52 protein-coding genes and 5 tRNA genes (2 of these 57 cut by a window edge) are annotated in these 57671 nt (G+C 37.4%); 34 read left to right on the top strand and 23 right to left on the bottom strand.

Features of this window, described 5'->3' with window-relative positions; all coding sequences use genetic code 11:
• The 4 genes from D1094_RS15875 to D1094_RS15860 form a co-directional block, all read right to left on the bottom strand.
• Window positions 1–1267: the 5' portion of an EAL domain-containing protein gene (locus D1094_RS15875; RefSeq protein ID WP_118961087.1), read on the bottom strand. Its footprint begins 1067 nt before the window's first position; only the first 1267 of its 2334 coding nucleotides appear in the window; it begins with the start codon at window positions 1265–1267; its stop codon lies beyond the left edge, outside the window.
• On the bottom strand, window positions 1257–1907 hold the full coding sequence (locus tag D1094_RS15870; RefSeq protein WP_118961086.1) for a methylamine utilization protein: 651 nt from the start codon (window positions 1905–1907) through the stop codon (window positions 1257–1259). Before D1094_RS15870 ends, D1094_RS15875 begins: the two co-directional genes overlap by 11 nt.
• Window positions 1908–2035: 128 nt before the next feature.
• Window positions 2036–2971, bottom strand: a complete 936-nt coding sequence (locus D1094_RS15865) for a histone deacetylase family protein (protein ID WP_118961085.1) — start codon at window positions 2969–2971, stop codon at window positions 2036–2038.
• A 23-nt stretch (window positions 2972–2994) separates the two neighbouring features.
• A complete protein-coding gene (locus tag D1094_RS15860) occupies window positions 2995–4860 on the bottom strand; it encodes a bifunctional acetyl-CoA hydrolase/transferase family protein/GNAT family N-acetyltransferase (RefSeq protein ID WP_118961084.1) in 1866 nt (621 codons plus the stop codon).
• Window positions 4861–4992: 132 nt separating this feature from the next.
• Here D1094_RS15860 and D1094_RS15855 point away from each other — a divergent pair, with 132 nt between their 5' ends.
• The 6 genes from D1094_RS15855 (at window position 4993) to D1094_RS15830 (ending at window position 8767) form a co-directional block, all read left to right on the top strand.
• Entirely contained in the window at window positions 4993–5646 is a 654-nt protein-coding gene (locus D1094_RS15855) for a sulfotransferase (RefSeq protein ID WP_404851491.1), read from the top strand.
• 96 nt (window positions 5647–5742) lie between these two features.
• A complete protein-coding gene (locus D1094_RS15850; protein ID WP_118961083.1) occupies window positions 5743–6315 on the top strand; it encodes a tRNA-(ms[2]io[6]A)-hydroxylase in 573 nt (190 codons plus the stop codon).
• 39 nt (window positions 6316–6354) lie between these two features.
• Window positions 6355–6948 (top strand): sugar O-acetyltransferase, encoded by a 594-nt coding sequence (locus D1094_RS15845; RefSeq protein WP_118961082.1) that lies wholly within the window; start codon window positions 6355–6357, stop codon window positions 6946–6948.
• A 240-nt stretch (window positions 6949–7188) separates the two neighbouring features.
• Entirely contained in the window at window positions 7189–7830 is a 642-nt protein-coding gene (locus D1094_RS15840) for a DUF1707 domain-containing protein (protein WP_118961081.1), read from the top strand.
• Window positions 7831–7938: 108 nt separating this feature from the next.
• A complete protein-coding gene (locus tag D1094_RS15835; RefSeq protein WP_118961080.1) occupies window positions 7939–8349 on the top strand; it encodes an acyl-CoA thioesterase in 411 nt (136 codons plus the stop codon).
• Window positions 8350–8422: 73 nt separating this feature from the next.
• Window positions 8423–8767, top strand: coding sequence for a YajD family HNH nuclease (locus tag D1094_RS15830; RefSeq protein ID WP_118961079.1), 345 nt, complete (start codon window positions 8423–8425; stop codon window positions 8765–8767).
• Between the two features lie 41 nt (window positions 8768–8808).
• On the opposite strand, the gene D1094_RS15825 is transcribed toward D1094_RS15830, so the two are convergent.
• The 5 genes from D1094_RS15825 to D1094_RS15805 form a co-directional block, all read right to left on the bottom strand.
• Window positions 8809–9003, bottom strand: coding sequence for a hypothetical protein (locus D1094_RS15825; RefSeq protein WP_259337985.1), 195 nt, complete (start codon window positions 9001–9003; stop codon window positions 8809–8811).
• Between the two features lie 31 nt (window positions 9004–9034).
• Window positions 9035–9271 (bottom strand): hypothetical protein, encoded by a 237-nt coding sequence (locus D1094_RS15820; RefSeq protein ID WP_118961077.1) that lies wholly within the window; start codon window positions 9269–9271, stop codon window positions 9035–9037.
• 11 nt (window positions 9272–9282) lie between these two features.
• Window positions 9283–10551, bottom strand: coding sequence for an MFS transporter (locus tag D1094_RS15815; RefSeq protein ID WP_118961076.1), 1269 nt, complete (start codon window positions 10549–10551; stop codon window positions 9283–9285).
• 2 nt (window positions 10552–10553) lie between these two features.
• Window positions 10554–11345: a ribonuclease H family protein gene (locus D1094_RS15810; RefSeq protein WP_118961075.1), complete on the bottom strand. Its 792-nt coding sequence runs from the start codon at window positions 11343–11345 to the stop codon at window positions 10554–10556.
• Between the two features lie 128 nt (window positions 11346–11473).
• Window positions 11474–12994, bottom strand: coding sequence for an aldehyde dehydrogenase family protein (locus tag D1094_RS15805; RefSeq protein ID WP_118961074.1), 1521 nt, complete (start codon window positions 12992–12994; stop codon window positions 11474–11476).
• A 160-nt stretch (window positions 12995–13154) separates the two neighbouring features.
• Here D1094_RS15805 and D1094_RS15800 point away from each other — a divergent pair, with 160 nt between their 5' ends.
• The 3 genes from D1094_RS15800 to D1094_RS15790 all read left to right on the top strand — a co-directional run bounded on the left by D1094_RS15800 (window position 13155) and on the right by D1094_RS15790 (window position 15569).
• Window positions 13155–14081, top strand: coding sequence for an AraC family transcriptional regulator (locus D1094_RS15800; RefSeq protein ID WP_259337984.1), 927 nt, complete (start codon window positions 13155–13157; stop codon window positions 14079–14081).
• Window positions 14082–14161: 80 nt separating this feature from the next.
• Complete coding sequence (ylqF, locus tag D1094_RS15795) at window positions 14162–15094, top strand: ribosome biogenesis GTPase YlqF (RefSeq protein ID WP_118961073.1); 933 nt, start codon at window positions 14162–14164, stop codon at window positions 15092–15094.
• A gap of 4 nt (window positions 15095–15098) precedes the next feature.
• Window positions 15099–15569, top strand: a complete 471-nt coding sequence (locus D1094_RS15790; RefSeq protein WP_118961072.1) for an HIT domain-containing protein — start codon at window positions 15099–15101, stop codon at window positions 15567–15569.
• 109 nt (window positions 15570–15678) lie between these two features.
• Here the strand turns inward: D1094_RS15790 and megL are convergent, their stop codons facing one another.
• Window positions 15679–16944: a methionine gamma-lyase gene (gene megL, locus D1094_RS15785; protein ID WP_118961071.1), complete on the bottom strand. Its 1266-nt coding sequence runs from the start codon at window positions 16942–16944 to the stop codon at window positions 15679–15681.
• Window positions 16945–17369: 425 nt separating this feature from the next.
• On the opposite strand from megL, the gene D1094_RS15780 reads away from it, so the two are divergent.
• The gene (locus D1094_RS15780) at window positions 17370–18968 is read left to right on the top strand and encodes a sigma 54-interacting transcriptional regulator (RefSeq protein ID WP_118961070.1); all 1599 of its coding nucleotides are present in this window, start codon (window positions 17370–17372) and stop codon (window positions 18966–18968) included.
• Window positions 18969–19087: 119 nt separating this feature from the next.
• A complete protein-coding gene (locus tag D1094_RS15775) occupies window positions 19088–20926 on the top strand; it encodes a protein kinase domain-containing protein (RefSeq protein WP_118961069.1) in 1839 nt (612 codons plus the stop codon).
• Between the two features lie 147 nt (window positions 20927–21073).
• Here the strand turns inward: D1094_RS15775 and lipA are convergent, their stop codons facing one another.
• The 13 genes from lipA to leuS all read right to left on the bottom strand — a co-directional run bounded on the left by lipA (window position 21074) and on the right by leuS (window position 34911).
• The gene (gene lipA, locus D1094_RS15770) at window positions 21074–22054 is read right to left on the bottom strand and encodes a lipoyl synthase (RefSeq protein ID WP_118961068.1); all 981 of its coding nucleotides are present in this window, start codon (window positions 22052–22054) and stop codon (window positions 21074–21076) included.
• Window positions 22055–22060: 6 nt separating this feature from the next.
• On the bottom strand, window positions 22061–22717 hold the full coding sequence (lipB, locus tag D1094_RS15765; protein ID WP_118961101.1) for a lipoyl(octanoyl) transferase LipB: 657 nt from the start codon (window positions 22715–22717) through the stop codon (window positions 22061–22063).
• Window positions 22718–22806: 89 nt separating this feature from the next.
• A complete protein-coding gene (ybeD, locus tag D1094_RS15760; protein WP_118961067.1) occupies window positions 22807–23070 on the bottom strand; it encodes a DUF493 family protein YbeD in 264 nt (87 codons plus the stop codon).
• A 237-nt stretch (window positions 23071–23307) separates the two neighbouring features.
• Window positions 23308–24474 (bottom strand): serine hydrolase, encoded by a 1167-nt coding sequence (locus tag D1094_RS15755; protein WP_118961066.1) that lies wholly within the window; start codon window positions 24472–24474, stop codon window positions 23308–23310.
• 454 nt (window positions 24475–24928) lie between these two features.
• Window positions 24929–25747 (bottom strand): septal ring lytic transglycosylase RlpA family protein, encoded by an 819-nt coding sequence (locus D1094_RS15750; RefSeq protein WP_118961065.1) that lies wholly within the window; start codon window positions 25745–25747, stop codon window positions 24929–24931.
• A gap of 57 nt (window positions 25748–25804) precedes the next feature.
• Window positions 25805–26920 (bottom strand): rod shape-determining protein RodA, encoded by a 1116-nt coding sequence (rodA, locus tag D1094_RS15745; RefSeq protein WP_118961064.1) that lies wholly within the window; start codon window positions 26918–26920, stop codon window positions 25805–25807.
• Window positions 26920–29001 carry a penicillin-binding protein 2 gene (gene mrdA, locus D1094_RS15740; RefSeq protein WP_118961063.1) on the bottom strand — a complete coding sequence of 694 codons (2082 nt, stop codon included), beginning with the start codon at window positions 28999–29001 and terminating at the stop codon, window positions 26920–26922. The genes rodA and mrdA overlap by 1 nt, the downstream gene beginning before the upstream one ends.
• Before the next feature lie 43 nt (window positions 29002–29044).
• Window positions 29045–29515, bottom strand: a complete 471-nt coding sequence (gene rlmH / locus D1094_RS15735; RefSeq protein WP_118961062.1) for a 23S rRNA (pseudouridine(1915)-N(3))-methyltransferase RlmH — start codon at window positions 29513–29515, stop codon at window positions 29045–29047.
• A 127-nt stretch (window positions 29516–29642) separates the two neighbouring features.
• Entirely contained in the window at window positions 29643–29969 is a 327-nt protein-coding gene (rsfS, locus tag D1094_RS15730) for a ribosome silencing factor (protein WP_118961061.1), read from the bottom strand.
• 90 nt (window positions 29970–30059) lie between these two features.
• Entirely contained in the window at window positions 30060–30722 is a 663-nt protein-coding gene (gene nadD, locus D1094_RS15725; protein ID WP_118961060.1) for a nicotinate-nucleotide adenylyltransferase, read from the bottom strand.
• A complete protein-coding gene (gene holA, locus D1094_RS15720; RefSeq protein ID WP_118961059.1) occupies window positions 30715–31779 on the bottom strand; it encodes a DNA polymerase III subunit delta in 1065 nt (354 codons plus the stop codon). The genes nadD and holA overlap by 8 nt, the downstream gene beginning before the upstream one ends.
• A 9-nt stretch (window positions 31780–31788) precedes the next feature.
• Window positions 31789–32313 (bottom strand): LPS assembly lipoprotein LptE, encoded by a 525-nt coding sequence (lptE, locus tag D1094_RS15715; RefSeq protein ID WP_118961058.1) that lies wholly within the window; start codon window positions 32311–32313, stop codon window positions 31789–31791.
• A gap of 12 nt (window positions 32314–32325) precedes the next feature.
• Window positions 32326–34911, bottom strand: a complete 2586-nt coding sequence (gene leuS / locus D1094_RS15710) for a leucine--tRNA ligase (RefSeq protein ID WP_118961057.1) — start codon at window positions 34909–34911, stop codon at window positions 32326–32328.
• Window positions 34912–35143: 232 nt separating this feature from the next.
• On the opposite strand from leuS, the gene D1094_RS15705 reads away from it, so the two are divergent.
• From D1094_RS15705 to csy1, 23 genes are all read left to right on the top strand, one after another.
• On the top strand, window positions 35144–35629 hold the full coding sequence (locus D1094_RS15705) for a zinc ribbon-containing protein (RefSeq protein ID WP_118961056.1): 486 nt from the start codon (window positions 35144–35146) through the stop codon (window positions 35627–35629).
• A gap of 186 nt (window positions 35630–35815) precedes the next feature.
• Window positions 35816–38218 (top strand): Lon protease family protein, encoded by a 2403-nt coding sequence (locus D1094_RS15700; RefSeq protein ID WP_118961055.1) that lies wholly within the window; start codon window positions 35816–35818, stop codon window positions 38216–38218.
• A 75-nt stretch (window positions 38219–38293) separates the two neighbouring features.
• Complete coding sequence (locus tag D1094_RS15695) at window positions 38294–38671, top strand: hypothetical protein (protein ID WP_118961054.1); 378 nt, start codon at window positions 38294–38296, stop codon at window positions 38669–38671.
• A 123-nt stretch (window positions 38672–38794) separates the two neighbouring features.
• Window positions 38795–39400: a hypothetical protein gene (locus D1094_RS15690; protein ID WP_118961053.1), complete on the top strand. Its 606-nt coding sequence runs from the start codon at window positions 38795–38797 to the stop codon at window positions 39398–39400.
• A gap of 602 nt (window positions 39401–40002) precedes the next feature.
• Window positions 40003–41826 carry a DEAD/DEAH box helicase gene (locus D1094_RS15685; RefSeq protein ID WP_118961052.1) on the top strand — a complete coding sequence of 608 codons (1824 nt, stop codon included), beginning with the start codon at window positions 40003–40005 and terminating at the stop codon, window positions 41824–41826.
• 189 nt (window positions 41827–42015) lie between these two features.
• Complete coding sequence (gene ybgC, locus D1094_RS15680; protein WP_118961051.1) at window positions 42016–42426, top strand: tol-pal system-associated acyl-CoA thioesterase; 411 nt, start codon at window positions 42016–42018, stop codon at window positions 42424–42426.
• Window positions 42416–43099, top strand: coding sequence for a protein TolQ (gene tolQ / locus D1094_RS15675; RefSeq protein ID WP_118961050.1), 684 nt, complete (start codon window positions 42416–42418; stop codon window positions 43097–43099). Before ybgC ends, tolQ begins: the two co-directional genes overlap by 11 nt.
• Before the next feature lie 11 nt (window positions 43100–43110).
• Complete coding sequence (gene tolR / locus D1094_RS15670) at window positions 43111–43536, top strand: protein TolR (protein WP_118961049.1); 426 nt, start codon at window positions 43111–43113, stop codon at window positions 43534–43536.
• Window position 43537: 1 nt separating this feature from the next.
• Window positions 43538–44500 carry a cell envelope integrity protein TolA gene (tolA, locus tag D1094_RS15665; RefSeq protein ID WP_259337983.1) on the top strand — a complete coding sequence of 321 codons (963 nt, stop codon included), beginning with the start codon at window positions 43538–43540 and terminating at the stop codon, window positions 44498–44500.
• A gap of 52 nt (window positions 44501–44552) precedes the next feature.
• Entirely contained in the window at window positions 44553–45908 is a 1356-nt protein-coding gene (gene tolB / locus D1094_RS15660) for a Tol-Pal system beta propeller repeat protein TolB (RefSeq protein ID WP_118961048.1), read from the top strand.
• Window positions 45909–45976: 68 nt separating this feature from the next.
• A complete protein-coding gene (gene pal / locus D1094_RS15655) occupies window positions 45977–46513 on the top strand; it encodes a peptidoglycan-associated lipoprotein Pal (RefSeq protein ID WP_118961047.1) in 537 nt (178 codons plus the stop codon).
• Window positions 46514–46543: 30 nt separating this feature from the next.
• On the top strand, window positions 46544–47329 hold the full coding sequence (gene ybgF / locus D1094_RS15650) for a tol-pal system protein YbgF (protein ID WP_118961046.1): 786 nt from the start codon (window positions 46544–46546) through the stop codon (window positions 47327–47329).
• A 175-nt stretch (window positions 47330–47504) separates the two neighbouring features.
• Window positions 47505–47580, top strand: a tRNA-Lys gene (locus D1094_RS15645).
• A 45-nt stretch (window positions 47581–47625) separates the two neighbouring features.
• A tRNA-Lys gene (locus tag D1094_RS15640) sits at window positions 47626–47701 on the top strand.
• Between the two features lie 46 nt (window positions 47702–47747).
• A tRNA-Lys gene (locus D1094_RS15635) sits at window positions 47748–47823 on the top strand.
• Between the two features lie 192 nt (window positions 47824–48015).
• Window positions 48016–48091: transfer RNA gene (locus tag D1094_RS15630), tRNA-Lys, on the top strand.
• A gap of 720 nt (window positions 48092–48811) precedes the next feature.
• Window positions 48812–49852 carry a quinolinate synthase NadA gene (gene nadA, locus D1094_RS15625; protein ID WP_118961045.1) on the top strand — a complete coding sequence of 347 codons (1041 nt, stop codon included), beginning with the start codon at window positions 48812–48814 and terminating at the stop codon, window positions 49850–49852.
• Between the two features lie 591 nt (window positions 49853–50443).
• Window positions 50444–50531 (top strand) — tRNA-Ser (locus D1094_RS15620).
• A gap of 691 nt (window positions 50532–51222) precedes the next feature.
• Window positions 51223–51447 (top strand): hypothetical protein, encoded by a 225-nt coding sequence (locus tag D1094_RS15615; RefSeq protein WP_118961044.1) that lies wholly within the window; start codon window positions 51223–51225, stop codon window positions 51445–51447.
• A 563-nt stretch (window positions 51448–52010) separates the two neighbouring features.
• Window positions 52011–53000, top strand: coding sequence for a type I-F CRISPR-associated endonuclease Cas1f (gene cas1f, locus D1094_RS15610; RefSeq protein WP_118961043.1), 990 nt, complete (start codon window positions 52011–52013; stop codon window positions 52998–53000).
• Window positions 52993–53244, top strand: coding sequence for a hypothetical protein (locus tag D1094_RS15605; protein ID WP_118961042.1), 252 nt, complete (start codon window positions 52993–52995; stop codon window positions 53242–53244). The genes cas1f and D1094_RS15605 overlap by 8 nt, the downstream gene beginning before the upstream one ends.
• Window positions 53241–56720: a type I-F CRISPR-associated helicase Cas3f gene (gene cas3f / locus D1094_RS15600; RefSeq protein WP_118961041.1), complete on the top strand. Its 3480-nt coding sequence runs from the start codon at window positions 53241–53243 to the stop codon at window positions 56718–56720. Before D1094_RS15605 ends, cas3f begins: the two co-directional genes overlap by 4 nt.
• Window positions 56721–57671, top strand: the 5' portion of a protein-coding gene (gene csy1 / locus D1094_RS15595; protein ID WP_118961040.1) for a type I-F CRISPR-associated protein Csy1. The gene runs 333 nt beyond the window's last position; 951 of the gene's 1284 nt are visible here — the first part of the coding sequence; its start codon is at window positions 56721–56723; its stop codon lies off the right edge, out of view.

Genomic DNA, 57671 nt, shown 5'->3' with positions numbered 1-57671 from the left:
CGATGCCTTTGACATTAACACTGATACCATCAATTGGTTTTAAATACTGGCTTATTCGCTGAGCCAGAACTTTAAGAATATTGTCACCGTTAATAAGGCCAATGGTATCATTAAGTGCTTTAAAACCTTTTATATTAAAAGCAATGAGCGAGAGCTTTTGCTTTTCATTCATTGACTTAGTGACTTGCTGTAAAATTTTCTGTCGGTTATATAAGCCCGTGAGCATATCTCTTTCGGCCTGAAATTTAATTTCCTTTTCACGACTTTTTATAGCGGCGCCCATGACTGAGAAACTTTGGTATAACTCACTAAATTCTACGGGTAAATCGGTCGTTAATTTAGGTACATTAAGATCACCACGACCGACACGCTCGGTTAGCTTCATTAAGCTATGTAGTGGTTTTGCCATGCCTCGTGAGAGTAATTTAGATAAGGCGATTGCAATGAATATCACAAAAAGCGCTATCACTAAAATGGAATAAACTAATTGGTAAAAGTCCCGGTGATATTTAGCTAATGGAGCGGATAATATGACATTGATTTCGTTAGAATCAGCCAGCGGCCTGACTTGATGATAAAAATCATCTCTTGACCAGAGTAAATTACTTGGTGGCGACGTTGCTTGCGATAATAATTGTGTACCAGGGATTTGCTCAACCATAGTTGAGGTCATAAGAACTGTTCCCTTAATTAGTGAAATATCTAATAAAATCAGTTCTTTTAATTGTAATAGCGAGGCCTTATTCACTTCAAAACCAATGACTGAATAACCTATGGTTCTAGGCGCTTTAACGGGGACAACAATGACTTGATAAACAAAATTATCAATACTTAAAAACTGCGCGTGAACATCGATTAACGGCAAGGATTTAATGCTGTCTTCAATCAAGGCATTTTCAAGGGGTTTGCTGGCACTAGTTGAAACTAACTGACCATCGACATCAATTAGCATCATTAAATCGGCATTGATACGCTCACCGTGGTTTAATAAGACACTGTTGATAGTGTTGCTATCTCGACTAGCAACCGCTTGTTTAAAACCAAAATCAGCTGCTAACACTCTGGCTGCTGTCGTTAGCATTTTCTCTTGAGAGACCAAGTTCTGATTTAAAACATTTTCAGCAAACAAGAGTTGGTTTTTTACTTGGCTTTCTGCATATTCAGTTATACGAAGCCAATAACTTGCCGTTAATGAGATAACGGTTAACAAGATTAAGCTGGTTGAAAGCCAGGTGATTTGCGCTTTAAAACTGTATCTATTGAGCATGATGAAAAACGTCTTCGAAGCTATCACGTTGTTTTGGTTGTTGTGTTGGTAATTGTAGTTTTAGCTCTGTTTTGGTCGCGAAGGAGGAAAATGATTGACGACTATTGATATCCCCAGTGGTATTAGCATGCCAAACATCAATCTTTTCTATCTCAGTTGCTGGTATCGGTAGCTGAACTTGTCCTTTTTCGTCGGTTAAATAGGTATATGGATTATTGGTCACGTAAATATAGCCCACCATGGCATCATGAATATTGCACCCAAGGACCACAATACCATGTTGGTCAAAAAGGATGGGGTCTTTCGGTTTGTTTGCATATAACTTTAATTCAAATGTTTTTGTCGAGGAAAATGAATAAACATGGTGGCGAATATCGTCACTGTTAGGAAAAGCGACTGCACTATGCTGGGGGACAATCAATACTTCTGGGACAAAGGATTTATTGACTTGATCCATAATAAGCGGCTCAGTGGTTACCACAGCGGTTTTGGCTGCTATCTGTGTTTGAATTTCGATGACAGCATTTTTTAATGCTTGATTATGTTGATTATGTATCGTTAAGGTGGTTTGCGCCAAAAGTGGTAAGCAGAAAAGTAATGCCAGACTGGTTAATCCGTTAATAATTATTTTTAAACTCATAGACATAAACTTTCAACAAGTGGTAGTTATGAGCATACATCCACCTATTGAATTAGTCTAACTTCATATTTAAATAATTTAATTGTCGTCTAAAAAAGCATAATTCGAGTTGTTGTTGTTGATACGCTTTAATTACCAATTAAACCATTGATATGAGCAACAACACTGCGACCCAGAGCACTGAGGGAGTATCCGCCTTCAAGCACAGACACTATTCTCCCTTGAGAGTATTCATTGGCGATTGTTTTTAACTCATCTGTGACCCAACGATAATCAGCTTCTGTTAAGCTCACCTGTGACATGTCGTCTTCTATATGCGCATCAAATCCTGCTGAAATAAAAATAATATCGGGTTTAAACTTTTTCAGGGCTGGTAGCCAATGTTCAGAAATGGCTTTTCTAAAATCTGCCCCTTTGGTTGTTGCAGCTAGCGGGGTATTGATTATAGGCGGGGTATCACTTTCTTGCATCTCAAAAGGATAGAAAGGATACTGATAACTAGAGCAGAATAAGTAACCTGAATCATCCTTAAACTTGTTTCTTACTATGTCTTCTGTGCCATTTCCGTGATGGACATCAAAATCAACAATAGCGACGCGTTTTAATTGGTACTTTTTTTTAGCATAAGCCGCAGCTACAGCAACGTTATTAAAAAAACAAAAGCCCATGCCTTTATCATGTTCTGCATGATGACCTGGTGGTCTAGTGGCACAAAAAGCGGAGCTTAATGTACCGTCCATAATAAGATCTACTGCATCAATGGCAGCACCCGCTGAAAGTAATATTGCTGGTAATGTTTTGGCATTCATCACTGTGTCTTCACCCACAACAAATGTACCTTCATCGGGGGCATTATCTATAACAGAATCGACGTACTCTTGAGTATGTGCAAGCGTAAATAAAGACTTATCAATGGGGTTAGCATCAAATTGGCGAACAACATAGTCTAAACCACTACGGATCAGCTGATCTGATATTGCCGTTAGGCGTTTGCCATTTTCAGGGTGATGCTCACCCATGTCATGTTCACCACAGCGATAGTGACCTATAATTCCAACGGGCATAAATACTCTCTTACTTTTTGTTTTTAATTAGCTGATGATGAATCGTCATCAGCTGTTAAAGGTAATTTTAAACTCACTTCATCAAAGTCGTCGCTAGGTTGTCTGATAAAACCCGCTTTTTCAAATACTTTTAGCATTGAAGCATTATCTCTTCTTACACAAGCCACTAAACTATCAAGTTTTCTAATTTTGGCGATGGCAATCATTTCACCCAGTAAAGTGCTAGCCATTCCCATGCCTCGTAAACTTTCTTTGATGACAAAGGCTACTTCACCTGAATTAGTGCTTTCAATAAAATAATAACGCGCTACTGCTTGTATTACTTCACCTAAATAATCTTTTTTGGTGAAGCAAAGCGCTAAGTCGCTGTGTTGATTGACACTGACAAGGTTACATGATTTCTCTCTTGTCATTTGCGTGACGTGATGATTATACCTCATGATAAGTGTTTCTTTATTATGAGAATAAAAAAACTCTTGTAGCTTTCTTTCATCTGCAGGCGCTAAGGGACGTAAGGTATAGTTAACCTCTTTGAAAGTAAACTTTTTCATCTCAACTGCGCCAAGTTCAGGTACAGAGCTTGGCGAGCTTTCTTGATATTCAGGCACCCAATACTGTTTACGAACATCTGCTAATAATTTATCCCTAAATTTAGGGTGTGAAATACGAATTAACTCTAGTGCTCGTTCTCTAATACTCTTGCCTTGCAAAGAAGCAATACCAAACTCAGTAACAACATAGGCAACATGACCTCTTGAGGTAACGACACCCCCACCTTCAGTAATATGTGGAACTATTCGAGATATTTTACCGTCTTTTGTGGTGGAGGGCAGTGCAATTATAGCTTTACCTCCATGGCTTAGCGAAGCACCTCGAACAAAATCAACTTGACCACCTATACCGCTATAAAATTGATAACCAATAGAATCTGAGACAACTTGACCTGTTAAATCAACCTCAATGGCGCTGTTGATAGATACCATATTGTCATTTTTAGCGATTTTAGCAGGTGAATTAATGTGTTCTGACGGGTAGAACTCTATGTGAGGATTGCCATCGACAAAGTCATAGACTTTTTGACTGCCTATACAATAGGTAACAACCGCTTTCCCTTTATGATACGTTTTCTTACGGTTGTTAATGACTCCTTTAAGCATTAAATCAATAACACCATCAGAAATCATTTCACTGTGAATGCCAAGATCTTTATGGTTGGCTAAATAACGTAAAACCGCTTCAGGTATTTTACCTATACCAATTTGTAAGGTTGAACCATTTTCGACCAACATTGAAACATACTGACCAATTTGTTCTGTCCGTCTATCAACTTCAGGTGGAATAAATTGCGGTAATGTTTGTTCAACATTCATCCATGCAGTTATTTGATTTAAATGAACAAAGCTGTGGCCATTGGTTCTTGGCATTTTTGGGTTTATTTGTGCGATAACGTATTTTGCTGATTTAACTGCAGCAGAAACAATATCGACACTGACACCTAAAGAGCAGTATCCATATTCGTCAGGCGGGCTTACCATAATTAAAGCAACATCAAGTGGTAGGCTATTTTCGTTAAATAAACGAGGAACATCAGAAATAAAACAAGGTGTGTAATCGCCACGGCCTTCAGCGATTGCTTCGCGAATGTTTTTGCCACCAATAAATAAGCTATTCACTTTGAATAAATCTTTATGTTCAGGCTTTGCCCAAACATTCTCTGATAAAGTCAGAATATGTACGGTTTCTATATCATGAAATTTTTCACTGTTTTCAATTAAATTATCAATTAAAGCATTAGGTACAGCGGCGCCTGAGCCAATAAATATTCTGTTGCCTGACTTTAAATACTTTTCCCACTTTATGTTGTCATACTCTTGATATTCTATGGTCATAAGTTGCCTTAACAAATTGCTAATCATTATTAGCTTTAGTATGGCTTACCAATTTAAGCAGTTTTTGATTTGTGTCAATTAGACTAAGGTTTATAATCAGTTTTTTATTATCCGCTTAAGTAGTGAATTACATTGTCTATATCTTCCCCTTTTCAAGGAAAAATCTTTATTATTGGTTTACCTCGTACGTCAACAACAAGCATCTGTTTGGCTATGTTAGAACTAGGCTTTAAAACCGCACATACCACATTTACACAAGCCTCTTTTCAACAAGCACAAGTTATCGCTGACACGCCTATTTTTTGTGATTACCAAACAATAGATGCTAAATTTCCAGGTAGTAAATTTATATACCTTGAACGCGAAGCTAAACTTTGGGTGCCTTCAATAAAGCAACTATTGCAACGTATGTATACTAATTTACAACGTGAAGATGGTGGTTATAACCCAATAATGAAACGTTGTTATAATGAGGTATTCTCGCCACTTACTCTTGAAAATATCGAAAGTGATGACTTTTTATTGGATTGTTATAATCGCCATTATAATGAAGTAGTACAATATTTTTCAGGTAGAGAATCCGATCTTTTATCAATAAATATCAGTGAAAAGGCAAGTTTTAATAAGTTGTTAGCTTTTCTAGGTATTAAGCCTGAGCACTCTGAAAAAAATGATTTTTTTAAAATTAATATCGCTGGAAAAGTTAGAGCTTGGCAAGAGATTAAGCACCCTCTAAAGATAGAATCAACTACCAATGGCAGAGTGGACAAAGTGCTCTTTGAATAACAAAGGGTAAAATAATAGTTAAGCACATAAAAATTACTTTTTAAGCGGACTATTTATAGGTAAAATTCAGCTCTTTTCTTCTTTATTTAGATAATTATGTTTGATTTAAAATTTGATACGCCACACGGTTGGACTGAAGCAGTACTGGCTAATTTTGATTTCTTTTTACAAGATCACGCTGCGGCTGAGAAAAAAGCTTCAGTGATGGCTGTTTCTTTGTTATCTCATTACCAAGATAGAACCAAATTAGTGCGAGCGATGACAGACTTAGCGATTGAAGAGTTAATTCATTTTAAACAAGTTTTAAAATTGTTAACTGCGCGTGACGTTAAATTAAGAGACGATACCAAAGATAGTTACATCAAGCAGATTCGAGCACAATGTAGAAATGGTCGAAATGAATTTTTTCTTGATCGATTGTTAGTAGCCGCAGTTATTGAAGCAAGAGGTTATGAGCGTTTTTATTTAGTGTCAAAAGCCTTACCTGAAGGTAAAGATAAAGATTTTTACATGGCTATCGCTAAATCTGAAGAGAAACATAAAAACCTTTTTGTAGAACTTTCATACGAGTATTTCGATAAAGAAGAAGTGGATAACCGTTTAGAAGAGCTTTTAATTGCTGAAGGCGAAATTTGTGCAAGCTTACCTTTTACTGGTGCCTTACATTAACAAATAATGCTTAATTTAAGATAACGAAATAGGTAACGTATGAAACGAGCCTTCGACAGTTTAACTCCAGAGTTAAGATCACAGCGAAAAACTGTGCATGAAGTATGTCGGCTCTTTAGTAAAAGCCCAAGTAAAGGTAATTTAAAGCGGTTAAAATCATTGTTTAGTCAATGTGGAGAACAGGTATACATTGAAGCAGGTTTTCATTGTGACTATGCTGAAAATATTTACTTGGGTGATAGGGTTTTCATTAATACAAATTGTATCTTCATCGACAGTAATAATATTAGCGAGCTAGAACAGCCATTAAGCGAAGAAGACAAAGAAGAGAAAGAAGAGAAAGAAGATAGTGGCGCCATTATTATTGGCGATGATTGTTTAATAGGACCCAATGTTCAGCTTTTAGCGGTAAGTCATGATATGGCTCCTAAGCAAAGAGAATTACATAAGTACAATTATGCACAAGGGATTACCCTACAAAAGAATGTCTGGTTAAGTGCTGGTGTTATTGTACTTGCTGGCGTTACCATTGGAGAAAATAGCGTCATTGGTGCAGGCAGTGTCGTTACTAAAAACGTAGATGCTAACTCTTTTTATGCAGGAAACCCTGCGGTTAAAATTCGCACCCTTTAGCTCATCCTATCAAATGGCTTCTCTTTTACTTCTTTTCTTTGTTTACCTTGATAAAAGTTAAATAAATAGCCATTTCTTTCTGGTTAAAAAAACTATTTTTTTGTTATTTTAACGAAATACTACATATACTATATTGCTAACTTGTTGTTAATAATGGTTTTTAATTTTTGGTGTGTTGTTTGCTTATTCTTATAGGCTCTAGAGAGTTAATTTATTAATATTTTTAAAAAGGAATTATCAATGTCAGTTATTCTTGAAGATAGACCTGTAGAAACAGTACGTAGTGAAGTGATCGATCAATTAATTATGAACTACAGTCATGGCGAGTTATCTTATCAAGCCTTTGAAAGACGTTTAGACCAAGCGATGGAATTTCAATGCAATAAGGAGCTTAAAGAGTTAACTCAAGATTTACCGCTAGCAGTTGATAAAGCATTTGTTGAAAGTAAGAAGCAAGATATGACGCCCAACTTCAGACAAGAAGAGACTGAAGATGTAGATTATATGATCAATATCTTTAGCGGCAGCACTCGTTCAGGAGCGTTTAAACTTCCAAAAGAGTTAAGGTATTTTAGTATATTCAGTGGCACAGAAATAGATTTAACACATGCACAATTTTGTCAGGATATTGTACGCATAAAAATATTTAGCTTATTTAGTGGCGACAATATTTATGTGCCTGAAAATGTAAATGTTATATCAAAGGCTTTTTGTATTTTTGGTAGCATTGATAATGAGGTAGCCACTAACGCAAACACCAATGCACCGACAATTATTATTGAAGGGCTATCAATATTCAGCGGTGTTGATATTGAAATTAAGCGAAGCATGAAAGAAAAATTTGTTGAGTTTGCTGATAGCTTGAAGAAGATGTTTTCGTAAATATATTTAGAGCTAGAGTATTGGCTCTAAAAATGTAGGTTGCTATAATAGAACTTCATAACCTAAGCTCAGGTTATTACATTAATTTATTATTAATAAAGGTTTATTATGCGCTTTCTTTCTAGACGACTCGTTATGCCAAATGATTTGAACTATGCCAACTCTTTATTTGGAGGCAGAGCATTAGAGTGGATTGACGAAGAAGCGGCTATTTATGCCATTTGTAAATTAGAAACGAATTGCTTAGTAACTAAACACATTGGCGAAATTAGTTTTGAATCGGCAGCGTTACAAGGTGATGTAGTTGAGTTTGGTTTAGAAACAAAAAAAGTAGGTAGAACTTCAATTACGATTACTTGCTTAGTTAGAAATAAAGCCACGAAAAAAACAATTTGTCTAGCTGATGATATTGTTTTTGTCCAAGTTGATCCAAAAACCCGCCTACCCATACCTCATGGCAAAACAATGGCTTTATTATCTAAGCAAACAGAGAGTGAAATTAATACATTGGATGATTAATTATCTTTAGCACTTATTGCTATCTAAATGGCTTAGCAATACACTACAATTTTTAAGAATGTAAAGTTAGCATATGTCTTCAGATCGTTTTGGCACGAGTGCCCACTACAAGCAACAAGAAAAAGGTTATCGTGACCGCGCATTAAAATTATTTCCGTGGGTTTGTGGCCGTTGTGCCCGTGAGTTTGAGTATTCAAATATTAAAGAGCTAACGGTTCATCATATGGATCATGATCATACTAATAACCCTAATGATGGCAGTAACTGGGAGTTATTGTGTATTTATTGTCATGATAATGAGCATGCTAAATATACTGAACATGCTCAATACCAAACAGAAGTCAAAGCGGGTGAAACCAATCAAGATACTGCTACGTATAACCCGTTTGCCGATCTAAAATCAATGCTGAAAAAGTAGTATCAACAAAGGTTAATCCGCCCTAAGAAAGGTAGATCTTTTTATTCGCTTGTCTCTGGTGATAAATATTCTTGGTAATTTTTCACACCGAAATAACGAATAGACTTTTTTAATTTTACTTTTTTCGCAATGAGTAATTCACCACAGTAAATCTTAACGACTTGTTTATCACCATTAGTGTCTGTTTCATAACTATGAAATGGACTCAACCTGAGGTTATCAAACGCTGTCTTCATTATAAGCTTCATAGAATAATGGCTTTTATTGCTATAAGTTGTTGATATCTTTTTGGACTTGATACCCTTCATCAGTCACAATTTTTTCTAGCGTTTGCACTCGTTTTGTTAATTGCGCTACTTGGTGCTTTAATTCGTTGTTATGCTCATCATTATTTTGATTATATTTAAGTGTTTTGCTTTTAAATTCTAAATGCTTTTTATACATTTCATAAAGCACACCAAAAATAACAGATACCAAAACAATAACCATCACGCCATTGCTCATAATTTACTCCTTTAATTGTGAGTGGGTTTATTTGTCATTTGTGTTGATTTACTAAAACAGTAATAGCCAGCAACAAAATATAGAATAATAATAAAGGGTAGGCTAGATAATACAACCCATTGCCAGCCAGCACTAAACAAAACCCAACCTGCCATCAGTGAAGCTAGTGCTTGAAAACCAAAAAGAATAAAATCATTTGTTGCTTGTACTTTATGCCTTTCAGTGGCTTGATAACTTTGCGGAAGCAGTGAGGTTCCAGTTAAGAATAAAAAATTCCAACCAACCCCTAGCAGCATTAGTGCCCACCAATAATGCATAACATGCTGCCCCGAAAGAGCAACTATTGCTACAACACTGTAGATTAATGTTCCAAGAACTAAGATACCTTTCAGCGCGAATTTCTTAATTAACCAAGGTGCAAATAATGAGGGAATATACATGGCAGCAATATGGCTTTGGATAACCCATTTTGTATCGTGCAAGCTGTGTCCTTGCATATGGTGCATGCTTAATGGAGTCGCCGTCATTAAATAGCTCATCAACGCATAACCGATAGTCGCTGAACATATTGACACTATAAAAATTGGTTGGCTAAGAATGGCAGATAATGGTCTAGCTTCGCCAGTGGTTTCTTCATGGTTAATGCTTGGGTTTTTGAAGAAAGTTATTAGTAGCATGGCAGAGGAAATAAGCAATGCAAGGAGTAAGAATGAGCCTACATAGCCATGAGGCGATGCTATCCATTCTTTAGCCGCTACCGCGGTTTCAGGGCCCAGAAATGCTGCGAATACACCGCTTAACATTAATATAGACAATACTTTGGGAATATCATTGCTGCTAGCGCTACTTTCAATTGCAGCGAAACGTAGTTGATGAGTGAAAGCACCACCGATACCAAACATTAAGCTGGCGATCGCAAATAATGTAAAGTTAAGTTGATAAGCGGCTAAGGCAGCTAAAAAAGCGGCGCTTAAAGAGCAACTCAACCCGGTTAAAATGGCAAACTTTCTGCCTTTTCGTTTTGCTAACATAGCAGCAGGAATAGAGGCTGATGCCACACCAAGAATCATTAAGGTAATGGGTAAGGTTGCCATAGAAGGATCACTAGCCATCTGGCTAGATAAAATACCGCCAATAAAAACAATAATAGGGGCTGAACATCCAACAAGAGGCTGCGCAATAAAGAGTAAGCTAATATTGCGCGGTAAGCTGAATATTTTTGTTAACAGTAATGATGTGCATAGCAGTAATGCTAAAACGATAAATATATAACTTAGCACGGTTAACCTGATTCCATAGCGAGAATTTTTTTAATGTTGAGTTCGCCAGTATAGGGTGTGAGCTTAACTTGTTTCTCTTTTCTAGCGAGTACTGCCATACGATCAGAAAGCTCATTTCCCTCTATATCAGCATGACCTTTAACATGAGCAATACTGATGTTACTTTTCAATTTTTGGTATAAGGTGTAGCAGGTTTTAATTGTTTCAAGGTTTTTAATCTCTTCGCCTTTACCTCGAGTCCAACCTTTTGCTTGCCAACCTTTTGCCCACTTAGTGATGCAATCAATTGAGTATTTTGAATCAGATAAAATCATCACTTTCTTTGGTGTTGAAGCGTTATTTAAAATGTGTTGAGTTAGTTTAAAAGCAGATAATAAACCATTTAATTCGGCAGTATTATTGGTGCCCATTTCTTGGTATAAGCCATAATATAGTGCCGTTAAAGATAATGTATTATTAGATCTTTCATAAACGGCTAACCCCGTACCTGATTTTCCAGGATTTGGTGAACATGCGCCATCACAATAAATTTCAATATCAGCAGCGACATTATCTTGTGTTGCTTTTGCCATGGCTTTCTTAGCTGGAGCTTTCTTAGCGCCGCCATTTTGTAATGAACGTTGCATTAATGCTTTAGTATAAGTTGAAGCAAAAGCAGATTCAGCGGCTTGCTTTGATTCAAACCCCATGAATTGGGCATCAGATCGCCCAGCGGTATACTTTTGAACTTCTGGCCAACTAGTGAAAATGCCTGTTTTGGCGCCTTTCCAAACGACGTAAAATTTTTTACTCATGAAAACTAATGATTACTCTAAACAAAAAGAATTTTTATTATCATCAATTCTGAATGGTTTAGCCAGAAAAAACGCGAGTAAGACAATGCCTTCTCGCGTTTTAGTATATCAACGTGATGTTAAGTCAGCTAAAAAAATCCTAATGGGTTTACATCATAACTCGTTAATACGTTTTTGGTTTGTTGATAGTGCTCAAGTGCCATTTTGTGTGTTTCTCGACCAACACCCGATTTTTTATAGCCGCCAAAAGCAGCATGAGCAGGGTACATATGATAGCAATTAGTCCAAACTCTACCTGCTTGTATTTTTCTTCCCATTCTATAGGCAAGATTGGTATCTCTAGTCCAAACTCCTGCACCTAAACCAAACTCCGAACTGTTCGCTATTTCAAGAGCATGGGCTTCATCCTTAAAAGTAGTAACCGAAATAACAGGGCCAAAAATCTCTTCTTGGAACACCCGCATGTCATTATCACCTTTTAATAAGGTGGGTTGAATATAAAAGCCGCTATTAAATTCAGCGCTAACTTGCTCAACATCGCCGCCCATTAATAATTGCGCGCCTTCTTTTTTACCAATATCAATGTATGAAAGTATCTTATCAAATTGCTCTTGTGACGCTTGTGCCCCCACCATAGTATCGGTATCTAAGGGGTTACCACGTTTAATGGCTTTTGTTCGTTCAATAACCATTTCAATAAATTTGGGATAGGCGTCTTCTTGAATAAGTAAACGAGATGGGCAGGTACATACTTCACCTTGGTTAAAGTAAGCCAGTACTGCTCCTTCGATGCATTTACTTAAATATTCATCTTCTTGCTCAAGAACATCATTAAAGAAAATGTTTGGAGATTTTCCTCCTAGCTCGACTGTAGACGGTATTATATTTTCAGCAGCGCATTTTAAAATATGAGATCCGACAGGCGTTGAACCGGTAAAAGCTATTTTGGCAATACGTTTACTGGTGGCAAGTGCTTGACCTGCTTCAGCACCAAAGCCGTTTACAATGTTTAGCACACCTGCAGGTAGTAAGTCTTCAATAAGTTCCATTAAAATAAGTATTGACGCTGGCGTTTGTTCAGCGGGTTTTAATACAATACAATTGCCTGCCGCTAATGCTGGTGCAAGTTTCCATGCAGCCATCAGCAAAGGGAAGTTCCAAGGAATAATTTGTCCAACCACACCCAATGGTTCATGGTAGTGATAAGAAACAGTCATTTCATCTATTTCACCAATTGAGCCTTCTTGCGCACGTAAACAACCTGCAAAATATCGAAAATGATCGACTGCTAAAGGTACATCTGCTGCTAAGGTTTCACGAACGGCTTTACCGTTATCCCATGTTTCGGCTACTGCGAGTAGTTCTAGGTTTTGTTCAATTCGATCGGCAATTTTTAATAATATATTTGAACGCTCGGTAACAGAAGTCGTCCCCCATGCATCTTTAGCTTTATGGGCGGCGTCTAATGCTAGCTCAATATCTTGCCTGTCTGATTGTGGTATTTGACAAAACGGTTTGCCATTTACAGGGCTTACATTGTCGAAATACTTTCCATTTTGTGGCTCTACCCATTGGCCACCAATAAAGTTTTGATAGCGTGTTTTAAAGTTAATTACAGCACCTTCTGTACCTGGCGTGGTATAAATCATAATCCTTCCTCAATACAATTTTCGTTGAATTTTTCTTTTTTATTGGTTATTTTTTAGTTGGTTTAAGGCAACAAAGTTAACCTTAGACAATTACTGTTCTTTTAACTGTGCTGTAAATTCAAAATACTTGTCTGCTAGTTCAGAAAGTGAATCAACCTCCATGGAAGACATAAGTATGATTACTCAGGTTATTGATAAAACGAGAAATACTCCTCAAGTTTTAGTTGAAAATAAAATAAGCTTTGCGGGCCCTGAATCAGAGTTAAGTATTTATGATACTTACCAAAAAGCCGATAGAGTTCAGTTGAAATCGGATCAGTTATTGTTTTGCGCCATGGTGACAGGTAAAAAAGTCATGCACAGTAATACAGAAAATTTCGACAGTGATTTCCTGCCGCACGAGTCATTTATTATGACTCCCAATAGCCAAGTTGAAATAGACTTTCCAACAGCAAAGTTATCTCAACCGACAACCTGTTTAGCGATTGAGATCTCTAAAGATAGGGTAAACCAAGTTGCTGACTCACTTAATGCGCAGCAATCACTCGATCAAACTTTTGGTCATTGGCAATATCAGCATAACCTTGTTCATACACACCACAATACTCAAACACAAGCGGTTTTAAATCGTATTGTGCAAATATATGGCGAGAATCATAGTGAGCGTAGTGCGATGATTTCATTAGCTGTTTCTGAACTGGTTATACGCTTATTACATCATCAAACTCGAGAATTTCTATTATCGTTCTGTCAAAAAGAGCCTGAAATTAATGGCTTGAGTGCCGTAGTTAATTATATAGAGCAACATCTAAGTGAACATCTTGATATTGATTTTTTAGCACGCTTAGCTTGCATGAGTAGAACTAAGTTTTTTAATGACTTTAAGCAGCACATGGGGTGTAGCCCAATTGCCTTTCAGCAGCAAAGGCGTTTATATAAAGCGGCAAACTTGTTAAAGGCTGGCAAAACAGTAACACAATGCTGCTTTGAATTAGGTTTTATAAATACAAGTCACTTTAGTCGCTGCTTTAAGCTATTTTACGGTTATAGCCCTAGCCAATATAAAATAAGGCAGCTCAATAGTTAGCCAACGTAATAGAGTTATTTATTTTTGTGCTTTTTAACGCTAAAATTGCGCCAACTCTCCCTTTGTTCATTAGGAATATCATGGCGATTAACTGGTTTCCAGGCCACATGCATAAAGCGCAAAAAGAAATTAAAGAAATATTACCGCAAATTGACGTGGTAATTGAAGTATGTGACGCGCGACTCCCTTTCAGTAGTGAAAACCCGATGATCACCGAAATACGCGGTGATAAACCGCTAATTAAAATTTTAAATAAAAGTGATTTAGCTGATCCTAAAATTACTCAAGTTTGGTTAGATTATTTAGAATCACAACACAATGTTAAAGCCATTGCGTTAACGACAGAGAATCCAAGTATTGCGAAAACTATTCCTACTTTAATTCGTAAGTTAGTGCCGAATAAAGATGAGCCAGGTAAACAAATAAATGCCGTGATCATGGGTATTCCAAACGTTGGTAAATCAACATTGATCAATACTTTGGTTGGTAAAGCGAAAGCGAAAGTAGGTAACGAGCCTGCCGTAACTAAAGGACAGCAAAGGATCAGGTTAGAAGAAGGGCTATATTTATTTGATACACCAGGAATGCTTTGGCCAAAAATAGCCAATGAAAATAGTGGTTATCGCTTAGCTGTTTCTGGGGCTGTAAAAGATACCGCATTTGACCATGATGAAATAGCGTATTTTGCTGCTGAATATTTGTTAGAGATATACCCTGAACGTTTACTAGAACGTTACAAGCTTAAAGAGCTACCAGAACATGAAGAAGAGTTAATTGAAGCGCTAGGTCGCGTAAGAGGCTGTGTTAAAAGTGGTGGCAGAGTTGATTTACATAAAGCGTCGGTGATCTTAATTAATGAAATCCGAGACAAGACGTTAGGTGCATTGTCATTTGAATTACCAGAAATGATTAATAAAGAAAACATTCACTTCGCTGAACTGGAAGAAAAACGTATTGCTGCACGAGAAGCTAAAAAATTAGCACGCGGCAGGGGACGTAAAAATAAAAGGTAATAAGATGACAGATTCAACCATTGAACAGAATGACGAGCAAGAGTTACTGATAGATGATGATTTTATTTTACACGCACAATTACAGCAAGACTGTATAACAATAGCTGAATTACCGTTATCTAAATTACTATTATGCAACGATAGTCAGTACCCTTGGTTTATATTGGTGCCTAAGGTCAATAATATAAAAGATGCCTATCAATTAAACTGGCAACAGCAGCAGCAACTGCAAAATGAGTCAAGCTTAATTAGCGAGTTGCTGATGCAAGTATTTAACGGCGATAAAATGAATGTTGCAGCGCTGGGTAATGTTGTTGAACAGTTACATGTTCATCATGTTGTTCGTTATACAACAGATGTTTCATGGCCAAAGCCTATTTGGGGACAACTACCGCTAAAACCATACAGTGATGCTGAATTAGCCACACTTAAAGAAAAGTTATTACCAGGATTATCCGTTATTATTGCCAGTTAAACGTTATAGGTAATAGGTAATAAGTAACAGTTTAGCGCGATTTTAAGGTAGAGGTTAACTAGACAAAGCTCAGCTTCTCAGTAGCTGAGCTTTTTCATACGGATTGGTATTACAATGTATCAACTGTTTGTTTGCTGCTGTCAGTATCTACAGATGAAGGCGTTTTTACATTAAATACTGCTTTTACTTTAATTAAATCAAGAGACTGCTTCAAGTCTGTCACTAAGTCTTCAACATTTTCAAGACCCACTGAAATACGAATTAAGCTATCACTTATCCCTGCATCTTGGCGTTCTTCTGGTGTATAGGGGGAATGTGTCATCGAAGCAGGATGTTGTATTAACGATTCTGCATCACCTAAACTAACTGCGATAGAAAACAAGTTCATTCGGTTAATAAAATCACTGCCACCTGTTAAATCAGTATTAAGCTCAAACGCAATAACACCACCCGCTGCTTTCATTTGCTCACCTATAAACTTGTTTCCTGGGTGACTTTTTAAACCTGGGTAATACACCGTTGCAACATTAGGGTGGCTTTCTAAAAATTCAGCAACAGTTTGCGCGTTGCTGCAATGGCGATCCATGCGTATTGGTAATGTTTTCAAACCACGCATAATAAGCCAAGCATCATGCGGGCTAATTGTACCGCCTATATCTTTTAAGGCGGTCATTTTGATTTCATTGATCATCTCAAAGCTACTGCAAACAATACCTGCCACAACATCACCATGACCATTTAGATATTTAGTAGCACTATGAATGACAATATCGGCACCAAATTTCACTGGCTGTTGAAGCACTGGCGTTAAAAAGGTGTTGTCAACAACTGAGAGTAAATTATGCTTTTTAGCGATAGAACAGATACTTGCTAAATCGAGTACAACAAGGTTTGGGTTAATCGGGGTTTCTAGAAAGATAAGCTTAGTATTTTCTTTTACTGCCGCGCTTATATTTTCTGGGTTGGTCATATCAACAAAGCTAACTTCAATATTGAATTTTTTCAGCATATGGCTCATAAGTGCATATGAGCAGCCGTAAACAGCTTTTGATGAAATCATATGATCGCCTGACTGAAGGTTAGTCAGTAATGCCGCAGAAACCGCAGCCATCCCTGTTGCTGTTGCAGCAGCATCATCCATTCCTTCCATGGCTGCGACACGTTTTTCTAGCTGTCGAGTTGTAGGGTTTCCTAACCTAGTGTAAATATAGCCTTCACTTTCACCGGCAAACCTATCTCCACCTTGTTGAGCATCATCAAATATAAATGTTGAGGTTTGATATAAAGGAGTCGCTAATGAACCAAATTGTTCATCATTAATTCTTCCTGCATGAATAGCATTAGTTTCAATGTGCTTGCTGGTATATTTAGTCATAAAAGTTCTCTTGCGTAAGTTGATGATTTTTATTGTTTTTGATTGAGTTATTCTGTTTAGTTTACTGATTAACTTATGTACTTTTGGCTTGATATTGTTTGCAAGTATTTAATGTGCAAACTAAGCGTACTAGGACTAACGGTTAATTTAATAATGTAATTAAGAGCAAGTAGAGCAATTATGTTGCCATGTTTATAAATTATTGTTTTTTAAGGTTAATTGTTTTTATTTTTCAGTTTAAGAAGATTTGGTAAGATATTTTTGTACTAATTATATTACAGGTTGGTGCGTTAATTGTAATATTTCATTTTAATCTCTTTAATGCTAACGATAATAGGGTATTATAGCTGTAATAAAAATATTACTTAGTAATATTATTGGTACACGTCTACTTTAACTGAGACAGAAATAGGGAAGAGGTTAATATGAAAGTAGCCATTGAATCGACGGATAGGCTTGGTATATCTCAAGAAATTCTATCGTTATTTGCTAAACAAACATGGAACTTAAAAGCTGTTGAGATAACCAGTTGTTTTACCTACGCCCACCTTGAACATGATAATTTATCGCTGGCGTATTTAGAGCAATGTCTTAGCTCTGTTGATGGAATTATTAATGTTACTAAAATTCCTTTAATGCCAAGTGAGCAAAGGGAAAACCATTTACAGGCATTGTTAGATAAAATACCTGAACCAATAATTGATGTTGATAAACAGGGAAATATCTTAGCCATTAATCAGGCAACCAAGACTCTCATTGCCCACCATCAAGATATTTCAAATATGAACCAACTTGAGCAGGTTGAGTATATTGGTAAGCCCTTAACAGATTTTTTAAAGCAATTGCATGAGTCATTTTTTACGAAAGACGCAAGTAGTCATGCAGTGACTATTAATGGCAAAGGCTATTTAGCAGATATTACACCGGTTTTCTCCTCTAGAGTTAATGAGCAAAAGAAAGCTATTGAGCAAGTTTCTGGCGCTGTGGTTGTACTGAGAACTATGAACACATTGGGCCGTCAAATATCATTGATGCAGTCTCATCAGCAACATGATTTTAACAACATTATTGGTCACTCTAGTGCGATTAATGTGATTAAAGAGCAAGGTAAACGTTTTTCTGAATTAACATTGCCAGTGCTAATTAACGGAGAAACGGGTACAGGTAAAGAGTTAATCGCTAGAGCAATACACCACGCGAGCCCAAGAGAAAAAGCCCCCTTTTTAGCGGTTAACTGTGCGGCATTACCTGAACATTTATTAGAAAGTGAATTATTTGGTTATGCCAGCGGAGCTTTTACAGGAGCGCAAAAGGGCGGAAAGCCAGGGTTAATTGAACTTGCTGATGGCGGTAGTTTATTTTTAGATGAAATTGCTGAAATGTCGAGTTACTTGCAAGCTAAGCTATTAAGGTTTTTGGAAGACTTTACTTATCGACGTGTTGGCGGCACTAAAGAGTTAAAAGCCAATGTTAGAATTATCAGTGCTACTCATCAAAATTTAGCACAGCTAATATCAAAGCAAGAGTTTCGTGAAGATCTTTTTTATCGGTTAAATGTGTTAAACCTTAATTTACCTGCATTGCGTGATAGAGTCTCTGATATCCCGCTACTGGCTAACTTTTTTATTCAAAATGCGATAAAACAAGTAGGGCGTTCTCACACCAATGACACAATGACTATTGAGTTAACACCAGACGCTATTTCATTATTGAAACAATATGCTTGGCCAGGAAATATACGTCAACTACAAAATGTGCTCTTTAGTGTAGTTGCTTTAAACAAAGGTGGGACTATTAGTGCCAGTAACTTAAAAGTGGAGTTAGATAAAGTCTTGCAAGCGGGTTATAAAGCAACAACGAACATGACAGAAGAACAAAACTGGGCTACAGCACAGGCTGAATTTGAGCGAGAATTGTTAAAGCAACTATACCCGTTATATCCAACGACACGAAAACTCGCAGAGCGATTAGAGGTTTCGCATAATAAAGTTGCAATGAAGTTACGAGAACATCAAATAAAATAAGCCGTTTGCATACTTTAGTAATGTCTAATAACAAGGAGTTATTGCTTGTGGTTTACTATATTTGTCGGTAGGTTATGAGAATATAAAGAAGCAAATCGGTTTAACAAATAATAACGCTTGTGAGCACAAAAAAATTACAACATTTCTATATTGCTGAAGAGCAATCCATCTACTTGTTAAGTCATAAAGACGCAACAAAATTAAAACGATGGGTTGAGTTATGTCAGCAGCAATTGAAACAATTAGGTTATCAACAGGTTGCGCTATTAGGCAAAGGAGCTTACGGCTTTGTTTTTTCAGCAACTAAGCCTGATTTGCTGGGGGATCTTCATCATGTAGTTTTTAAATTTTCAAGAATTAATTTACCGCAACATGTGCAAGATAGATTGGCTGAAGAAGCAGAATTACAAGGGCAATTAAGTCATCCTAAAATCCCAAAAGTGATTGATTATCAAAAAATAAAACGTCAGTCTATTTTGCAAATGACCAGAGCGCCAGGTATCGATCTAGAGCAGTTGTCGCATCGAGTTGGTCCTTTACCTACGGAACTTATTATTAGTATTGCTTTACAGCTTGCTGATATTTTAGTGTACCTTCGCGAACCGAAAAATCACATTCAACAAAAGCCTATCGTTCACGGTGATATCAAGCCTTCTAATATTGTTTATGAAGAAGAAACAGGGCAAGTGCAATTAATTGACTGGGGCTCTTCTGTTACTGCTCAACTAGATGTAGATAAGCAAAGCACCAGTAATAATGTTATGGATTTAATGAGTAGTGATTTGCAACATAGTAATGCTCGCCTTGGCGATGTGTATTTTATTGGTCCTGAACAGCTTGATGGTGGCTTATCATCGCCCCGGTTTGATGAGCAAGGTTTAGCAGCAACTTTATATGCGTTAGCGTCAGGGCAGTCATGTCGTTATGGCGTAAAAGTTATCACACCTAACTCATTAGGGTTGCCGAAAATGCTGGCGCAAATATTATCAGCGATGCTTAGTGATGATGAAAAACAACGTGCACAAGCAGGCGATTATTTTTTTAATAACCTCCACTTATTACGACAATTAGTGTTAGCGAAAACCCCTACGCAGCATGTAAGCCCTGCTAAAATTCCAGTGTGGATTAAACCCAAAGGAGAGGAGATTGATACTGTTGTTTATGGCTCAAGAAAGTCTTTTTTAAGGGAGTCTACGGATAAAGAGCAATTAACTAATATTGATGATGCACAATTAGATAAATATTATAAAAACTATTTAATGGGCATGGGTGATAACGAAAAAGCATTTATTGCCGCTTTAAGTCGGTTGGGTAACTTTCCTGTCGTTGGCGGTTTGGCTATACGCTGGGAGAAAGACGGTGTTTATATTGACTCAAACTTGAGTTTGTTTGATCCCAGCTTAAAAGACTCTTTTGAAAGCGCGGTGAATAATATGGTCAGCTTGGCGCAAGGAATTTTTAGAATTGGTGTTATTAAAAGCTGTCTATTTAATGCAAGAAACACCTTACATGTTGAGCGTAAAAAACGCGCTAAACCATTTATTGCAAAAGAAGGGCAATATATTCCTTTTGAAGTGAGTGATGTGCCAGAACTTGATGATGAAACACGTTTACATTCATATTTTGAAGATGGTAAAGATCCCGATGAATACCTCTATTTACCTGATGAAATGATGGCAGTATTAGCAAGGCTAAACTTAATACATCATACTGGTTGTATTATTTTTGAAGTGTTGCCTAACCATTTAAAAATACATAGTTATTTACGGTTACTAAACCATGAGAAACAAGAAGAATTTGGTCAATGCTTAAAAGAATTACTTGCTTTATTACCAACGATTAATGGTTTAGGTATTTCAGGGTTTATGAAATTTCCATATAAAGATACTCGCTTTTTTGAACACATCAGTAGCTTACCTGAGAGGTATTATCCAAAAAACCCTAAAGTGATTGTTTAGAAAACTAATTGTTTAGAAAGCTAATCGTTTAAAAAGTAGATTGTTTTAAAATTGACCGCTTAGCGACTTTTGTTCTTTGCTCTTGATTTTAAAAGGCTTTATCGATGATAAAGCCTTTTAAAAAGGCTTTATCGCACAGGTATGTGCTTATTTAACTTCTTCACCTGCTGCTTGCTTATCGGCATGATAAGAAGAGCGAACTAGTGGACCACATGCTGCGTGTTCGAAGCCCATTTTCATTGCTTCTTTTTGGAACATATCAAAATCATCAGGGTGAACATAACGTTCTACTGGCAAATGATCTTTACTAGGTTGTAAGTATTGACCAATGGTTAACATGGTTACGCCATGGTCACGTAAATCTTGCATTACTTGCAGGATTTCTTCGTTAGTTTCACCTAAACCAACCATTAAACCTGATTTTGTTGGTACGTCTGGGTTAGCTTCACCAAATTTTTTCAATAAATCGAGTGACCATTGATAGTTAGCACCAGGTCTTGCTTTGACATACAAACGAGGTGCAGTCTCCATATTGTGGTTAAACACATGAGGAGGATTTTGATTAAGTATTTCTAGTGCTTTATCCATTCTGCCACGAAAATCGGGTACTAAAATTTCAATTTTAGTGTTTGGTGATTTTTCGTTGATTTCTTTAACACAATTAGCAAATTGTTGAGCACCACCATCACGAAGATCATCACGATCTACAGAGGTAATTACCACATACTTCAATTTCATGTCTTGTAAGCTTAACGCTAACTTTTTTGCTTCATCAGGGTTTGGCGCTAATGGACGACCATGTCCAACATCACAAAATGGACAACGACGAGTACAGATATCACCTAAAATCATAAATGTTGCTGTGCCATGGTTGAAACATTCTGAAAGGTTAGGGCATGAGGCTTCTTCACAAACGGAATGTAGCTCATGTTTACGTAAAGAGTTTTTTATGTTGTCTATACGTTCACTACTTTTAGGTAATTTAATACGTAACCAACTCGGTTTACGTAAGGTGTTTTCACGTGTAGAACTCACCACTTTAATAGGGATATGAGCTAATTTATCAGCATCGCGTAACTTTGTGCCTGGCTCAATCTTAACGGGGTTTTTAGTCGTAGAATTGCTCATTATGATTTACTGCTCTTGCTTGGGTAATCCGGCTTGATGGTTCACTTGTTGAACTTCAAGTAAGGTGGTTAAATGTTTTACTAGTGCTTTTGCAGCACTTTGGGTATCTTTAGGGCCATTGACATCGGCGGTTTGTATCATTTCAAGACCTGCGTATCCACAGGGGTTAATTCGTAAAAATGGCGATAAATCCATATTTACGTTTAACGCTAAACCATGAAATGAACAGCCTTTTCTTACGCGCAAGCCTAGTGAAGCGACTTTTTTCTCATCGATGTATACGCCAGGTGCATCAGGCTTGGCATAAGCAACAATATTATAGTCAGCGAGTGCTTTGACAATACTGTCTTCAATCAAAGTAACTAATTGTCGAACACCTATTTTTTTGCGTCTTAAGTTGATCATAAAGTAGATGACTTGCTGACCTGGCCCATGGTAGGTAATTTGTCCACCTCTGTCGGCTTTTACTACCGGAATATCACCAGGCATAAGTAAGTGTTCTTCTTTACCTGCTTGTCCTTGAGTAAATACTGGTGGATGCTCAACTAGCCATAGCTCATCAATGGTACTTTCATCACGCTCATTAGTAAAATCTTGCATGGCTTGCCATACTTTACTGTAATCCATGCAAGCTAAGTCTCTAACAATAAGCTTGTTAGCCATACTGATTAAGCCGTTATTTTCAGTTATTTCAGCTGTTGCGGTATTATGCACGTCAATGTCTCTATTAGCATTTGAACAAGAAAAAGTCGTTATAAAACGTATCTAACTTGCTCAATAGCAGTAAGTGTTTTATAAATTTTCTCGATGTGTTCTTTGCTAGTTACCGTCACGGCAATAGAAACAGAATGATAATTACCTTTTGAACTTGGCTTGATTTTTGGAGAGTAATCTCCCGGAGTATGCTTTTGCAGCTCAGCAATGATTAGATCTGGTAATTCATCACAGGCAACTCCCATTACTTTAAAGTTCAAAACGGTAGGGAAATCTAATAACTCATCAAACTTGGTTTTCATCTTACTCTCGATTATTAAAATAAAATTCGAAATACGTTCTATTTATGCGATTTTAATACGATATATTTACGTATTGCGCTATGTTTTTACATAGCAAAGGCAATTGTGCTGTTATTTTATCATTATTTTTTAGGGGCTGTTATGATTATTTTTTCTAAGTTAGGGGATGATAAAAGCATTATAAAAAAGCCTCGATATACGAGGCTTTGTTACTAATGTAAACGTTACTCTGTAAAGTTAGTTAATAAACTGTAATTTTACATAGTCAACTAAGCGACTAAACACACTACCTTCATTAACTTCTTCTAAAGTCACTAATGGGTATTTAGCTACATCTTCACCGTCAAGTTGTAAAAATAGCGTACCTACTACAGTACCTTTAGTCATTGGAGCTGTTAGTTGTTGGTTTAATTCAAAGTTAGCTTTTAAGTTTTTACGTTGGCCACGAGGAATGGTAATTGGAGTGTCTAGTAAAATACCTAAATCAATATTTTCTTTATCACCCATCCAAATACGGTTGCTAACAAATTTTTCACCTGCTTTGTATGGGGTAATTGTTTCAAAAAAGCGGAAGCCATAGTTAAGAAGCTTCTTACTCTCAACTTTACGTGCACGTTCACTTTCAGTACCCATCACTACAGTTACTAAACGCATATCGCCTTTTGTCGCTGAAGTTACTAGACTATAGCCTGCGTTTGAAGTGTGGCCCGTTTTCATCCCGTCAACATTTAAGCTTTTGTCCCATAATAAGCTGTTGCGGTTATACTGTTTAATGTTGTTATACGAGAATGATTTTTGTTTATAGATGGCATATTCTTCAGGTACTTCACGAATAATGGCGCTGGCAAGTGTTGCCATATCTCGTGGTGTTGTCATGTGCTCAGAGCTGTCTAAACCATGGCTGTTTTCAAAGTAGCTACTAGACATACCCAGTTGCTCTGCATGCGCATTCATTAAATCAGCAAAAGCACCTTCACTGCCTGCGATATGTTCAGCCATAGCAACACAAGCATCATTACCTGATGCGACGATTATGCCTTTATTTAATAAATCTACTGAAACTTCAGTTCCTACTTCAATAAACATTTTCGATGAATCTGGGAAGTTTTTAGCCCAAGCATTTTCACTGATCATTACCTTGTCAGTATTGCTAATATTGCCATTTTCAATTTCTTTACCAATGATATAACTGGTCATCATTTTAGTCAGACTAGCTGGGGCGAGTTGTGCATCTGCATTACCTTCAGCGATAACTTTGCCAGTAGTATGATCAACAAGAATAAAACCTTTAGCATTAATTTGAGGTGCATCAGGGATAATGGTTATAGCATGTGAAAGAGTCGTAAAGGTAACAGTCGCACCAATGAAAAGTTTACCAATGATTGAGATAAGTTTTTTTGCCATAATAATATTTGAATTTGGTCAATTAATGAAGAAGATAAGTGCCAAAGTATACCATTTAAAAATCTGTTGGCTATGGCCTATGGTGGGATAATCAACCAAAATGATTAAAAATACGCAGATATATGTAATGAATTTGTAACAGACTATATTTGTAACAGTCTATACTAAGGCGTGTTTATCTTTGTTTAATCATTCAGTGATGAGACACCCCCTTTATAATCAAGGCTAACGTTGTGTAGTTTAGCTCGCTAAATCAGCAGCTTTTAACGCAGAGTAAAGAGATTTTAGCCTCAGTGCTAAAGGTAATAGCTATTTTTTGCAGTTGCGGCATTACCATTTACTTATTTGGTACAACGTACATTGTGTTTATACTGCTTTGCTATTGATAAAAATAGCGCATTGCTGAAAAAACCAACAAAGGTCAACAGTCTCTAAACGCTTTCCTTACCTTTAACTAGAGAGGTGTTTGACGAGGATAAGCTTGTGGGTAGCCATTTTCTTTTAACGTATTTAATAATTTATTTAAGGTCGTTAAATTGTTAATTGGACCTATCTGAATACGATAAATACCTTGATGTTTTGGGTAATTCACCACTTGATTATATTGCTTTGCTAATTTTTCAGCGGTTAATTTAGCTACATCAGTCTTGCTGGTAGCAAATACTTGAATATAAGTTGCATCTATCGATGCTGTCGATGGTGATTTATTATTTTTTTTAGCTGAAAAGTCGGTAATAGCTGTTATTTTAACGTTAGCCGTACCGGTTTTTAGCATGTCTAACTTGTACGCTGCACTGTAAGATAGATCAATAATACGTGATTGATGAAAAGGCCCTCTATCATTCACTCTAACAATAACAGATTTATTATTCGCTAAATTTGTAACCTTTAAATACGTTGGTAATGGCAAGTTTTTATGAGCAGCACTCATCGCATACATATCATAAATTTCGCCATTTGATGTTAAGTGACCATGAAACTTATTTCCATACCAAGAAGCTATGCCTACTTGCTCAAAGCCTTTGGCATCAGTTAACACTTTGTAGTGCTTTCCTCTGACTTGGTAGTTTTTATTGCCGCCTCTGCTGTATGGCTCTGCTCGTGCTATGGCGTCTTTTTGTTCGGCTTTTGTAGGTAAACGAGTAGGAATGCTATCTTTATGTTGCTGATATCGGCCAGTTGAAGAACAGCTGGTAATAAGGGTTAATGTAACTAAGCTGATTAATGCGTGTAATATCCATTTAGTTGGCTTAAGTGCTGTTTTTAATGTCATTAACCCTTACCATGTCACTTGCGTTGTTTAACTAAATTAATCTTACTATTTTTCATGTTATACATGAAAGCGCCTATGCGTACTAATAGCCATAAGCATGCCAAATCCTGCCAATAATGTCACCATTGATGTGCCACCATAACTGACTAAAGGAAGCGGTACACCAACAACAGGCAGTAAGCCTGATACCATACCTATGTTTACAAAGACGTAAACAAAAAATGTTAAGGTGAGGCTACCTGCTAATAGTTTTGTGAATGCATGCTGGGCGTTCACTGCTATCCATAAGCCACGCATTACAATAAAGAGATAGACGGCGAGTAGCAACGCTACACCGATTAAACCAAATTCTTCACTAAATACAGAAAATATAAAGTCAGTATGTCGTTCTGGCAAAAACTCTAGTTGTGATTGTGTTCCTTGAAGCCAACCTTTACCTTCAGCGCCACCTGAACCAATAGCTATTTTAGATTGAATAATATGGTAGCCTGAGCCTAAGGGATCTTGCTCAGGATTTAAAAAAGTCATTACACGCTGCCTTTGATAATCTTTCATCAAAAACATCCATAAAATAGGGGCGAAAGCTGAAGCAAGTCCCGCACATATTGCGATAAGTTTCCAACTAGCACCAGCAAGGAAAATAACAAATATACCAGAGCTAGCAATCAATAATGAGGTACCAAGATCGGGTTGTTTTGCAATTAATAAGGTAGGAATAAGTACCAGAATAAAGGCTTGAATTACAGTAAAGACTTTAACGGGTAAATTATCTTGGCTGATAAACCAAGCGATCATAATCGGTACAACAAGTTTCATTATTTCTGAAGGTTGAAATTTAGTGACGCCTAAATCTAACCAACGTTGTGCGCCTTTTCCGACATGACCAAATAGTAAAACACTGATCAGCATTAACACCCCGATAATAAAAACAGGAACAGCCCATTTCCGGTAAGATAAAGGTGGTATTTGCGCGACGAGTATCATAACAATAACTGCTACCCCTAGACGTTTACCATGACGGTAAACTATATCCATTTCTTGACCACCTGCGCTATATACAATAAAACAGCCTAATGTCATTAACGACAAAATACCAATTAATAACGGCAAGTCGATATGAAGCTTTTGCCAAATACTGCGAACTTGTTGTTGATCTTGGCCAGTACTTCTCATTAGTCAGTAACATCCTGTTGTTGAAGTGTTGTTTTTTGAGGTGTTGGGTGTTGAGACATTGTTTGCTGACTGTTCGCTAATAGGGAGAGAGCAGTGCTGCTGTTTTGCTCGTAGCTATGGTCGTGGTTACGTGCATGACTATGGTGAACCAATGGCGAAGTCATTTGTTTCTTTTTAGTTTGGGCGCGTGAATTAATCACCCTATCACCAAAATATTGATCCATTATTTGTCTCGCTACCGGTGCAGCGTTGGTCGCACCACCACCTTTAGCAACATTTTCTATGGCAACCGCGACCACTATTTCGGGGGTTTCATAAGGAGCAAAAGCAATAAACATGGCGTTATCACGTTTGCTTTCTGCTGTTTTTTCAGCATCGTATTTTTCGTCTTGTTTTATTCGTGCAACCTGTGCTGAACCTGTTTTACCTGCCGCATCATATTTACTGCCTTTAAACGCGGTGTGTCCAGTAGCGCCAAGCTTTTGTACTGTACTGTGCATTGCATCAAGTACAATACGCCAATTATCTTCGTTTTTTAATGTAATGGGCGCTTGGGCTTCGTAGATTATGTCTTGCTCAATATAATCTACGAGACTATCGTCAGAAGATGCTGTTTCTCTTGTCGCTTTTAATAAATGGGGGATTTTACGTTCACCTTTATTTACTAAAGTGGTCAGTGCTTGCGTTAATTGTAGTGGTGTCACGGTCCAATAACTTTGACCTATACCTACAGATAAGGTTTCACCTGTGTACCAAGGTTTGTTATATCGAGCACGTTTCCAGCTAACGCTAGGCATAATACCTCGACTTTCTTCATGAATATCGATGCCGGTGTAATCACCAAAACCAAAGCTTTCCATCATGGTACTTATTTTGGTGATGCCTAATTCAAATGCTAATTTAAAAAAGTAAGTATTACATGATTGTTCAATGGCGCGCGTTAAATCAACCCAACCATGTCCCCACTTTTTCCAATCTCTATACTTGTTAGGTAAGCCTTCTAATTGATACCAGCCTGGATCCCAAACTTTAGTGTCTGGAGTGATCATATTTTCTTCGAGGCCTGTTAAGGCTAAGAAAGGTTTAACCGTTGATGCTGGCGGATAACCTTGCACGCTGCGGTTGATTAATGGCAAGTCTTTTGAATTTAATAGACTGCGATAATTCTTACTGCTTATGCCATGAACAAACAAGTTACCATCGTAACTTGGGTTTGAATACATCGCGAGAATTTCACCACTTCTAGGATCCATGGCGACTATTGCACCACGCTTGCCAGACAGTGCACGTTTAGCAATCATTTGTAATTCAATGTCTAAGGAGAGGGTTAAATCCTTACCTGGAATAGGCGGGGTATAATCTAAAGTTCTGACGACACGACCTTGGTTATTAATTTCAACTTCTTGATGACCAATAGTACCGTGAAGAATATCTTCATAGTATTTTTCAATGCCCAACTTGCCAATACCATAGGTTGCAGCGTAGTTTTCAGCTTTACCTTGTTGCTCTAATTTATTGGCATCTTTGCGGTTAATTCTTGCGACATAACCAAGGTTGTGGGTGGTTAGATCGGCAAAGGGATAATAGCGTTTTAATCTTGCATCAACAAAAACACCGGGGAACTTGTGCTGGTTAACTGAAAATAGCGCGACTTGTTGATCGCTTAATCTTGAATGTAATTCTACAGGTTTAAAACGTCGCTTTCCTCTAATCGCCTTAAAGAATTTTTCTTGTCTTTCTGTACTGATGCCAAGTAAAGCGCTAACTTCTTTCACACTCGCTTTGATATCTTTTACATCTTCTGGAATAATTTCTAAGCTGTAAACAGGCTTATTATCAGCTAATAAAACCCCATTTCTGTCATAAATTAAACCACGATTTGGGGCGACAGGTAAGAGCTTAATACGGTTTGAGTTTGAACGTGTTTGATATTTCTCATAGGCAGAAATTTGTAAAGTAAAGACATTTGCAAATAGAACAATTAATAAAAGCAGTACACCACAGAACGCGATAAAGGAGCGACGAGCAAATAAGTTTGCTTCAGCTGTTTGGTTTCGAATGATGACTCGACGAGGTGCCACTATTTATCCTTATGAGCTTTTTGCACTGAGGTGAACACTACCGTTATTCTCGATGGTATGGGTGATTGGTATTTACACTCCAAGCACGGTATAGACTCTCTGCAATTAAGACTCGAACCATAGGATGAGGCAGTGTCAGCGGTGATAAAGACCATTTTTGCTCAGATGCTTTAATACAAGCAGGCGCTAACCCTTCAGGGCCGCCCACTAATAAAGCAACATCTCTTGAATCTAACTGCCATCGCTCTAGTTGACTCGCTAATTTTGAAGTGGTCCATGGTTGGCCTTCTACTTCTAAGGTCACAATCCTATTGCCCTTTGGAATAGCATTGAGCATTAGCTCGCCTTCTTTTTCAAGAATACGAGCAATATCAGCATTTTTCCCACGCTTACCAGCAGGAATTTCAACTAGGTGGAAGCTTAAATCGCGAGGAAAGCGTCTACTGTATTCTTCAAAGCCTTGCGTGACCCAATTCGGCATTTTGCTGCCAACAGCATATAAAGTAAGTTTCATAGAATTAAATAGGCTTAACCACTAGGCAATTGAACGTGAACGCTTTGTTTATATTTGTATTATATGAGTGGTAATACGTTAAAAAAGTTTCATCTTGTAAGCAAATATTTGCTTACGGAAGATTTAGTTATTCGCTTTCAGCCCAAAGCTGTTCAAGATTGTACTTATCTCTTTGTTCGTCGGTCATGATGTGAACGATAATGTCGCCTAAATCAACTAGTGCCCACTCGCCAACATCATTACCTTCTATACCTCTAGGCTCTGAACCTGCAGCTCTACATTCAGTAGCAACAGATTGCGCGATTGATTTTACATGACGATTTGAATTACCTGAACAGATAATCATGTAGTCAGCAAAGCTTGCTTTGTCTGTAATATGTAGAGAAATAATATCTCTACCTTTCATGTCTTCTAATTTTTCAATGACAAATGCTGTAAGTGCGTCTGTTTGCAAGGTCTTATTCCTATTTTACTGTGATTTTACTGTACGCAAATTGAGTGCGCAGCTTGAATAGGGTAATACTACCATTTTTTATCGAAGGGGTTAACGGTAAAGCTGATTTTTGTTGATAAATTCTATGATTTCACTTGATAACCACTGCTGATAGGGTAATTCATTTTGAATTCGTTGACGTATTTGACTTGATGAAATATCTATATGGATAGGGTTGGCAAACAGAATTTTTCCAGCAATTTCGTGAGATACTGCGTTGGTATTTTGCGCACAACGGGAATCAATTAATGCTTTTGTCGCTTCATTTAGTTGGCTTATGCAGTAATTAGGTCGCGTATTTACCACTAAGTGACAAAGTGTCAGAATTTCTTCATGTTGATGCCATGTAGTGAAGCTTTGTAATGAATCCATACCGATAATAAAGTACAGCACTTTATCAGGGTTTTCTTGTTTCAACTGTTTTAGCGTATCAACAGTGTATGAATAGCCGGCCCTTTTTATTTCGCGTCGATCACACGCTAAAACGGGATGATGCTGACACGCTAATTCCACCATCGTTGCACGTTGTTCAGAGCTGGCATGAGGTGATGTATCACTACTCGATTTATGGGGAGGTATATGTGCAGGGATAATCAGCACTTTTTCTAAGTTTAACCAACTCGCGACAGACTGTACCGACTGAATGTGACCACAGTGAATCGGATCAAAAGTACCACCAAAGAGTCCTAAGCCAGTTTTTTTTTGTTTAGCCATAATTTAAATCAAACTGTTCTGTCACTTCGCCGTGATAAAGAGTAATACATAAATCGGCTAATAATAAAAATACGTTAAATTCACTTTGGCTTTTACTTAGTAAATCAATGTCGGCTAAACGAGATAGTGCACGTTGAACATTGTCTAAGCTAATATGCGTTAACGCATGCTGATAAAGTGGTTTGCGTTTATCCCAAATACGGTATTGCTTATATAGTTCAGCGTGAGTTTTCCCTTGTGCTAGTTGAGATAGCATGGCATAAAGTTGTTGAATTTCTTTGTGGAATACCCAAATTAGTTGCCCTACAGCAGCACCTTCTTGCTGAAGTTGATCAAGAATTCTAATGCACTTTTTACAATCACCTTGAAGTAACACATCAATAATTTGAAAAGGATTAAATTTTGCCTGATTTATTACGATACTTTCTGCTTGTTCAAGACTAACGGGTGATTGGCCAAAAAGTATTGATAGCTTTTGTAACTCTTGTGAAAGGGCAGGTAGGTTTCCTTCAAATAACTCGAGCAATAAACTGGTGACTTCAGGTGTGAGGTTTAAATGTAATTGCCTCGCTTGGTTATTTAACCAATTAGGTAAGCTTTTTACATCTAAATCGTAAATGGGTAGGTAACACCCTAATTGATTTAAGCCTTTAAACCATTTGCGATTAGCAGTGGCGCCATCAAGTTTACTACCATGAAATATAAATATAACGTCTTGATTAGCAATGCCTGCTGCTTGGTCTTGTTTGAGCCTTTCTGTTAGTTCAATTAGTACTTTACTGCCAGCATCGCCAATTTTACCACTGGTTAGTTCAACTTCGATAATGCGTTGGCTAGCAAACAAGCTCATGGATTGATATTCATCAATGAGTTGCTGCCAATCAAAACTGTTGTCTGAACTAAAACGAATTAGCTCTTCAAAACCATTATTTTTGGCTGTATTTTTAATGGTGTTTAAGCTGTTATCTTTTTGCCAAGGCTCATCACCAAAAACCAACCAGACGGGGACAAATCCTTTGCGTAGCGTTTGTTCTAGTTGATTATGGTAAATTTTCAAAGTGTGGCCTTAAGACTTGCGATGAATTCTAGCCATATCGCGCAATATTTTATCTGCGGCAGACGTTCTCATCTCGCTTAAAAGTAATGAGAGTTCTCTACTTTTTGCTAGTGCTAGATTCGGATCATCTTGATAATCTCGGTACAATTCAAAGCGAAAGTTTTGTGCATCTTGATTACTAAATCTTAATTGGTAATGTACTGAATAAATTAATTCATATTCAGCAACTTGCCCATTAGGAAATACCGACAGCGTGCGTCTATCTAGTTTATCTGAAACTAAACGCAGTTCAGGTATATCTTGTTTACGTTGTTTAATTAACTTAACCTGATTACGGACAAGGTGAAGCTTTAACAATCGGGTTAATTCACCATGAACATCGCTTGAGCTAACATATAACGTTTGCAACTCATCATCGAGTAGGTAATCACCTCTAAGTTGAAAGCCACAGCTTGAAAGTAAGCTGACAAAAAGTATCGCGATAAGCGATACTTTTTGTGTTTTTAATAGGTTGCTTTTAATGTTTGTAAACATTGAAAATCACCACTAGTTTGCCACGATGTTGAGTAATTTACCCGGAACATAAATAACTTTACGTATTGCTTTTCCGTCAGTAAATTTAACAACATTTTCATCAGCTAAGCCAATTGCTTCAACGACCTCTTTAGCGGCATCTGCTGCAACGGTTATTTTAGCGCGTAATTTGCCATTAACTTGCACTATGATTAACTTTTCATCTTCAACTAATGCACTTTCATCAAGTGTTGGCCAGCTAGCATCTTCAACATGTTGTGCTTTATTTTGAGCAACAAACTGCCATAAGTGGTGAGATAAATGTGGAGTGATAGGCGCTAGCATTAATACAACCGCACGAACAGCTTCTTGCATTACAGCACGATCTTCATCTGAGGCAAGCGTTGCTTTGTTTAGATGGTTCATTAATTCCATGATGGCAGCAATTGCTGTGTTAAAGGTATTACGACGACCTATATCATCACTCACTTTAGCGATAGTTTTGTGCAATTCTCGACGTAAGTTCTTTTGAGTGGAGTTAAGCGTTAAACCTGCTAATTCAGGCGCATTACCACTTTGAGTGAAATCATGAACGAGTTTATAAACACGTTTTACAAATCGATGTGCCCCTTCAACACCTGCATCAGACCATTCAAGTGTTTGCTCTGGCGGCGAGGTAAACATGATAAATAAACGAACGGTATCTGCGCCGTATTTTTCAATAACTTCTTGAGGGTCAATACCGTTATTTTTAGATTTTGACATTTTACTCATGCCAGCAGAAATAACGGCTTCACCATCAAGTTTACTGGTTGCAGAAGTGACTTGACCTTTTTCATTTCGCTCTACATCAACATCACTTGGTGCAATCCACTCTTGTGCGCCGTTATCTGCTTCACGATAGTAAGTATCAGCTAATACCATGCCTTGACATAATAGGCTTTTAAACGGTTCATCACTTTCAACTAAACCTACATCACGTAAAAGTTTATGGAAAAAACGTGCGTAAAGTAAATGCAAAATGGCGTGTTCAATACCACCAATATACTGATCAACAGGTAACCAGTAATTAGCTTTTTCAGGATCTAGCATTTGCGTGTCATCATTAGGTGAACAATAACGAGCGTAATACCAAGAAGATTCCATAAAGGTATCAAAGGTATCTGTTTCACGAAGCGCAGCTTCACCGTTGTATGTTGTTTTAGCCCATTGAGGATCATCTTTGATTGGTGAAGTTACACCATTCATCACAACATCTTCAGGTAGTACAACAGGTAATTCGCTTTCAGGAACAGGGACTGATTCACCATTTTCTAAGTTAATCATAGGGATAGGTGTTCCCCAGTAACGCTGTCTTGAAACACCCCAATCACGTAGTCGATAATTGGTGGTGACTTTACCTTTATTTTCACTGATTAATTTATCGCTAATCGCTTTAAAAGCTTGCTCAAAATCTAAACCATTAAATTCGCCAGAGTTGATTAATAAGCCTTTTTCTGTGATAGCAGCATTAGCAATGTCATCACCTTCTTGCGCTTCAATCACTTGATTAATGGTTAAACCATATTTTTTCGCAAATTCATAATCACGCTGATCATGACCCGGAACCGACATTACAGCACCTGAGCCGTAATCCATTAAGACAAAGTTTGCTGCCCATACTGGTACTAATTCACCCGTTAGCGGATGAATTGCTTTTAATCCGGTATCGACACCTTTCTTTTCCATGGCAGCCATATCCGCTTCAGTGGTTTTACTGGTTTTACATTCAGCAATAAAAGCGGCAAGTTCAGGGTTGTTTTCAGCTGCGGCTAAACTTAATGGGTGCTGTGTAGCTAAGGCGACATAGGTAACACCCATCAAGGTATCAGGTCGAGTAGTATAGATATCGAAACTTTCGTCAGAGCCGTTAACATTGAAAGTCATTTCAACGCCTTGTGAACGACCAATCCAGTTGCGCTGCATGGTTTTAACTTGTTCAGGCCAGCCAGTTAATTGATCTAAATCCTCAATTAACTCTTCAGCGTAATCGGTAATTTTAATAAACCATTGTGGGATTTCTTTTCGCTCGACTAAAGCGCCAGAGCGCCAACCTCGACCGTCAATAACTTGCTCGTTAGCTAATACGGTTTGGTCAACAGGATCCCAGTTAACCGTAGCATTCTTTTTATACACTAAGCCTTTTTCATAAAGCTTTGTGAAGAACCACTGTTCCCAACGGTAATAATCTTTTTTACAAGTCGCTAATTCACGGTTCCAGTCATAGGCAAAACCTAATGATTGTAGCTGGTTACGCATATAATCAATATTTTGATAAGTCCACTTGCCTGGTGCCGTTTTGTTTTTAATGGCGGCATTTTCAGCAGGAAGACCAAATGCATCCCAGCCCATAGGTTGCATGACATTTTTTCCCTGCATGCGTTGGTAGCGAGAAATCACATCACCAAGACTGTAATTACGAACATGGCCCATATGCAGTCGACCACTTGGGTATGGGAACATAGCTAAACAATAAAATTTCTCTTGGCCAGGCTTTTCAGTTGCTTTAAACGTATTGTTATCAGTCCAGAATTTTTGTACTGTATCTTCAATAGCTTGGTGATTATAAATGGATTCCATTAATGCGTTCTCGAATACTAAATGAGGAGGTTTTTCGCCATAGGTGGATAACGTGTCGAATAGTCGATGAATCTGTTTCGCTAACGTTAACTCGTGCTAATAAACCGAAGTTAAATTATCGCGATAGAATACCTTATCTGTAAAGAGAATCCAATGGCTATTACGCTGAGCTTAATAGAGAAATTTGTCTATACTTTCAATATTGAGTGTTTCTTGCTTAAAGGAGTTAATAATGACGAAAAACAATGATTATTTTACTGAAGTATATCAAAAGCTTAATGCTTGGTTAGATGAAGTGAGAACAGAACAAAAGCCACGTATTGAGCATTTCATCAACGAAGCTAAAAAATATGCGGTTGCCGCGGAAGAGATGTCTGAAGAAAAGTTGCATCAGTTTATGGCAAACTTGCGTTATGATTTACAAGACTTTTATCAGCAGAATCAATCTGAGGTAAAACACTCTGTTTATTTAGGCCTACTTAATGAAGCTCTGTGGGATAATTTGGCAAAATTAACTGATAAATCTCAAGTTGAGTGGGCAGAGCTTGTCGAAGACTTTGAACATGATGGCCAATACCATACAGGTGACTTTATTGGTTTTGGACAATTAACCTGTAATGAGTGTCAGCAAACGCTAACAGTGATGCATTTATCTGAAGTTGCACCGTGTGCGAATTGTGGTGGTAATAGCTTTACGCGAGTACCATTGACTCCTTAACAATTCAGATTGTTAGCTAATACTAATCAAGGTAAACTGAGCTAACACTATTAAATATGTACATAAAGTTGAATGCTTTATGTGGTATGTCATCTTTTAATTCAGCAAAGAGCAATATTCAACGATTATCAATTATTTTGTTAATATCGAAAAACTGACTTATTGCTTTACTGCACAAGGAAACCTATGAGCAAACACTCTGAAGAGCTTTCTCAGTCTACACGTTTATCACCTTCTCAATTATCGGCATCATTATCCGCTTCACTTTTTTCTCAAACAAAAGATGCTAGTCAAATATCACAAGCTTTTGTAGGTCATCATAGAGCAAAAGAGGCATTAGATTTTGGTTTATCAATGAAATCTATTGGCTTTAATGTTTATGCCATGGGTGAACATGGTACGGGCAGGCAAACACTCATTAAGCAAATGCTTAATGAAGTCGCAGTTAAACAGCCAATACCCGCCGAATGGTGTTACATCAATAATTTTGATGAAAGCCACATGCCAACCAAGCTTTACGTAAACCCTGGCGACGGTAAGCAGTTATTATCAAGAATGAACAAATTCATTGATGAATTGTTAGATTTATTTCCTGAGATTTTTGATAACCCTGGTTATCAACGTCAAAAAGCGGCTATTGATCGCGAATTTAATCAAAAATATGATCAAGCTATTGCCACGGTTGAAGATATTGCACTTAAAGATAATGTTGTTTTGTATGAAGAAAATGGTGAAGTTGGATTCTCACCTTTAGTTGATGGAAAACCATTAAATGATAAAGAGTTTGCTAATTTAGCAGAGCCAGAAAGAGTAAAGTTCTATCAGTTGTTAGCTGAGCTAGAGGTTGTATTAGCTGAGCAATTGTTAGAGTTACCTTTATGGAAACGTCATTCTTCAGATCAATTACGTAAATTAAAATACGACACAGCAGGGCAAAGCATCAAACCGTATTTAACAGAATTAGAACATGAGTTTGCCAGTAATGAAGGCGTATTAAAGTATTTAAGCAAAGTAAAAGCGCACGTTGTTGATGCGGTATTAGAAATTCTGGTCACTGATGATGAAGATACAGCAACAGATAAAGAGTTACGTAAATTAATGGTAGAACGTTTTTTACCTAATTTATTAGTTGATAGGGAAGGTGTTGAAGGGGCTCCTGTGATATATGAGCAAAACCCAACGTATCAAAATTTATTTGGTCATGTTGATTTTGCAAGCTTTCAAGGCGCAAGTTATACCAGTTATCGCTTAATTCGCCCCGGTGCTTTACATAAAGCAAATGGGGGATATTTACTATTAGATGCCGATAAAGTGTTAGGCCAACCTGCGGTTTGGTCAAGACTAAAGTTAGCGCTTAAAACGCAACAAATTGCTATTGAAAATCCTTATTCAGAGTACGGACAAAACTCAGGGTTCACACTTCAACCAGAGAAAATCCCTTTACAAGTCAAAGTGGTATTACTAGGAGATGCGGAGCTTTATTACACTTTGCAAGATTATGATCAAGAATTTACCGAGCTGTTCAGAGTACTGGCAGATTTTGATAGACATCTAGAAAAAAATGATGAAAACCTCATTGCTTTTGGTAATTTAATTCGCCAACGTGCTTACCAACATAACTACCCTAAGGTATCAGACGAGGCTTTGTTAGCCTTAGCGAAATATGCATTACGTCGAGGTGAGCATCAACATAAAATCTCTGTCAATATTGTACAAGTGAATGATTTACTTGATGAAGCCAATTATTGCTGGCACAAACATGGTGGTAATGGTGAGTTGACAGCAAAACATATTGATATGGCGTTGACTGCAAAAAATCGTCGTATTGGTCGATTGAGCGAAACATGGTTAAGTGAAATAAAAGAACAACAAGTATTAATTAGCACAGAAGGTGAATGTATTGGTCGAGTGAATGGTCTTACGGTGCTTGAGATAGGTGATAGTGTTTTTGGTACTCCTGCACGTATCACATCAACAGTTTATGCGGGCAGTCAAGGCGTTACCGATATTGAAAGAGAAGTCGATTTAGGGAAATCCATTCACTCAAAAGGTGTTTTATTATTAACGGGCTACTTAGGTCATAAGTATGGTCAAACATTTCCAGTGACTATCTCTGCCAATATTGCTATTGAACAGTCTTATGGACACATTGATGGAGACAGTGCCTCAATGGCTGAACTCTGCGCACTTATCTCTTCAATTACTTTATTACCAATCGATCAAGGTTTAGCGATAACGGGTTCAATTAATCAGCATGGCGAAGTGCAATCAATTGGTGGTGTGAATGAGAAAATAGAGGGCTTCTTTAAGTTATGCCAAGATAAAGGGTTAACGGGCAGTCAAGGAGTGATTATTCCTAAAACTAATGTCATAAATTTAATGCTTTCAAGTGACGTTATTGACGCGGTAGATAAAGGTGAGTTTTCTATTTATGCTGTAGAAAGCATAGATCAAGCGTTAGAGTTATTAATGCATACCAAAGCAGGGAAAATAAACAGCACCGGCAGGTATCCAAGAAAATCTATCCATGCTTTAGCGCTGGATAAACTTTCTGCTTTTGCCGATATTTTAAATGGTGAAGAGGAATAGAGCTTAAGCGTTATTTTTCGTGGTAAACGTTAAAATAGTTATGGAGAACGTTCTTCACTTTGTTAGGGGGTATTTATGGCAAAACAGTTTAGAGAAAGCAAATATTTAAATGAATCAGGTACATTAAAGGGGAACTGGTACATGAACCGGTTAGATTATTTTACCTTTTACCAATACCCTGAGTATAAAAAGCATAAAATATTATCTCTAATCGGTGGTGTCAGTTGCTTTTTACTAACGTTGAAACTCATACCTTTAACATTATGGGGCGCTCTACCTTTTCTCTATTTTAGTTACGTTTTAATGAGAATTTTTATTCTCCTAAATACGAGAGTTTGTCGTTATAAGGGGGACTTTTTAGTACCAAAAAAATTCATAACCTTTTTAAGAGCTAGAGAAGTTGAACTTGATGTAAATGATTTTGATTCAGTAGCTACTATGAATAATAAATAAGCTGAATTATTAAATGAAGGTGAACACGGGCTATTGAATTACTTAGACTTGTACGTTATTTGAACTGAAAATTAAATTCCTATATAGTGCGCCCCATAAAAAGAATAACAAAAGCGTTACAACATGGAATTCTCATCGGAAGAATTAGATTTCTTTAAAAATATATTTACTGAGCCAGTCGTTGATTGTTCGTTAAATCAAAATAAGCACACACTAAGTATTCAAACCAGTATCCCTAGTAATTTAAAGACTATTTTAGGAAATAGTAAATTAACCTTGCTTGCAGAAATAAGTCACTACCAATTATGGTTCCCTGTCACAATTAGTTTAAGTGATGCAGGCGATTTTATTCCGGAGCTTGGTGTGCCAGAAATTATCGATGTTCAAGGTAGTCAGCGCAGTTGGCGCGTTAATACACCTGAAAATGTTTCACTATTCAATTCTTGCCTAAATCAAGAGATAGAAATATTGTCTTTATCTGGAACAGGGTTAACGTTTAAAGCAAATAGTAACGATGGCATTATTAAAGCATTTGAAAATGCTTCTTTAGAAATGCGTTTGCCAGACAAACAAAGAGTTACATTAGAATTAGATCCAGTTCGTTCAGAAAATAATGTGATTGCGGCCAAGTTTAAGAACTTTGAACAGGGGCGCGAGTCATTAAGAAAATTCTTATATAATTCGCATAAAACACAATATTCAGAGCTTTACGAAGATATCATATTATAAGTGTTTACAAGACCTATTTTACGAGTTTGGGGTAATAGACAGGTTAACAGTTTGAAATTGTTAGACTTGTGGTTATAGCAACTCACTAGCTTGAACGTTGCTCTATTGTTTATTAATTTAATTCATTAGTGAGGAAAACCGCAGCTATGGGGCTATTTGCTATTCTAAATTGAGGTTGTTTAGTATTATTTCTTGCCTAAACGTAATTAATCTGTATAATGCGCGCCTCAACGACGAGATGTTGTTTATTTGAACTGTTTTTAGATAAACAAAAAGCAACATGATACTCAGGATGAGTTTTACTACTTATTAAATACAAAAATAAGTAGTTCGAGATGAGTGAGGGTTATACCGCCCTATAGACTTACCACGTTAGTAGTTCCTACTAACCAGAAATATAGTGTTTGAATACACTATGCGCCTTAAGTCTCCCTGGTGGTTTCCTCGTATATGTACGCAGGTTATAGACTTAGCAATTTAAAATTAGACTGTTTATTACGCTTTTAAGTGTGCTTTTTGCTGCTTTGAAGGCGGGGATTCTTTTGCTTTTTAATTTTGTTTTTTGTCACAGATAAGCCTGCCTTGAGAAGATGACAAAATTTATGACTGAACAAAATACAGCACAAAACACTGAAAAAAATAATACCGCAGAAAATAACGCCTTAGTTAGTTTTAAAACGTTAGGCTTACCTGAAAATTTACTTTCCGCTTTAACAGAGATTGGTTTCTCTTCAGCAACAGATATTCAAGCAAAAACGATTCCACCGTTATTAGCAGGTAAAGATGTTTTAGGTGAAGCTCAAACAGGTACAGGTAAAACCGCTGCTTTTGGTTTACCTGCATTAGCAGCGATTGATACATCAATTAAAAAGCCTCAACTGATGGTGTTAGCACCTACACGTGAATTAGCAATGCAAGTTGCTGAAGCTATTGAGTCTTTTGGTAAAAATATTAAAGGTCTTCGCGTTGCAACTTTATATGGTGGCCAATCATATGGTCCTCAGTTCCAACAATTAGAACGTGGTGCACAAGTCGTAGTAGGTACGCCTGGTCGATTAATGGATCACTTACGTCGTAAAAGCTTGAAGTTAGATTCTTTAAGTTACTGTGTACTAGATGAAGCCGATGAAATGTTAAACATGGGCTTTTTGGAAGATATTCAATGGATCTTAGATCATTTACCTGAAAGCACTCAAATGGCGTTGTTCTCAGCAACCATGCCACCAGCTATTCGTAAAATAGCGAACAAATTCTTAACTGATCCTGAACATATTAAAATTGAAGCTGTTAAAAAAGCGAAAGCAAATATTCAACAGTTTGCATGGAAAGTTAGTGGCATTAATAAAATGACAGCTTTAGAGCGTATTGCTGAAGTGGTTGATTATGATGCAATGATCATTTTTGTGCGTACACGTAACGATACTGTAGATGTTGCTGAAAAATTAGAGCGTGCTGGTTACCCTGCATTAGCACTAAATGGTGATATGAACCAAGCACAACGTGAACGTTGTATTGATCAGATGAAGTCTGGTAAATCATCTATTTTAGTGGCAACCGATGTTGTTGCTCGTGGTTTAGATATTCCTCGTATTTCACTAGTAATTAACTATGATTTACCAGGTGATAACGAAGCTTATGTTCATCGTATTGGGCGTACAGGTCGTGCCGGACGTGAAGGTACTTCTATTTCTTTTGTTCGTCCACGCGAAATGTACTCTTTACGCCATTATGAGCGTTTAACATCTGGTAAAGTTGAAATGTATCAACTGCCTAATATTCAAGAAATTGGTAAAATTCGCATTGAACGTACGCGCAATGAGATTGCTGAAATTGCTGCAAATAAAGACATTAGTGCGATGCGTGAAATCGTTGCGAAAATGTCTGAAGAATCAGAAGTTGAATTAATTGATTTAGCAGCAGCTTTATTGTTACAAAAACAATTAAAGCAACCACTTCAGCCAAAAGAAGATCCTAAACCACGCCGTGATTCACGTGAACGTAACGATCGTAATGAACGTGGTAACCGAGATGGCAGAAGAGATAATCGTCGCGATGCGCGTGGTGAAAGTAAAGGCCATCGTGGTAGTGAAGGGCGTGGCGAAAGAACACGTAAGCCTAAAGTAGCGCGTAATGATGTTGATTGGCAAACATACCGCTTAGAAGTAGGTAAAGATCATGGTGCAAGACCTGGTGATATTGTGGGTGCTATTGCTAATGAAATTTCATTAGATAGTAGCTATATTGGTCAAATTAACTTGCATGAAAAACATAGCTTCGTGCAATTACCAAAAGGTATGCCTGATGATTCTTTTAAACGCTTAAAAGGTGTTAGAGTTCGTCGCCAACCTTTAGCAATATCTGCTTCTGAAGCACAAGCGCCAACGCAACGACCTGCTCGTCGTGAACGTAGCCAACGTCATAATTAATTAGAAGTCAACTCTTTGTGAAAAGGCGCCTCAGGGCGCCTTTTTTATTCAAATATGCTTATTTAACCGCTAAACCTCTTAAAAAGTGCAAATAATTGTAATTTATTATGTGCCTTGTCTTGTTTGCTGAACACTTTATCTATTACTATATAGCCAATAATAAAATCTATTACAATTACTGTATTATCAATGCCATCCCAAGAGCACAATCATTCAATTAGGGTGTACTACGAAGATACCGACGCTGGCGGTATTGTTTATTATGCTAATTATTTGAAGTTCTTTGAACGAGGAAGAACAGAGTGGTTGCGGGAAATAGGTATAAATCAGGCATTCTTTTTAGAACAACAGCTTGGTTTTGTTGTCACAAAGGTAGAAATGGATAACCTTGCTTCGGCAAAACTTGATGATTTGCTTGATGTGCATTCAACGATAGTCATGCTCAAAAGAGCAAGTTTGGTCTTCCACCAAGAAATTAGAAATCAACATCAACAATTACTTTGCACTGCAGAAGTAAAAATTGCTTGTGTAGATTTTAACGTAAACAAGCCATGTGCTATCCCAGAATTTATATTAGGAGCGTTTAAACGTGTCAGCTGAAATCTCATTTTTTCATTTATTTTTAGAAGCAAGTATCTTAGTACAATTGGTTATGCTGACTTTACTTATCTTTTCAATTGTTTGTTGGGCGATGATCTTTCAACGCAGAAAAGTACTTAAAAATGCAGTACAGCAGCTTAAAGCTTTTGAAGATAAGTTTTGGAGTGGCGCTGATTTAAGTAAATTGTATAGTGAAATTTCAGCAAAAAGTAACATTCAAGGTATTGAAAGTTTATTTGTCTCAGGCTTTAAAGAATTTGCTCGCTTGCGTAAAAGCAATATTAACAACCCACAAATTATAGTCGACGGCACCCATAGAGCTATGCGTGTGGCCTTATCTAGAGAAGTCGATAGCCTTGAAACACATTTGCCCTTTATGGCAACGGTTGGTTCTATTAGCCCTTATATTGGTTTGTTTGGTACGGTTTGGGGAATTATGAACTCGTTCATTGCTTTAGGTGCAGTTAAACAAGCTACTCTTGCTATGGTAGCACCAGGTATTGCAGAAGCCTTAATAGCAACTGCAATGGGGTTATTTGCCGCAATACCTGCGGTAATGGCTTTTAACCGCTTCAGTCATAAAGTAGAAAAGCTTGAGAACAGTTACGGTAACTTTATGGAAGAGTTCTCAAGTATTTTACAGCGTCAAACAGCCGCAGAACCTATTGCTTAACGGAGAGCTTTATGTATCAAAGAGTTAGACGCCGTAAAGTAGCTGAGATAAATGTTGTTCCTTACATCGATGTTATGTTGGTGTTGCTTATTATATTTATGGTGACAGCCCCACTGATTACCCAAGGCGTTAAAGTAGATTTACCTCAAGCTGACGCTGAACCTATGGATGAAGACAGTAAAACTCCGCTTGTTGCTTCTGTTGATGCGCAAGGTCGATATTACTTGACCGTTGGTGCCGATGACAAAGTGCCGATGTCAGCTGAAGAAGTGGCCACATTGGTAAAAGCACATTTAGAGATTGAGCCTGATACCCCTGTAGTTGTTAATGGGGATGGTGCAGTTTCTTACGATGCAGTTATTCAGTTAATGGTACTATTGCAACAAGTTGCTGGCGTACCTTCTGTTGGCTTAATGACCGATTCTGTGGAGAAATAAGGTGAGTCAGAAGTCCCTTAATACCCCATATATTAAAGCATTATGGTTAAGTATTGGTTTGCATGCTGTCATGATTGCGGTTTTATTCATTGGTGATTTTTCTTCAACACCTAAACCTTTACCCACACCTAGTGTGCAAGAAATGCAGCCAATTCAAGCGGTGGCGGTTGATAAAGCAAAATTAGATAAAGCTATTGATAAAATTAAAAAGCAAAAAAATGCAGCACTCACGGCGGAAAAAAAGCGCATTGAAAATATTGAGCGACGTGCAGCCGAGGCGAAAAAGCGTAGAGCGAAAGAAGAAGCGAGAATTAAAAAACTTGAGAAACAGCGTAAACAAAAAGAACAAGAAAAAATAAAAGCAGATAACGCAGCTAAAAGTGCTAAAGCCAAGGCAGCAAAAGCTGAAAAACTACGTAAACAAAAAGAACAAGAGAAGAAAAAAGCTGAAGATGCTGCAGCAAAAGCGCGTTCAAAAAGAATAAAAGAAGAAGCCGCAGCTAAAAAAGCGGAGGAGCTGCGCCGCAAGAAAAAAGCAGAGGCTGAAGCAAAGCGTAAAAAAGAGTTAGCCGAGAAAAAACGTAAAGAGGCTGAAGCAAAAGAAAGAGCAAAACAAGAAGCGCTTATTGCAGAACAAATGGCTGCTGAAATGGCGAGTAGAAATAAAGCGCGTCGCCAACAAGTGCTTTCTGAAATAGATCGCTTTGCTGCTTTGATTAAGCAATCAATTAACCGTAATATGATTAAAGATCGAAGTACAATGGCTGGGAAAACATGTAAATTAACGATAAGCCTTGCACCTTCAGGCTTTGTTACTCAGGTTGTTATTGGTCAAGGAGACAGGGTAGTATGTGAAGCTGCTAAAACCGCAATTTATAAAGCGGGTACTTTGCCTGTTTCTAAAGATCCTGAAGTATTTAAAGAAATGCGTAAAATAGCCGTAACTGTTGTGCCAGAGTTTTAGTATAAACATTATATGGTCCGTATAAAATTAAAGAAGAAGATAGAAGAACCCAATGAAATTTAAATTACTTATTACTATTTTTATTAGTTTAGTTACTTTGTTAACGTCAACCCGTGCTATGGCGACGTTAGAGATTGTTATCACTGGTGGAATAGATAGTGCTCGCCCTATTGCCATTTTACCTTTTAAATGGACAGGTAATTCCGAGCTACCAGAACGAATCTCGAAAATAGTAAGTGACGATTTGTTACGCAGTGGTAAGTTTAGCCCTGTTTCATACGATAAATTTCCGCAAGTGCCAACATCGGCACAAAATGTTGATTACAGTGCTTGGGCAAGCGAAGGTATTGAAGCTATTGTTGTTGGTCAAATTAGCGAAGTTGCCATTGACCGTTATCAAGTTAGCTATCAGCTTGTTGACGTTATTAGAGGTCAGGTTACGGGCGGTCAAACGACTATGCTCAGTAATGGTGATTTAGTTGAAGCGCAAGACCATATATTAGCGCAAAGTAGTGCCGACATTAGTAGTGAGCAATTTCGACGTTATGCACATAGTATTAGCAACGTTGTTTACGAAAAATTAACCGGCAGTAAAGGAGCGTTTTTAACTAAAATTGCTTACGTTATTGTTCGTGATCAAGGAAAGTATCCGTACCAGCTAGCTTTTGCTGATTATGATGGTTTTAATGAACATGTATTGTTAAGTTCTAAAGAACCATTAATGTCTCCATCTTGGCACCCAAGTGGAGAAAAGCTTGCTTATGTTTCGTTTGAGAACCGTCAGGCTCAAATACACACCATTGATATTTATACTGGGCAACGTGATTTAATTAGTTCATTTAAAGGGATTAACAGTGCACCACGTTTTTCTCCTGATGGAAAAAAGATGGCAATGGTTTTATCTAAAGATGGTAACCCAGATTTATATGTAATGAACTTAGCGACGAAAAAATTACGTCGTGTAACGAGAAACAGATCGATTGATACCGAGCCAAGTTGGACGCCTGATGGAAATTCATTAGTATTTAGTTCAGAACGGGGTGGTAAACCTCAGCTATATCGCGTAAATTTAGTCGATGGAAAAATTCGACGCTTAACGTTTGATGGTGAAATGAACTTGGGTGGTTCAATTACACCTGACGGTAAACAGTTAATAATGGTGAATAGAACACGTGGGCAATACCGATTAGCCAAACAAGAATTTGATTCAGGCATTTTTCAGGTATTAACAAAAACACGATTAGATGAATCACCAAGTGTTTCGCCAAATGGTGGAATGATTATATACAGTACATTACACAATAACCGTCAAGTGTTAGGTTTAGTGTCTGTAGATGGACGATTTAAAGCTCGGTTACCCGCTCTTGATGGGCAAGTAAAAGCTCCAGCATGGTCACCGTTCTTGTAAACTGAAGATATAACAATATATAGAATACTTATTTAAACTTACTATTTTTTAGAACAAAGGATAAAAAAATGCGCTTAAACAAAACAGTAAAAAGCTTAGCTATCGCTTTACCTCTTTTAGCTTTATCAGCTTGTAGCTCTAACTCAGATACAGAAGAGCAAAGTCAGGTAGACACAAATGCTGAAGTAACTCAAAATGCTGAAGATAGCGTACAAGTTGCAGCGGCTAAGCGTGAAGCTGAAATTCAAGAACAAAAACGTCAGCAGTTAGCTAAGTTACGTTCAGAACATATCGTATATTTCGGTTTTGATGTTTCTAGTGTAAGTAATGAATATGCCGCTATTTTAGATGCACATGCTAAATTCTTAAACGCAAATGCAGACGTTAAAGTATTAGTTGAAGGTCATGCCGATGAGCGTGGTACTCCTGAATACAACATCGCTTTAGGTGAACGTCGTGCAAAAGCTGTTGTAACTTACTTAGAAAACATGGGTGTAGATTCAAATCAATTATCTGTTGTTAGCTACGGTGAAGAAAAACCAATGGTTATGGATCGCACTGAAAGTGCTTTCGCACAAAACCGTCGTGCTGTATTAGTTTACTAAGCGAACACTCACAATTATTCAGGTAGATAAATGAAACTAAATAAAGTTTTATTTGGTATCTTGTTAACGGCTAGTACCTCTTCGGTATTGGCCGTTCCTCAAGCGCCAGTCGTCGATGTTAATTCAAGTAACTATGGTTCTTCAAACTCATTATCTGAGCAACTTGCGGTTTTAGAACGTAAGTTAGACTCAAGAAATAGAGCACAAGTAAAAATTCAACGCCAGTTAGATCAATTGCAAACTGAAATGAATGAATTACGTGGAGTTACTGAGCTACATACTCATCAACTCAGCCAAGTGTTAGATCGTCAACGCGAGTTATATCAAGAGCTTGATAGACGTGTTAGTGAAGCACTAAAAACAAGTGCGTCAGTACCAAGTGTTATTGCAAATGACACTAGTACATCACCTGTCTCGACAGGACAAGGTTATAGCGATAATTTAACTGAAAATGAAGCTTATGACCGAGCATTGAACTTGGTGTTAAAAGATAAACGTTACGAGCAAGCTATACCTGAATTTAGAGCGTTTAATAAGAGTTTTCCACAGTCACCTTATGCTCCCAATGCACATTACTGGTTGGGACAGCTTTTATTCAATAAGGGTGAGTTAGTTGAGGCGGAGCAAGAGTTCTTGGTTGTCGTTGAACAGTTCTCTGAATCAGCAAAACGACCTGATGCTTTACTTAAACTGGCAATGGTTGCGCAAAAGAATAACAACAATGCTAAAGCTAAGCAGCTTTATCAACAATTGTTGAAAGAGTACCCAGATTCAACATCTGCTAAACTGGCTAAGCCACGTTTAGATAGCTTGTAATTGAACTCAAAGAGCAAAATTACATTTCATTTTTGATGATAAATGTAGCGTATTGCTGTGTTTTTAGCCGAACAGCTAATTATATTGAAAAAAACGAAATTTATTGTTGCACTTAAAAATATTATAAGTATCATATGCCCCGCGTTGGACGAGCAGTTCAACGTAGTACAAATGACGGTCGTTAGCTCAGTTGGTAGAGCAGTTGGCTTTTAACCAATTTGTCGAAGGTTCAAATCCTTCACGACCGACCACTTTTATCACCAGTAATCGTGTCATTTGTATTTGTAAATAGTTATCGGTCGTTAGCTCAGTTGGTAGAGCAGTTGGCTTTTAACCAATTTGTCGAAGGTTCAAATCCTTCACGACCGACCACTTTCAATATTGATTGAGTTCGGAAAACTATTTACTTATCTACCATCGGTCGTTAGCTCAGTTGGTAGAGCAGTTGGCTTTTAACCAATTTGTCGAAGGTTCAAATCCTTCACGACCGACCACTTTCTTATTTATTTAAGTAAAGTATTAAAAAGCACAAGCTTTTAATTGCTTTAATAAATGAGGTCATAAATTAACACCTTATGACTAAGCACTTATTTTAAAATCTTCTATGATTATTCGATAAGTTGAAAGACTTTCTTTCAAAGCTATCCTATTCTATATAAAGAATAACTAAAGAACATATCTATCATCGGTCGTTAGCTCAGTTGGTAGAGCAGTTGGCTTTTAACCAATTTGTCGAAGGTTCAAATCCTTCACGACCGACCACTTTTATTCAAAGTGATTCATCAGTGATTCATCAGTGATTCATCAGAGTACAAAGCCAAAGCTTTTAACCATTTTTCATCAGTTAAGTCGAAGGTTCAAATCCTTCACGACCGACCACTTTTATTAAAAGTGATTCATCAGTAACTCATCAGAGTACAAAGCCAAAGCTTTTAACCACTTTTCATCAGTGAAATCGAAGATTTAAATCCTTCACGACCGACCACTTTTATTAAAAGTGATTCATCAGTAACTCATCAGAGTACAAAGCCAAAGCTTTTAACCACTTTTCATCAGTGAAATAGAAGATTTAAATCCTTCACGACCGACCACTTTTATTAAAAGTGATTCATCAGTAACTCATCAGAATACAAAGCCAAAGCTTTTAACCACTTTTCATCAGTTAAGTCGAAGGTTCAAATCCTTCACGACCGACCACTTTTATTAAACGTGATTCATCAGTGATTCATCAGTAACTCATCAGAGTACAAAGCCAAAGCTTTTAACCACTTTTAAATATCAACTCTTCCATTGCTATTACAGTTTCTATTCAGTGTTAATTTTACTCAACCAGTTAACTTAGCTTCAAACTTTTCTTGTGTTCGCAGCTATAGCGCAACACAAAAGCATTAAGGTAATAGCTTAGCGTAAATCTATGGTACACATTTACAGTGCTTTCACATATAATTGCGCGGTTCAAAATGTCCCAGATTAGAGATCAATATGAGTCAAACTAATACAGCTATCGAATTTGATTTTCAATTTCCAGCAAAACCAAAACCCTTATCGCTCGATGAAAAATCGCTTTATAAAGAAAGAATAAAGCAGTTGTTGATAGAGAAGAATGCTGTCTTAGTCGCTCATTACTACACAGATCCTGAAATTCAAGCACTAGCTGAAGAGACGGGAGGCTGTGTTGCCGATTCACTAGAAATGGCTCGCTTTGGTAATAAGCATCCCGCTAAAACATTAATTGTGGCAGGTGTAAAATTCATGGGGGATACTGCAAAAGTATTAACCCCTGAAAAGACCGTTATCATGCCAACCTTAGAGGCAACCTGTTCGTTAGATCTTGGTTGTCCTATTGAAGAATTTTCTGCATTTTGTGATCAACATCCTGATCATACCGTTGTTGTCTATGCGAATACTTCAACGGCTGTAAAAGCTCGTGCCGATTGGATAGTGACTTCATCATGTGCTTTAGAGATTGTTGAACACCTTGAAGAACAAGGTAAAAAAATTATTTGGGGTCCTGATCGCCATCTAGGTAATTATATACAACGTGAAACTGGCGCAGAAATGCTTATGTGGCAAGGCGCATGTATTGTTCATGATGAATTTAAAACTAAAGCATTACGCGATATGAAAACATTGCACCCTGATGCGGCAGTATTGGTTCACCCTGAGTCACCACTTGAAATTGTTGAGTTAGCTGATGCTGTAGGCTCTACTAGCCAATTGATAAAAGCTGCTCAAGATATGCCCAATAAAAAGTTTATTGTGGCTACCGATAGAGGCATTTTTTATAAAATGCAGCAGTTGTGCCCAGAAAAAGAATTCTTTGAAGCGCCCACTGCAGGTGAAGGTGCAACGTGTCGCAGTTGTGCACATTGTCCTTGGATGGCAATGAATGGTTTAAAGGAAATAGAAGACGCTTTACTTGATCCTAAAGGGAGAGAGGTTTTCGTTGACATGAATCTTAGGGAAGGTGCATTAAAATCACTTAATAGAATGTTAGATTTTGCAGCAAATATGAAGAAATAAGAACGCAAACTAAAACGCTTAAACCATTAAACTCGTTTAGTTGGCTGATTACTAACCACTCAAGTTTATAGCAGGGAATTAGCCTTGCGTTATGGGTTAAATTTACCTAACATAGCGCAGCTTATCAGTGCCGATAACACTAAAACTTATCAAAAGTTCTAAAACGGTGAGGTGTCCGAGTGGGCGCTAAGGTTGAGTTGACACGCATGGCGTGTTCATCGACCATCACTAAAGTGCCGATAACACTAAAACTTATCAAAAGTTCTAAAACGGTGAGGTGTCTGAGTGGGCGCTAAGGTTGAGTTGACACGCATGGCGTGTTCATCGACCATCACTAAAGTGTCGATAGCACTAAAATTTATCAATAGTTCTAAAACGGTGAGGTGTCCGAGTGGACGCTAAGGTTGAGTTGACACGCATGGCGTGTTCATAGGCCATCACTAAAGTGTCGATAGCACTATAAATATATCAATAGTTCTAAAACGGTGAGGTGTCCGAGTGGACGCTAAGGTTGAGTTGACACGCATGGCGTGTTCATAGGCCATCACTAAAGTGTCGATAGCACTATAAATATATCAATAGTTCTAAAACGGTGAGGTGTCCGAGTGGCCGAAGGAGCACGCCTGGAAAGTGTGTAAGGCGCAAGCCTTCGAGGGTTCGAATCCCTCCCTCACCGCCATATTCAAATACAAAGGCGTCCCGAAATATTCGGGACGCCTTTTTTATTGCCTGTTTCTAAAGGAAGTAGTGTCTTTTACAAGCCCATACTCCTTAATTATTAATTTGCAAATATATTCAAGAAAAAACAATTTTATCAATAGTGTATGAACCTCTAGAAAGGTTGAAAACAACAATAAGCTTTAAGGCTAAATATGATATGGAATAATGAGAGGTATTTTTCAGAAGTATTGCGTTTAGGTTAAATAAACCATTTTTTATTTACCTTATTTATTCTGGGTTTTAGTATTGATGTTTATCAGTACATACATCTTATTGATATTAAGGTGGCTGTTCCATTGGTTAGTACAACAAAATAATGTATTGTTTTATTAAGTCTATTCTAAGGCAGTATTATGTGTATTTCGAATATTAGAATAGTTCGATACTTTCAAAGAAAATAATTAACTTTTTTAATTGGTTCAATACCACTAATTAAAGATAAACATACACAATTTTTGAAAGGGGATTTTTGATAATGGCTCGCATGTATGTGGTTTATATTTAAATATGGTTTTGTAAAACAAATAAACCGATTACTGTTAGAATTGCAACTAAACCCTTTTCATGCCATGTAGTTACCTTAGCGTAATTGATATTAATTAAAAAATGCTGAGTAGGTTTATTATGTTCAAGTACGAGAAACTTTATTGATGCCATATTTACCACCACCTGAATTTTTATCTGGTCATAAAACCACGATGGAAGATGTAAAGGAAAGAAAATTATTGGAACTTACCAGCCGCAGATTAGATGGTTCAACTTATATCGCTAGTATATATCTACCCCTTGTAATCCTTGAAACTAAGAAAGATAAGAGTTTTTTGAAGAGAATATTTTTAAAAGTATTAGTGAGCTTTAAAATAGCAAAACCGTAACGTTGTAAGCTTTTTAAACACAATTTTATACTTCCCTAATCGAAAAGTTATTAGGTTATAAAGAATCGATAAATACAAGTGTTCTAGTGAAAACTATAGAATTTATCAGTTAATAGCGAGTGCTAATTTAAATAAGTAATGAAAAAGTATTCGAATAATCTATTTTAGAATCAATTAAATAAAATTTTTATTGCAACTCACTGTGTATCTGATAAATTTTGCAATAAAGCTCACGTAATAGCTTTTAGGATACTTTAATTTTATAGCCAAGGATATAGGCAACATCTCTTTTATCAGCCTCAATTATGTAGTCAAAAAAGTACAACCACACGTCTTAAAATTTGATGACGAATGCTGGCGCACAGACACTTTTTATAATCAAAATAGTGAATTTAATTATTTCACCTTATCGAAGTGTGTCAGTAGCGTTATTTTTACTGGTGTAGGAAGTATCGCGTTCATAATTGATATTCTATGGCACTTTCTAATAAAAATAGTGGTAGTGGTAATATCGGCTATAAAGTTTAACGCTTCAAGATTAATAAACAATAAGTAGCAGTACAGTGAATGATTTATCACCTTCAGATTTAAAGAGCATATTGCATTCAAAACGCGCCAATATGTATTACTTAGAATATTGTCGAGTAATGCAAAAAGATGGCCGAGTTTTATATCTAACCGAGGCCAGCAAAGAAAACCAATACTTTAATATCCCTATTGCCAATAGCACAATACTGTTATTAGGCAATGGCACATCAATTACCCAAGCAGCAGTCAGAATGCTAGCCCAAGCAGGTGTGCTTATTGGTTTTTCAGGTGGTGGTGGTACCCCCTTGTATATGGCTAATGATACAGAACAACCTATAGAATGGTTTACTCCACAAAGTGAATATCGTCCAACCGAGTATTTACAAGGGTGGATGAAATTTTGGTTTGATGATGCAAAGCGTTTAACCGCCGCCAAGTACTTTCAACAAGCACGTATTGAATTTTTACACAAAGTTTGGACAAGTGATCGAGAGTTAAAAAGTGAAGGTTTTACAACCGCGGATAGCAGTATTGAAGTCGCACTAGAGCGCTTTAATGACAGAATGCTTACCGCAGCTAAACCCGCTGATTTATTACTTACTGAAGCACAGCTTACCAAAGCACTTTACAAATTTGCCGCAAACACCACCAAAACAGAAAACTTCACACGTCAGCATCGTGCCTTTGATAGAAATAGCACAGACAAAGCAAACGACTTTTTAAACCACGGCAACTACTTAGCCTATGGATTAGCCGCTTGTACTCTTTGGGTATTAGGCATTCCTCATGGCTTTGCCGTAATGCATGGTAAAACTAGACGCGGTGCTTTAGTGTTTGATATTGCAGACCTAATCAAAGATGCCATTGTATTACCGTGGGCATTTATTTGCGCTAAAGAAAATGCCACCGAGCAAGAGTTTCGGCAACAAATACTGCAAGCGTTTACCGACCACAAGGCGCTCGACTTTATGTTTGAGCAAGTTAAAGCTGTGGCGCTGGATACTCATGGAAAAATTCATGAGTAAATACAACAACACTCTGAACAATGGTAAGTATGTATTTCAGCGTAAACCGCGTATTTGCAGACAATGCCATGGTAATTCAATTGCAACTTACCTTTATGGTGAACCTAACGAAAAGGCAGTTCTAATGTTTGAAACAGGCAAATATGCTCCCGCAGGTTGCAGTTTTGAAATGAATGAATACCAACGAGCATGGTGCTGTAATGATTGTGGCTTTGAATTTTACAAAAAGGCAGATGGCCTATGATGGTTACTTTTGTCTCGCAATGCGAAAAAAATGCCCTAAAGAAAACCCGAAGAGTGCTTGATGCCTTTGCCAACCGTATTGGTGACAATACTTGGCAAACACTTATCACGGAAGAAGGCCTACAAACGGTTAAAAAAATGCTGCGCCAAACTGCCAGCAAAAGTACTGCGGTAAGTTGTCATTGGATTAGAACACGCTCTCGCAGCCAGTTTTTATGGGTAGTGGGTAATAAAGCGAAGTTTAATGGTGAAGGTGTGGTGCCAGTAAATAGTACAAGGAAAAATTTGTTAAACAGTGAAATTGAAAATGATTGGAAATACTTACCGTTGATAAAGTCCTTAACGGCAATATCAGCACTGTTGCATGATTGGGGCAAGGCTTCAAAGTTATTTCAAGAAAAACTAACGCCAAACAGCAAAAATAAATTCAAGGGGGATCCTATCAGGCATGAGTGGATCTCTGTCTTGTTACTTAATGCTTTGGTAGGCACTAAATCAGATCAAACATGGTTGAATGAACTTAGCAATGGCGAGTTATCAGAGCAAGCATTATCACAAATAGTTAAACAGAAAAAAGAACGCCCGTTGGCACAACTACCTGACGCCGCAAAGTTAATTGCTTGGTTAATTGTATCCCATCATAGATTACCTAATTTTTCATATAGTCAAAAAGAGACCAGAAAAGCGTGGCTGGGTGTTGAGTCTCAAAGTTTAGACACTTTATTAAATCGTATCAGCCAAGAATGGGGTTATGAAAACACTCAAGACCCACAAGAATATCAAAAACGCGTCAAAAATTGTTTTGAGTTTCCAAACGGCTTATTAAGCGAATCTAATGAATGGCTAAAACAAATAAAACGCTGGGCAAATAGTTTAAAGAGTAATTTACCCTTTCTTGAATCAGCAATAAAAGATGGTAGCTACCGCTTAGTATTACATCATGCCCGTTTATGTTTAATGTTAGGTGATCATTTCTATTCATCACAAGATGCAGCAAAAAACTGGCAAAATAGCACAGGGTTATTTGCCAATACAGACAGAGAAACTAGCGAACTTAAACAAAAATTAGATGAACATTTAGTAGGGGTTGCCAGAAATGCGCTCAATACTGCGCATTTATTACCTGCTTTTGAACAAGAACCGCCTGCAGCAACAGACATTCAAGTATTAAGAGCTAAAAGCCCTGCACAATTTAGCTGGCAAGATAAAGCGGTAACTAAAATTAACGATTGGAAAGCACAACAAGCTAAAGAAACAGTCGGTTTTTTTGCGGTGAATATGGCAAGTACAGGCTGCGGAAAAACATTTGCCAATGCTAAGGTAATGCGCGCGCTATCAAGCGATGGTAATAGCTTACGTTATATTCTAGCCCTTGGTTTACGCACCTTAACTTTGCAAACTGGTGATGAATACCGAAATCTTATTGGTTTATCAAAAGCACAATTAGCAGTGTTAATCGGCTCAAGAGCAGTAGCAGAATTACACCATGGTGAACAAACTAAAAAGCTAGTTGTTGAAAATGAAATAACAGAGGAAGTATTAGGATCTGAATCTAAACAAGCTTTATTAGACGAGTTTATTGATTATGAGTGCGATATTCCCGAAGAGGGTTTAGCAACTGTTTTAACTTGCACTAAAGACAAACAATTTTTATATGCACCTGTACTTGCTTGCACAATAGATCACATCATGGCGGCAACAGAAACCAAACGCGGTGGTCGTTATATTTTGCCAAGTTTACGTTTAATGTCATCTGATCTGGTGATTGATGAAATAGATGATTTTACCGGAGATGATTTAATCGCTATTGGCCGTTTAACCCATTTAGCGGGTATGTTGGGGCGTAAAGTGATGATCTCATCAGCGACAATCCCACCCGATTTAGCCCAAGGGTATTTTAATGCCTATAAAAAAGGCTGGCAGATTTTTAGTAACAACAGAGACAATGCTAAAGCAGAAATAGGTTGTGCTTGGGTAGATGAATTTAGCACACAGGTTCAATCTATCAAAACAACAGACACTGAAAAGGCGCTTGAAAACTATCAAAATAATCATGATAGCTTTATTGAAAAACGAGTAACTAAACTGACAAAGCAAGTGGCCAAACGCAAAGCGGAAATTATTGCCTGCCCACTATTAGCAGAAGTAAAACAAAAGACATCGCAGCAAGACAAACTATTATCTGAACAAACAAAAGTAGAGCAGTATTTTTCTACGGTGCAACAAGCCATTTTAACAAAGCATCAACAACATCATAGTATTGATAACAAAACAGGCATAAAAGTATCTTTTGGCGTGGTGCGTATAGCGAATATTTCACCGTGTATTGAACTAACAAAATATTTGTTACAGGCTGACTTTAATAATAACAGCCAACAAGAAAATACTCAGGCGAGAGTGATGGCATATCACAGCCAGCAAGTACTTTTATTGCGCCACGAACAAGAAAAACATCTTGATGCGGTATTAAAGCGAAAAGAAAAATCAGGGCAAGAACAACAAGCCTTTAGTGACCCCGTAATTAGAAGCCATCTTGATAGTATCCATCAAAAAAGTGGTGTTTCAACTAATTCAGAACAACAACCAACACAGAATATAATTTTCATTTTAGTGGCAACGCCAGTAGAAGAAGTTGGTCGTGATCATGATTTTGATTGGGCCATTATTGAACCCTCGTCTTACCGCTCCATTGTACAGCTAGCAGGGCGCGTTCGACGGCACAGAGTTGATGCGGTAGAGCAGGCAAATATAGGTTTAATGCAATATAACATTAAAGCCTTTAAAGCGAATGATAAACAAGGCGAGCAATACTTTACTCGTCCAGGTTTTGAACATGGTTTTTATAAAAAGCCAGATAGTGAAGATTACAAAAAGGCCATTTTGCCAACGCATAATTTAATGAAGTTGATTAACACTAGGCAGTTAGCGAATAACCTTAATGCAATCCCTCGCATAAAAACTCCTGAATCGTCCGAGGGGCAATATTTAGCGTTGTTAGAGCATCGAGTTATAAATACAGAATTAGCAAACTACACCGCTTATGGGGCAAATGCCTTGCAAGGTTATTTAACCGAAACATGGTATTTAACTGCTTTGCCGCAAGTACTTACACCTTTTAGAAAGAGCGAAGTCAGCGTTAACCTGTTTTTATTTTATAACGCTGATAGTGAGCAATGCTATTTCACCCAAAAAGATGAGGCTGGTAAGGCATTGCTTGATGAATATAATCAGGCGATTAACCGCGAAGGCATACTTAATATTACGCAAGTGCAGTTAACTGAAATAGAAAAAAATAATCTATGGTTTGAACGCAACTACCAAGTTTTATTATCAAATCACCTAGATGATGAGTGGTTAAACAGTAAAAGACGCGTATCACTGCGTTATGGTGAAATCAATTTTGTTGAACGAGATAATGCACAATATGAATATAACGACCAGTTTGGTTTGGTTAAAGTAAATAACAAAGGAGGTTAGATGTTAGATCCAGCAATAAATAGTTTTTTTATCGAACGTAAAGAAACTTGGCTAAAGAAAAATGTTAAAGCATCAATGGATGAGTTACAGGTTAAAGAATTATCACAAGTTTGTGAACAGCAATTTTCGTTAAATGAGTGGTTACCTAACGCGGCAAAACGGGCGGGTCAAATATCAATGGCTACCCATCCTTGTACTTTTAGTCACCCGAGTGCCAGAAAAAATAAAAATGGTTATGTTTCGTCAGTATTGGTTAATGTTGAGCGTATTGAGGATGGCTTTTTGAAAACAGGTAATGTATCTGCAGCCACTGATGCTCTAGGCAATGCAGCCGCATTAGATGTTTATAAGTTTCTCACCTTAATGATGGCTGATGGCAAGAGTTTATTAGAACATATTCAACAAGACACTGACTTAGCAACGGCCTTGTTAACGATAAAATCAGTAAGTTATCAAGAATTGAAGGCAGGCTTTATGGCCATGGCAGAAAGCTCTGCTGAAAATATAACCAGCTCAAAAATAAAACAAGTATATTTTCCCGTAGGTGATAATGATATTGCCAATAGCGAAACTAATAACTATCACCAATTATCATTGTTAACCAATTCAGGCATGGTTTATCAACTACGCTCACGCCTTGATAAGTTACGTTTTTCAGATGAAATAAAAGAGCTGAGGGATAAAAAGCGTAAAAATGAATTTAGTGAGCAAGGTTTTAGTGAAATTTATGGCCTAACTACTATAGGTTATGGAGGCACTAAGCCGCAAAATATTAGCGTACTAAATAATCAAAATGGCGGTAAAGCACATTTGTTATCGTCACTACCTCCGAGTATTGAAAAGCGTGATGTTTATTTTCCCACCAGTGATTTTTTTGTAGAGTCATTTAAAAAATATGATTACGCAGATACATTTAAAGCGTTACATAAGGTATTTGAAGATCACAGGAAT

The sequence above is a fragment of the Colwellia sp. RSH04 genome, assembly GCF_003545765.1.
GTDB lineage: Bacteria > Pseudomonadota > Gammaproteobacteria > Enterobacterales > Alteromonadaceae > Colwellia.
Note: the sequence above shows the minus strand (reverse complement) of the source record. Positions and strands in the feature narration are given on the sequence as shown.

What these genes read in the sequence shown, in the direction of transcription:
- D1094_RS15870 (WP_118961086.1), bottom strand. Translation starts at nt 1,907, where the DNA reads ATGAGTTTAAAAATAATTATTAACGGATTAACCAGTCTGGCATTACTT.
- D1094_RS15865 (WP_118961085.1), bottom strand. Translation starts at nt 2,971, where the DNA reads ATGCCCGTTGGAATTATAGGTCACTATCGCTGTGGTGAACATGACATG.
- D1094_RS15860 (WP_118961084.1), bottom strand. Translation starts at nt 4,860, where the DNA reads ATGACCATAGAATATCAAGAGTATGACAACATAAAGTGGGAAAAGTAT.
- D1094_RS15850 (WP_118961083.1), top strand. Translation starts at nt 5,743, where the DNA reads ATGTTTGATTTAAAATTTGATACGCCACACGGTTGGACTGAAGCAGTA.
- D1094_RS15845 (WP_118961082.1), top strand. Translation starts at nt 6,355, where the DNA reads ATGAAACGAGCCTTCGACAGTTTAACTCCAGAGTTAAGATCACAGCGA.
- D1094_RS15840 (WP_118961081.1), top strand. Translation starts at nt 7,189, where the DNA reads ATGTCAGTTATTCTTGAAGATAGACCTGTAGAAACAGTACGTAGTGAA.
- D1094_RS15835 (WP_118961080.1), top strand. Translation starts at nt 7,939, where the DNA reads ATGCGCTTTCTTTCTAGACGACTCGTTATGCCAAATGATTTGAACTAT.
- D1094_RS15830 (WP_118961079.1), top strand. Translation starts at nt 8,423, where the DNA reads ATGTCTTCAGATCGTTTTGGCACGAGTGCCCACTACAAGCAACAAGAA.
- D1094_RS15825 (WP_259337985.1), bottom strand. Translation starts at nt 9,003, where the DNA reads ATGAAGACAGCGTTTGATAACCTCAGGTTGAGTCCATTTCATAGTTAT.
- D1094_RS15820 (WP_118961077.1), bottom strand. Translation starts at nt 9,271, where the DNA reads ATGAGCAATGGCGTGATGGTTATTGTTTTGGTATCTGTTATTTTTGGT.
- D1094_RS15810 (WP_118961075.1), bottom strand. Translation starts at nt 11,345, where the DNA reads ATGAGTAAAAAATTTTACGTCGTTTGGAAAGGCGCCAAAACAGGCATT.
- D1094_RS15805 (WP_118961074.1), bottom strand. Translation starts at nt 12,994, where the DNA reads ATGATTTATACCACGCCAGGTACAGAAGGTGCTGTAATTAACTTTAAA.
- D1094_RS15800 (WP_259337984.1), top strand. Translation starts at nt 13,155, where the DNA reads ATGGAAGACATAAGTATGATTACTCAGGTTATTGATAAAACGAGAAAT.
- ylqF (WP_118961073.1), top strand. Translation starts at nt 14,162, where the DNA reads ATGGCGATTAACTGGTTTCCAGGCCACATGCATAAAGCGCAAAAAGAA.
- D1094_RS15790 (WP_118961072.1), top strand. Translation starts at nt 15,099, where the DNA reads ATGACAGATTCAACCATTGAACAGAATGACGAGCAAGAGTTACTGATA.
- megL (WP_118961071.1), bottom strand. Translation starts at nt 16,944, where the DNA reads ATGACTAAATATACCAGCAAGCACATTGAAACTAATGCTATTCATGCA.
- D1094_RS15780 (WP_118961070.1), top strand. Translation starts at nt 17,370, where the DNA reads ATGAAAGTAGCCATTGAATCGACGGATAGGCTTGGTATATCTCAAGAA.
- lipA (WP_118961068.1), bottom strand. Translation starts at nt 22,054, where the DNA reads ATGAGCAATTCTACGACTAAAAACCCCGTTAAGATTGAGCCAGGCACA.
- lipB (WP_118961101.1), bottom strand. Translation starts at nt 22,717, where the DNA reads ATGGCTAACAAGCTTATTGTTAGAGACTTAGCTTGCATGGATTACAGT.
- ybeD (WP_118961067.1), bottom strand. Translation starts at nt 23,070, where the DNA reads ATGAAAACCAAGTTTGATGAGTTATTAGATTTCCCTACCGTTTTGAAC.
- D1094_RS15755 (WP_118961066.1), bottom strand. Translation starts at nt 24,474, where the DNA reads ATGGCAAAAAAACTTATCTCAATCATTGGTAAACTTTTCATTGGTGCG.
- D1094_RS15750 (WP_118961065.1), bottom strand. Translation starts at nt 25,747, where the DNA reads ATGACATTAAAAACAGCACTTAAGCCAACTAAATGGATATTACACGCA.
- rodA (WP_118961064.1), bottom strand. Translation starts at nt 26,920, where the DNA reads ATGAGAAGTACTGGCCAAGATCAACAACAAGTTCGCAGTATTTGGCAA.
- rlmH (WP_118961062.1), bottom strand. Translation starts at nt 29,515, where the DNA reads ATGAAACTTACTTTATATGCTGTTGGCAGCAAAATGCCGAATTGGGTC.
- nadD (WP_118961060.1), bottom strand. Translation starts at nt 30,722, where the DNA reads ATGGCTAAACAAAAAAAAACTGGCTTAGGACTCTTTGGTGGTACTTTT.
- lptE (WP_118961058.1), bottom strand. Translation starts at nt 32,313, where the DNA reads ATGTTTACAAACATTAAAAGCAACCTATTAAAAACACAAAAAGTATCG.
- leuS (WP_118961057.1), bottom strand. Translation starts at nt 34,911, where the DNA reads ATGGAATCCATTTATAATCACCAAGCTATTGAAGATACAGTACAAAAA.
- D1094_RS15705 (WP_118961056.1), top strand. Translation starts at nt 35,144, where the DNA reads ATGACGAAAAACAATGATTATTTTACTGAAGTATATCAAAAGCTTAAT.
- D1094_RS15700 (WP_118961055.1), top strand. Translation starts at nt 35,816, where the DNA reads ATGAGCAAACACTCTGAAGAGCTTTCTCAGTCTACACGTTTATCACCT.
- D1094_RS15695 (WP_118961054.1), top strand. Translation starts at nt 38,294, where the DNA reads ATGGCAAAACAGTTTAGAGAAAGCAAATATTTAAATGAATCAGGTACA.
- D1094_RS15690 (WP_118961053.1), top strand. Translation starts at nt 38,795, where the DNA reads ATGGAATTCTCATCGGAAGAATTAGATTTCTTTAAAAATATATTTACT.
- D1094_RS15685 (WP_118961052.1), top strand. Translation starts at nt 40,003, where the DNA reads ATGACTGAACAAAATACAGCACAAAACACTGAAAAAAATAATACCGCA.
- ybgC (WP_118961051.1), top strand. Translation starts at nt 42,016, where the DNA reads ATGCCATCCCAAGAGCACAATCATTCAATTAGGGTGTACTACGAAGAT.
- tolR (WP_118961049.1), top strand. Translation starts at nt 43,111, where the DNA reads ATGTATCAAAGAGTTAGACGCCGTAAAGTAGCTGAGATAAATGTTGTT.
- tolB (WP_118961048.1), top strand. Translation starts at nt 44,553, where the DNA reads ATGAAATTTAAATTACTTATTACTATTTTTATTAGTTTAGTTACTTTG.
- pal (WP_118961047.1), top strand. Translation starts at nt 45,977, where the DNA reads ATGCGCTTAAACAAAACAGTAAAAAGCTTAGCTATCGCTTTACCTCTT.
- ybgF (WP_118961046.1), top strand. Translation starts at nt 46,544, where the DNA reads ATGAAACTAAATAAAGTTTTATTTGGTATCTTGTTAACGGCTAGTACC.
- nadA (WP_118961045.1), top strand. Translation starts at nt 48,812, where the DNA reads ATGAGTCAAACTAATACAGCTATCGAATTTGATTTTCAATTTCCAGCA.
- D1094_RS15615 (WP_118961044.1), top strand. Translation starts at nt 51,223, where the DNA reads ATGCCATATTTACCACCACCTGAATTTTTATCTGGTCATAAAACCACG.
- D1094_RS15605 (WP_118961042.1), top strand. Translation starts at nt 52,993, where the DNA reads ATGAGTAAATACAACAACACTCTGAACAATGGTAAGTATGTATTTCAG.
- cas3f (WP_118961041.1), top strand. Translation starts at nt 53,241, where the DNA reads ATGATGGTTACTTTTGTCTCGCAATGCGAAAAAAATGCCCTAAAGAAA.